Raw genomic sequence first — 55,514 nt, forward strand, 5'->3', positions numbered from 1 at the left:
TCGGTCCGCTTTACCGGGGCTGGCTGGCGCAACGCGTAAATCAGCGGACGCGAATAGGGGCGACGACGAAATTTTGCGCAATAGATCAACGGTCAAATTACCATCCAGCGCAATCAGCCCGTTGTAAGGGGTCGCTTCGTCACCCAACCGACCGTCGCCCATAGCAGTAATAATTTTAGCGCCGGCCTGTTCCAATGAATGAGCGTCAGCGATGGCCGCGATCAGGCCATTTGCACCTTCGACCGCCATGTAGCTATCGGTGGGCAGATCCTCGGATCGATAGACATAGTCGGTTACAAGGCCCATATTTTGCGCCTCGATCATCAATTCGTCACCTTCGCGGTCACGGCCTATGGCCGTAAGCAACGCAGGCGTCATACCGAAACGCGCCAACGTCATCGCAATGTTCATCGCAACACCGCCCGGCAACCTTTCGATACGGCCTGGAACGTCGGACCCCAGCCGCATAACCGAAGGAGACCGACCGACAACGTCCCACAGGACGGACCCGATGCATAGAATGTCGATAGATTTGATCATAAACCCGTCATGACGCGACATGACGGCATGCGCAAGTCATTCCGGAACGGCAAATGTCAGGTTTGCCCAATGGGTTTCGTACATTGCACCCATTTCAACCGCATCGTCCAATTCTGGGGCACGTAATACAACTGCATCCAGCATATATTCGTACCCTGCTTTCACGTTTATGGTTACGACACCTTCGTCGGTTGTGGGGACGGTGAATATTGTCACCTCATCTGTGGGTGATTTTTCAAACACTTCAACCTGCGCCCGAGCCCGAGGTTCGCCCTCATATAGTAACGTCGCTTTAAAGTCGGCAGTGTCATCAGAGTAGGGATTGGAGAGAGCCACAAATTCGGTCAACAAACCGGTCGGTTGATCAATACCCACAGCATCACCAACACCGACCAATGTTTTGGAATAACGCCAATACGTTTCCAAAATACCGTTATCGGGTAGGGTGGTTGGATAGGGTGCGGTTGTGGGTTCTGGTAGCGACTTGTGATCCACAAATCGCTGGAATTTTGCTAGATCGGTATAGGTCAGACGCGCGGCAGTTGATTGATAAATAACAACATTCAAACCGTCTGAAACGGGTTCAACATCCAGTCCTGGTCGATCACCCGCACGCATTTCAATCGCGGCTACCTCGGTACCCGAATAATTTTCGAAACGCGCTATCCGGCTAGGTAGGTATACCAAATTTGCACCATCAAAGGCCTCTCCATTGACAATGTTTGCGACTAATCTACCGTCGTTCGGAACAATATAGTCCAGTGGTTCAAGCCACAGTTCGTGCGCCATAACGGGCGATGCGACGAGGGCCAAGATAGAAAGTAGACTGCGCATGAGAGTTCGTTCCTTTATTACACAAACCAAACTGGCCCTGATTGGGTTTGTGTCAATCTTTGTTTTTGGATCGGGCCTTTTTCAAAACGCTGATGCACACGAAGTTTTGCCAGCGATCGCCAATATGGAAATCAAAGACGATCGTTTGGTTTTCGATGTCGAAATGGCGATCGAAGGCATTTTGGCCGATATTGACCTAGGTGAATACGCCGACACCAACGATGCGCCGCAGGCGGCGACCTACGACGATTTTCGCGCCTTGGATGCAGATGAACTAGCGACGGCCTTTGCTGCTGACTGGGCGGATGTGCAATCGAAAATCGACGTTAGCGTCGATGGTGAACCGCGTGCACTGAACCTTGTTTCGGTAGATGTGCCATCATCTGACAATGATGAACTGGCGCGTCTGACCGTATTCAGCTTTGACGCGGGTGACGTCTCCGATGCCCAAACTGTTTCCTTTTCGTGGGATGAAACTTTGGGCATGATCGTTCTGCGCCAAAATGGCGTCGAAGAGCCCTACACTGGCACATTGTCCAATGGTGAAACGTCTGGTGACATTGCATTGACTGGCGGCGACGCATTGTCGTGGTGGCAAACATTCGTGAGCTACATCCCGACGGGTTTTGAACACATCGTTCCGCTTGGCATGGACCACATCCTATTTGTTCTGGGCCTCTTCTTCTTCTCGATGAAGATGCGCCCATTGTTGTGGCAGGTGTCTGCATTCACGCTTGCACATACCATTACGCTAGCGTTGGCAGCCTTGGGCTATGTTAACGTGCCAGGTTCTATCGTCGAACCATTGATCGCTGCATCGATTGCTTTTGTCGCGTTTGAAAACATCACAGCCAAGGGACGACTGAATTCATTCCGTCCAATTGTGATTTTCGCGTTTGGTCTGCTGCATGGTCTGGGCTTTGCCTCCGTGTTGCAAGAATACGGTCTGCCAGAGGACGGGTTCATTGCCGCGCTGATCGGTTTCAATATCGGTGTTGAGGTTGGCCAACTGTTTGTCATCGCTATTGCCTATGCGTTGGTCGGGTTCTGGTTCGGGCACAAATCATGGTATCGCAGCGTTATTGCGATCCCTGCGTCCATCGCGATTGGATTGATGGGTGTTTGGTGGGTAATTGAACGCACCTTATTGTAATTCGGGCCTTGCCTTTCTGGGGCGCGCGGGGTAAACGCGCGCCATTCAACTCCGCAAGCGGGGGCGGGTGACGTGGGGAGACATCCCATGCATCCACCGGTTGGACATTCGTCTGATCCCCCGCTGAGGCTAAACCGGAAAGGAAAGAGACATGGCTCTACCCGAGTTCACCATGCGTCAGCTGCTGGAAGCAGGCGTACACTTTGGTCACCAGACACAGCGCTGGAACCCTAAGATGCAACAGTACATCTACGGTTCGCGTAACGGCATCCACATTTTCGACCTGACCCAGACTGTTCCAATGCTGGACCAAGCTCTGAACGTCATCCGTGACACCGTTGCTAAAGGCGGCCGTATCCTGTTCGTAGGTACCAAACGTCAGGCTCAAAAGCCTATCGCTGACGCTGCAGAGAAATGCGCTCAGTACTACATGAACCACCGTTGGTTGGGCGGCACGCTGACCAACTGGCAGACTGTTTCGCAGTCGATCAACCGTCTGAAGGCAATCGACGAATCCGCAGAGCGTGGTTTCGAAGGCCTGACCAAAAAAGAGCGTCTGAACGCAGAGCGTGAGCAAGCAAAACTGCAAGCTTCGCTGGGCGGCATCCGCGAAATGGGCGGCGTTCCTGACCTGATGGTTGTAATCGACGTTAACAAAGAAGATCTGGCAATCGCCGAAGCTAAAAAACTGGGCATCCCAGTTGTAGGCATCGTCGACACCAACTCTTCGCCAGACGGCGTTGACTACCCAGTTCCAGGCAACGACGACGCAGCGCGCGCGATTGCTCTGTACTGTGATCTGGCTGCTCGCGCAGCTCTGGACGGCATGTCGGCTCAGCTGGCAAAAGCAGGTGTTGACCTGGGCGCTGTCGAAGACATGGCAGAAGAAGTACTGGCAGAGGAAGCAGCTGCTCAATAAGAGCAGGGGCTTTGCACAATTGTTACCGGTCATGGAATACATCCATGGCCGGACACTATAATTTCCAGGAGATGTGAAATGGCGATCACCGCAGCAATGGTAAAAGAACTGCGCGAGTCGACTGGCGCTGGCATGATGGATGCTAAAAAAGCTCTGGTTGAAAACAACGGCGACATGGAAGCAGCAGTAGACTGGCTGCGCACCAAAGGTCTGGCAAAAGCTGCTAAGAAAGCTGGCCGTACCGCTGCAGAAGGTCTGGTTGCAGTTGCGATCGAAGGCGGCAAAGGTGTTGCTGTCGAAGTTAACTCCGAAACCGACTTTGTTGCGAAGAACGAAAAGTTCCAAGCAATGGTTACCAAAATCGCAGGCGCTGCGCTGAACGTTGCTGACGTTGACGCGCTGAAAGCTGCTGATCTGGGTGGTAAAACCGTAGAAGCAACCATCACCGATGCAGTTGCAACCATCGGCGAAAACATGTCGGTTCGCCGCATGGCTTCGATCGAAGGCGCTTCGGTTCTATCCTACATCCACAACGCTGCCGCTGACAACATGGGCAAAATCGGCGTTCTGGTTGCTCTGTCCGCAGAAAACGAAGCGTTCGGCAAACAGGTTGCAATGCACATTGCAGCAGCAAACCCAGCTGCACTGGGCGAAGCTGACCTAGACGCAGCAATCGTTGAAAAAGAGCGTTCGATCCAGATCGAGATCGCACGTGAATCGGGCAAGCCAGAGCAGGTCATCGAAAAGATGATCGAAGGCCGCATGAAGAAATTCATCGCTGAATCGACCCTGCTGGGCCAAGCGTTCGTTGTGAACCCTGACCTGACCGTCGAAGCTGCAGCTAAAGAAGCTGGCGTTGAAATCACTGGCTTTATCCGCATGGAAGTCGGCGAAGGCATCGAAAAAGAAGAATCCGATTTCGCAGCTGAAGTTGCTGCAATGAACCAGTAATTTCTGGATCATATCGCATTCGAAAGGCTCGCCATTTGGCGGGCCTTTTTCTCTGGGCGCATCGCCCAATAAAAAAGGGCGCTGGTCATAAGACACAGCGCCCAGAAACACCGTCATACAGCGAATAGGATGGGATGTCCGCCGCATAACTGTACGCCGGAATTGATAGCAAACTATCGCAACCAGCCACCGGAAAACCGGCACGCTTTGGGGAACCTAAATAATAATTAGGGATCCAAAACGCTTGTGTCCCTGGCCTAAGGCCACCACTCACGGAACAGTGTAGTTATGACAATTGACGTAACGTAACAAAAGTCAGGTATACCTGACCATTTGAAATTATTGATGGATTTGGACTATTTGACTACGGGATCAAAAATCCAAAACAAACATCTGGTTGTAAAACGACGCTTTCAGGACTGCCTGTGCAGTCGTATCAACATCCAAAGATTCGCGCGCTAAACGTAAGTGTTTTTCAACAGTTGCAGGCGTAAGGCCCATAATTTGCGCGATGTCTTGCGTCGTTTTACCGTCACCAACCCATTCCAAAACTTCGCGCTGTCGTTTGGTCAATTGCCGCGCATGGGTGTTCGGCAACGTAAGCAATTTCAGGTACGCGACGTTCGCAGCTAGGTGAATTTCACGGCCATGTTCGTCCCAAATAGCATCGACGTCGTCCTGGCTCGTACCACTAGGGGCGGTGAGGGCGATCGCACCTTTCGTCCGTGCGCTCATCGAATGAAAACTAATGGTATAGCCAGCCGTAACACCCATTTTTTGATTGAATGCGAGCGCCTCTAGCTCTTTGTCATTCAGTTCGCCACGTTCGGCCGCGCCGCGGATCCAGCTCCAGCTACAGGCACCTGAATTTTCCATAGCCCAACGTACCATTGGCGCATGGAAATACATCCCGTCGTCGATGAACACTTTCATATACTCAGGCGACTGGTTTGTTAGGACAACCCAATCCTGAGGGTCACCCAAAGACCGTTCGGTACGATAGCGCGTGTAACCAAAGATCAGACGATCAAAGCCATAAGATGCCATTCGGGCTGTGTGCAAATTCCACAATTCCTCGACCGAGGCAGAATTTGCCAAGCCGTCAAGGTATTCCAGAAAGTCAGTCAAAACACACCTGTGTAGTCAGTATCTTAAGTCACACAGCTGATACCACCTTAGGCGAGATCAACCAATAGGTTTATCGCGGCAATATTTAACATAATACTGATTACACAACGAGCGAGCTACAACTTTAGCCTAATGCGTAACCGGCCCCTCGCACCGTACGCACAGGATCCGAACCGCCATGCGCGGTCAGTGCTTTGCGCAGCCGGCCAACATGGACGTCAACTGTTCTGGTGTCGACATAGATGTCACGGCCCCACACGCGGTCTAGTAACTGATCACGGGACCAAACCCGACCAGGCTTTTCAATAAATGTCGAAAGCAGCCGAAATTCTGTAGGCCCGAGTTTGAGCATTTCACCGTTGCGCGTGACGCGGTGCGTTTCGCTGTCCAGCTGAATGTCGTCAAACGTCATGACCTGACCCGTCATCGTTGGACGCGCTCGGCGCAACTGACTACGAACGCGCGCCAATAATTCACTGACAGAATACGGCTTGGTTACATAGTCATCCGCGCCGATTTCTAACCCGCGGACTTTGTCGGTTTCCTCTGACCGTGCGGACAGCATGATCACAGGAATTTCGCGGGTCTCGGCGCGGCTTTTGACTTGGCGGCAAACCTCGATGCCCGACACGTTTGGTAACATCCAATCCAACACGATGACGTCTGGGGCTTCCTCTGAAACCAATAGCAACGCCTCTTCGCCATTCATGGCCGCTGATACGCGATAGCCTTCGGCCTCTAGGTTATAAGACAACACTTCGCGTTGGGCTGGTTCGTCCTCGACAATCAGGACATGCGCTTGACCAGACATGTTACTCTACCTTGGACACCGATGTGGTAATATCGCCTTTCGGACGCGCCTCGTCTGGGATTTCGCCAGTGACCTGATAAATCACTTGTTCGGCGATGTTGGTCACCAGATCGCCCATACGTTCGACGTTTTTCGCGATGAAATGCAGGTGCATACAGGCCGTGATGTTACGCGGATCTTCCATCATGAATGTCAGGAATTCACGGAACAGCGCGTTGTACATTTGGTCAACGTCTTGGTCGTGCATACGAACCTGTTCAGCCAGTTCAGCGTCGCGGCGGACATAAGCATCCAGTACGTCGCGCAGCATTCCTTGAACTTCGCGGGCCATGCGGCGCAGCGCGGCATCTGGGCCGTTGATCGGCGTCATTTCCGCCAGAACATGGGTACGTTTCGCCATATTTTTCGCGTAATCGCCGATACGTTCTAAGCTACCAGCGATTTTCATAACCGTAAGAACGGTGCGCAAGTCTTTGGAAACAGGTGCTCTTAGCGCGATGGTGCGCGCGGCTTCTTCGTTGATGCGTAACTCTAGGGCGTCGATAGCTTTGTCGCCTTGGCGGACTTTGTCAGCCAATTCCACATCGCGGGTTTCTAGCGATTGCGCGCCGTCCAAAATGGCCGCTTCGACAAGGCCGCCCATTTTCATGACCAGTGCTTGAATGGCTTCTAGGTCGCGGTCGTATGCGGAAAGAATGTGTTGATCTGTCATAATATCTGCCCTGCCCTTAACCGATACGGCCAGTGATGTAGCTTTCGGTGCGTGGATCGACCGGGTTTGTGAAAATCTGGCCTGTTTCGCCGTATTCCACCAAATTCCCTAGGTGGAAGAACGCGGTTTTCTGGCTGACGCGTGCGGCCTGCTGCATGGAGTGCGTCACGATTACCACCGAATAGTTTTCGCGCAGTTCGTCGATCAGTTCTTCGACCTGAGCGGTCGCGATCGGGTCCAGCGCCGAACATGGTTCGTCCATCAACAGCACCTCTGGTTCGGTGGCGACAGCGCGCGCAATGCACAAACGCTGTTGTTGGCCGCCGGACAGACCTGTGCCTGGTTTATCCAGACGATCCTTTACTTCGTCCCAGATCGCACCGCGGCGCAGTGCCTTTTCTACGATCTCGTCCAGATCGGCCTTGTTTTTGGCCAGACCGTGGATGCGCGGACCATAAGCCACGTTGTCGTAGATCGATTTCGGGAACGGGTTTGGTTTTTGGAAAACCATGCCGACCTTTGCGCGCAGCTGCACTGGGTCGACCTGTTTGTCGTAGATATCTTCGCCGTCCAGTAGGATGTTGCCTTCGACGCGGCAGATATCAATCGTGTCATTCATACGGTTCAGCGAACGCAGGAACGTCGATTTACCACAACCCGATGGGCCGATGAATGCGGTGACGGTTTTGTCAGCGATATCAACGTTCACGTCTTTGATCGCATGGTTATCACCGTAGTACACTTGTACATCGCGGGCCGCAATTTTGATGTCTTTCATGTCCACCGCTCTATCAATTAGTCGCATGTCGTTCATGTTTATGTCCTCCTGCTCAATTACCAGCGGCGCTCAAAGCGGCGGCGCAGGATGATTGCGATGATGTTCATCGTAAGAAGAAAAGCCAGCAGCACGATAATACCGCCCCATGCTTTTTCGTAGAAACCAGCGTCCGCGCGGGACGCCCATGTGTAGATTTGTGCAGGCATAGCCGAGTTTGGTTCAACAAAGCCTTGGATAAAGCCTTCAGGATATTCGCGCGCCACAAAGCCCACCATACCGATCAACAAAAGCGGAGCCGTTTCACCCAGCGCCTGCGCCAGACCGATGATTGTACCCGTCAAAATGCCTGGCATCGCCAATGGCAGCACGTGGTGGAACACCGCCTGCATTTTCGATGCACCGATGCCCAATGCCGCGTCGCGGATCGACGGCGGCACAGCCTTTAGCGATGCGCGGGTCGAAATGATAATCGTTGGCAATGTCATCAGCGTCAGGACCAAACCACCAACCAGCGGCGCCGATTGTGGCAGGTGCATGAACTGAATGAACACGGCCAGACCCAAGATACCGAACACGATGGATGGCACGGCGGCTAGGTTCGAGATGTTCACCTCGATCAGGTCGGTCCAGCGGTTTTTCGGTGCGAACTCTTCTAGGTAGATGGACGCCGCAACACCAATCGGCAGCGACAGTACCAACACGACCAGCATCATGAAGAACGAGCCGATAACGGATGCGCCGATCCCTGCCCCGCCTGGGTTGTCCACGCCAGAATCTTTGCCAGTGATAAAGTTCCAGTCGAACACCGTACGGATCGTGCCCGAAGCCAGCATGACGTCGACAAGATCAAGGTCAGCTGCCTCTAGGAAACGGCTGTCTTCGACTTCGTCTTTGGTGAATTCGCCGTTGATGTAACGGTTCACGCGCGACGATGTTGGCAGGTCAAATGTGACAGGCGAGCCGATTGTGTTTGGATTTTCCTGATAATGCGCGCGGATCAGGTTGCCGGTTTTACCCGCGATCCGTTCAATCGTTTTGGCGTCGTATTCGACTTCTACGCCAGTTTCGGCCAATTGCGCGGCTAGACCGTCGTTAAAGAAACCTTGGTACTTTGCTGTTTTCAGCATGGTGCCTTCGGCTTCGTCGTATTGTTCTTGGGTCATCGTGAATTCGACCGACAGAACAGTTGTCGTGAACGCAGGCAGACCCGATTTCAGGATCGAATAGAACAGCACCGTCAGGAAAAACAGACCAATCCCGATGGCGGTCACACCATAGGCGCGGAACCGTTTTTCAGCCGAATTACGTTTTTTCGTACGGGCGTCATGTGCGATCAGCGACGTTTTTGGGGCTTGTGCCCCCGAATTGGTAGCGTCGGTCATTAGTCGTACTGCTCCCGATATTTATTTACGATGTAGAGCGCGAAGATATTCAGGCCCAACGTCAGAATGAAAAGGGTCATACCCAGTGCGAATGCAACCAAGGCTTCGGGCGAAGAAAAGTCGCTGTCGCCAGTCAACTGGGATACGATTTTAGCTGTCACGGTTGTCATCGCTTCGAACGGGTTTAGCGATAGGCGCGCCGCCGCCCCTGCCCCTAGCACCACGATCATGGTTTCACCGATGGCGCGCGATGCGGCCAGCAGAACCGCGCCAACGATACCTGGCAAAGCTGCTGGCAAAACAACCTGTTTAATGGTTTCCGATTGGGTCGCACCCAAACCGTACGATCCATCGCGCAGCGACTGAGGCACTGCGTTGATGATATCGTCAGACAGAGACGACACGAACGGGATCAACATGATGCCCATAACGATACCTGCGGTCATCACGGCGCGGCCACCGCCCTGCCAATCAACGCCCAGATATCCGCCTTCGCCAAAGACGCTGACCAACAGCGGGCCAACGGTTAGCAGTGCAAATAGACCGTAAACGATGGTCGGGATACCAGCCAGAACCTCTAGCAATGGTTTTGCGACGGAACGAACCGATTTCGATGCGTATTCCGACAGGTAGATTGCGGCGAATAGGCCAATCGGCACAGCCACAGCCAATGCCACGACCGAAATATACAGCGTACCCCACAGTAGCGGTAGAATGCCCAGTTCGGACGAACCACCACGGCCCGAGAAGCTAGGCGCCCATTCGGTACCAAAGAAGAAATGAGTGATCGGATAGAGGCGGAAAAATTCGATCGTGTTAAAGACCAGCGACAAAACAATGCCAACAGTCGTTAGGATCGCGATTGAAGCCGCCGCAATCAGCATATAACGAATGCTGGTTTCAACGGTGTTGCGCGCGCGGAAATCGGCATTCGTTTGACGAAGGCCCCAAACCGCACCAGCAATCGCCAGTGCGATCACGACAACCCACATCGCGGTGGTGCCGGCATTCGACATCGAACGATAGGACAATGCTGCGTCCCAGATCGGCTGGGTCAGTTCGGTTGTTACGATCTGCCCGGCATTTTTCAGCGCCTCGGTCACGGCAGACAGGTCAGCGGCAGAATCCGCCAAAACAGCGCTATCTAGATCACCAGATATGACAGCCGCCGAAACGCCGTTCGATGTTCGCTGGACCTCGCTCATGATTAGGCCAGCGCTGGACCCCTCTGGGATCGCCGTTTCTGGCAAATTCGATGATACGACCGAACTAATGATCAGCGGTTGCGCAATCAGCCAAACAATCAAAACAAAAAACGCTGGCACCATCGATTTTAGTGCAACGTTCCAACCATAGTACGAGGGCAAAGAGTGCAGGTTTCGGATGTCACCCTGACCGCTAGAAATCGCGCGGGTCCGTCCAATTACAAATCCGATTGCGGCAATGATCAATACCGCACAGATGAGCCACAAAATAGGCATTCGCCCCCCATATGGGTAATTCGTTGAAATGGTAAAGGGGCGGCAGTCACAGCCGCCCCTTCGGGATGTGTATGCCCGAGGGCTATTAGTTCATGGTTGCTTCGGCTTCAACAGCAGCTTGGGTCGCTGCCAGTTCTGGATCCGAAACCAGACCGTATGCTGCCAGAGGGCCATCTGGGCCTGCCAGTTCGTCAGCAACGAAGAACTGAGCGTATTCTTTCAGGCCTGGGATCACGCCGATGTGTGCTGCTTTCACGTAGAAGAACAGTGGGCGCGATACTGGGTATTCGCCAGTTGCGATCGATTCAGTCGAAGGAACAACGCCGGACATGGTCGCGACTTTCAGCTTGTCGGTGTTGTTTTCGTAGAATGCCAGACCGAACACGCCGATTGCGTTGGTGTTTGCGTCGATCGAAGCCAGAGTTTCGGTGTAGTCGCCGTCGATGTCGACCGAACGACCATCGGTGCGAACTTCCAGACATGCATCTTCTGCGTCGTCTTCGGACATGCCGCCAGCGATCATCGCTTCCATTGCGCCAGTTGCTTCACAGCCAGCTGCGATAACTTTTTCTTCGAACACTTCGCGGGTGCCGTGCTTGGTGCCTGGGATGAATGCCAGGATGTCAGCTGCAGGCAGGTCAGCGTTGAATTCCGACCACTGGGTGTATGGGTTGTCGACCAGTTCGCCGTCTACCATCACTTTTGGTGCCAGAGCGTTGAAGATGTCCGATGGAGTAAACGCGTCAAACGCTGGGCCGTCGATTTGCGATGCGAATACGATGCCGTCGTAACCGATGCGTACTTCGATGATGTCGGTCACACCGTTTTCAGCACATGCAACGATTTCTTTTTCGCGGATAGCGCGCGATGCGTTTGCAACGTCGATGGTGTTTTCGCCAACGCCTTCGCAGAAACGCTTTAGGCCAGCCGAGGAACCGCCCGATTCAACAACCGGTGTTGGGAAATCAGTGTTTGCACCGAAAGCTTCGGCAACGATCGAAGCGTAAGGCAGAACAGTCGACGAACCAGCAACCTGAACGTTGTCACGTGCAGCTGCTGCAGTCGCGGAAACGGCAGCAATTGCCAGGGTCGAAGCGGTCAATTTGATGAAAGACATATTTAACTCCAGTCTGTCAGTCATAGGCATTGGGCGTTTCCCGTAGCCTTCGAGGGCCGTCCTAAGTGCCTCTCGCCACGCTTTTGTGACACTTTTGTAAAAGTTTTATGACAGGGCTGGGTTCAAATGCAAACTTTATTCCAAAATGGGTAAAATCACCGAAAAAACAGTGCCTTGACCCAATTTCGATTGAATCCGCAAACGACCCCGGTGGCGATTAATTATATGTTTTACAATCGCAAGCCCCAATCCAGTTCCGCCAACTTCGCGCGAACGGTGTGAATCAACACGATAAAATCGCTCTGTCAGGCGCGGAATGTGATGTTCGGCGATTCCTTCGCCGTGATCTGTTACATGAATTGTAACACCTTTCCCGCGTATCAACGGTTGATCCAGCGGAACCGAAACCGAAACATCGACAGATTTTCCGGCACCACCGTATTTGATTCCGTTTTCGATTAAATTCGTCAGCACCTGACGCAATTGATTGGAATCGCCCAACACTTGAACCTGTGTTTCAGGAACATCCAGATTGATTATGACATCAGATGATTTTGCGACGGGTTCTAGGGATTGTTTGACGGAAGCGACCAACGCGACCAAATCAACCTCTTCGGTGGGTCGGACGCGTTCGTGTTCTTCGACACGGCTAAGCGACAATAGATCTTGAACCAGTTGTGACATGCGCGATGCTTCACGCTCCATGATCGTTAGGAAACGATCTTGGGCTTTGGAATCATTCCGCGCTGGTCCACGCAGCGTTTCCACGAACCCCATTAGTGCAGTCAGCGGCGTCTTCAGTTCGTGACTGACGTTCGCGACGAAATCACGGCGCATCTTTCCGGCTTCTTCGATGTCGGTCAGATCTTCGAAAGTCAACAAAACGGCAGGGCCATTTGGCGCAGCAACGGGGGCCGCATTCACACGGTATGTCGTATCGCGGCCACCATCGCGCCCCAGATACCGTGTTTCGATGTGCTGACCGCGCACAATTACAGCCTCAATCGCGTCTAAGACGTTGGGTTGTCGCAACACGTTGATGAAATGCTGGCCCACACATTCAGAACTGAACAAATCCTTGGCGAGCTGGTTGGCGGCTAAAATACGTTCGTTCGGCCCGATCAACACAGCCGTCAGTGGGAATGCATTGACCAAATCGGCCGGTTCAATCGGGGTATTCATTTTGGATGCGCCGTTTTAATAAGTTAGTCGTCAGACTATTCACACATACTGTGACAGTCCTGCGACAAAACCTAAAGCGCCTTTAGACCATCACGGAACCGTGCGGCATTTGCCTGATAATTCAGCGCGGAATTTTCCAGTTTAGCGATCGCAGCGTCATCCAACTGGCGCACGACTTTGCCGGGTGCGCCCATGACCAACGATCCGTCAGGGATTTCCTTGCCTTCGGTAATCAAAGCCCCTGCCCCGATCAGACAGTTTTTGCCGACCTTGGCGCCGTTCATCACCTGCGCGCCCATGCCGACCAAAGTGTTGTCGCCAATGGTGCAGCCATGCAGCATCGCTTTGTGGCCGATGGTGCAGTTTTTCCCAACGGTCAACGGAAACCCCATATCGGTGTGCAGCGCGGTCAATTCTTGGACGTTGCTGCCTTCGCCGATGGTAATCCGTTCGTTATCGCCGCGTAGAGTGACACCAAACCAGACGGAACTGCGCGGACCCAAGGTGATTTTGCCGATTACATTCGCATCGGGCGCAACCCAAGCGTCATCGGCGATTTCAGGTGCAATTCCGTCCAGTTCGTAAATCATCTGTCTTCGAATTCCTTGTTCAGGCCACGCACAAATTCGGTCAGTTGTGGCTGACGCGATGCGCGGGCGCGTTCTGCGGTCAGAATAGTCTTAAGCTCTTCTTCGGCTTTGTCCAAATCGCGATTGACGATGACATAGTCATATTCGGCCCAATGGCTGATTTCATTTCGGCTTTGTGACATGCGTTTTTCGATAACTTCATCGCTATCTTGCGCACGCCCACGTAGACGCGATTCCAAATCAGCGATGGAGGGCGGCAGGATGAAAATCGAAACGACGTCTTGGGCCAGTTTAGACCGACGGATTTGCTGACCGCCCTGCCAGTCGATATCGAAAATCGTATCGCGGCCTTCGGCGATGGCTTCGTCAATCGGGCCTTGCGGGCTGCCATAATAGTTCCCGAAAACCTCGGCATGTTCCAACATACCTCCATCTGCGATCAGTTTTTCAAATTCTTCGTGGGATTTGAAATAGTAATCAACGCCATCCACCTCGCCCGGGCGTGGCTGGCGCGTTGTCGCGGACACGGAAAATTTCAGCGACGGGTCCCATGCCATCAGACGTTTGGCCAATGACGATTTACCTGCGCCAGACGGCGACGAAAGAATAATCAGCAGGCCACGGCGGCGCATTTCGGTCATGGTTTACTCCACATTCTGGATTTGTTCGCGCATCTGTTCGATCGCGGCCTTAAGGTCTAGACCAACAGCCGTCAATTCGCGGAACTGCGATTTGGAACACAAAGTGTTTGCCTCGCGGTTAAATTCTTGGGCCAGAAAATCCAGTTTCCGCCCCGAAGGCGCAAGATCGTTCACCAGCAATCGCGCTGCGTCCACATGGGCACGCAATCGATCAATTTCTTCGGTGACGTCTTGTTTAACCGCAATCAATGCAAGTTCTTGAGCCAGCCGGTCGGGATCCACCGCGTCGACGTCCGACATAACACGGGACAAAGCAGATTTTAGCGATGCCGCCATATGCGGCTGCCGTTCATCCGCCGTCTTTGCGGCCTGATCAACCAGCGCCTCAATAGTCGACAACTGATCTGTTAGAACGGAATGCAGCGCCGTACCTTCTGTTTTGCGCATCTGCGCAAAATCATTCAGCAGACCGTCCAATTCATGCGTCAATGCGGCGATGATCTTATCCGTATCCTCTGCTTTATCTTGGCGCGGAACCATGACGCCTTTGACATTCAAAAAATCCAGCGCTGTAGGCGGCGAAATTTGAATGCCGGCGGCTTCGGCTTGCGCACGCGCGACCGCACTGGCGGCAATAACGCGGGCCAACATATCCTGATCGACCTCAACCGCGCCTTGAGTATTGTCCGCTGTCATCCGCAACGTCAGCGATATATTTCCCCGCGCACAGGTTTTCGCGATCCGCTGGCGAATAATCTGTTCCAACGCGGAAAACCCGTCAGGAACACGAACACGGACATCAATACCGCGCGCGTTCACGCTGCGGATATCCCAAACCCAATTCGCACCATCAATCTGGCTGGTACGGCTGGCAAAAGCGGTCATCGACTGGATCAAGTATCGGTCCTCCATCTGCCATGGTGATTAAGCGTATATGCCAAACGTATCAAGGCTTTGGCATTAACCCTTTAACCAGTTCATCATTTGCTAACTGATCTGTACGACCAGTTAAGTTAAATTGGCGGTAGTTTATGATGGAGACGGTTATGGATGTCATTCATTTCGATCAGATCAACACCAGTCACGATGTCATTGCAGATATCGAGGCATATTGGAACGATATGCGCGGTCTAGGCGGACTGCCTAATCGGGCGACATTTGATCCAGCACGTTTGGACGTTGCATTACCATATTCGTTTATTTTGGAACGCGTTACCAAAGGCGCGGCGCGATTTCGGGTCAGCGGCCAAAAAGTGAACGAAATGATGCTGATGGAAACACGCGGCATGCCGTTGTCGTGCTTTTTCCACAATGATAGCCGCGCGGAACTCGCCCAGATCATCAATGACTGTTTTGATGGCCCAGCGATCAAACGTCTGACGTTATTCGCGAACCGCGGGCCAGCGGCAAAAATTCACGGCAAGATGATTTTGCTGCCTTTGGCGGGTCATAATGGGTTACCGACCCGCGTTATGGGCGCAATGATTACTGATACGCCACCTTACGTGCGCAGCCCAAAATTTCATATTGCAGACCATCGCGCTCAAACTGTTGATCGCGTTGTCTGGACCAATGATGCGCCCATAAAAACAAAAGGGCCGGCACAACGGCCAGCCCTTCGTTTAATTATCAACAACAGCTAATTAGCCGTTTGCAACGTTCGCCAGTTTTTCGCGACGCGCCGACAGCTCTTCGGCAACCAAGAACGCCAGTTCAAGCGATTGCGACGCATTCAAACGTGGGTCGCAAGCGGTGTGGTAACGGCTGGACAGGTCTTCGTCTGTCACAGCGCGTACGCCGCCGGTGCATTCGGTCACGTCTTTGCCGGTCATTTCGAAATGCACGCCGCCTGGTACGGAACCTTCGGCGTTGTGAACAGCAAAGAATTCACGCACTTCGCGCAGAACGCTATCGAACGGACGGGTTTTGTAGCCCGAGGTCGATTTGATCGTGTTGCCGTGCATTGGGTCACAGGTCCACGTCACGTTTGCGCCTTCTTCCTGAACAGCTTTGATCAGGCGTGGCAGGTGTTCACCTACGCTGCCCGCACCGAAGCGTGCGATCAGGGTCAAACGACCCTCTTCGTTGTTCGGGTTCAGCGACTGCATCAGCGATTTCAGGTGGCCAGAGGTCATCGAAGGACCACATTTCAGACCGATCGGGTTGATCACGCCTTTGCAGAATTCGACGTGCGCGCCATCAGGCTGACGGGTACGGTCGCCGATCCAGATCATGTGACCCGAACCTGCCAGCCATTTGCCCGAGGTCGAATCCATGCGGCACAGTGCTTCTTCGTATTCGAGCAGCAGCGCTTCGTGGCTGGTGTAGAAATCAACGGTCTGCATTGCGTGCGCAGCTTCGTCACGCATGCCTGCTGCGTTCATGAAATCCAACGTGTCGCTGATGCGGTTGGCCAGTTCGCGGTAACGTTCTGCCTCTGGGCTTTCTACGAAACCCAAAGTCCACGAATGAACCTTGTGCAGATCAGCGTAACCACCGGTCGAAAACGCACGCAGCAGGTTCAGTGTCGCAGCTGCCTGAGTGTACGCCTGAAGCATACGGTCAGGATCAGGAATGCGATCCTCTGGCGTGAAATCGAAACCGTTGATGATGTCACCACGGTAGCTGGGCAGTTCAACGCCGTTCACGGTTTCGGTTGGTGCCGAACGTGGTTTCGCCATCTGGCCAGCCATCCGCCCAACTTTGACCACAGGCACTTTGGCACCGTAAGTCAGCACCATAGCCATCTGCAGCATAACTTTGAACGTGTCGCGGATGTTGTCCGCGCTGAATTCGCCAAAGCTCTCTGCGCAGTCACCACCCTGAAGCAAGAACGCTTCGCCACGCGAAACAGCCGCCAGTTTTGCCTTTAGCTTGCGGGCTTCGCCAGCAAAGACCAAGGGCGGATAGCTGGACAGCTTCGCTTCTACAGCGTTCAGCTTTGCCCCATCCGTATAGTCGGGCATCTGAACTCGGGGCTTTTGGCGCCAGTCAGATTTTTGCCACTCGGTCATTGTCTTGCTCCGTAAAAATGTCTCTTTTTTAGCGATCCGCGATAATCGATTTTAGCGGTATCAGTGGCCGTTTATATATTTTGCCTCGATTGGGGCAATGCAAAAACGGTTTTTGCCTAAACTTAGGGCGTTCGGTGAAACCTATAGCAATTTCTTTAAACATCCCCTCTTGCGTCATTTTGAAAAAAAATGTTCAGGTCGCTCATTCACCGAAGCGATGAGGCCACGATGGAAAGCGACATTCAAATCGTCGACGTAGAAACAACCGGCAAAGCCCGGCGGTTTGTCTTTGTTCTGTTGGAAAATTTTACCCTTTTGTCTTTCGCTGGTGCGGTGGAATGCCTTCGCATTGCAAACCGTATGTCGGGCAAAAAGCTGTATGATTGGGCAACAGCAGGTGATGGCGGCGAATTTGTTACCTGTTCCAATGGAACAGAATTCAAACTGAACATGGATTTAACTGACTTGGGCCGCGATGACACACTATTGCTGTGCGGCGGTGTCGATGTTCAAAAATCCACGACGAAACGCGTGCTGAATTGGCTCCGCAAAGAATCACGTCGCGGCGTTACCATTGGCGGACTATGCACCGCGAGTTACGCGCTGGCCAAAGCAGGCCTACTAGACGGTAAACGCGCCACGATTCACTGGGAAAACCAAGATAGCTTTGCCGAAGATTTCGAAGAAGTTTTGCTGACCAAATCGGTTTTCGTGGTCGACGGTAACGTTATGACCGCAGCTGGCGGCACGTCGTCGTTAGATTTGATGCTAAAGCTGATCGCGGATGATCACGGCGAAGAATTGGCGAATGCTGTCGCGGATCAGCTGATTTATTCGTCCATTCGTACGGATCGTGACACGCAGCGCCTATCGATCCCAAGCCGTATCGGTGTCCGCCACCCCAAACTGTCCAGCGTCATTCAGATGATGGAAAAGAACATCGAAGAACCGATTAGCCCCGCCACGCTGGCCAAAGATGTGGGCATGTCGACACGTCAGTTGGAACGCCTGTTCCGCCGTTACCTCGCGCGGTCGCCAAAGCGGTACTACATGGAGCTGCGCCTCCAAAAAGCGCGCAACCTGTTGATGCAGACAGACATGAGCGTGATTAACGTCGCGTTGGCCTGCGGTTTCACGTCGCCGTCGCATTTTTCCAAATGCTATCGTGCGCATTATGAAACGACACCGTATCGCGAACGTGGCGCACACGGCCGCAAAGAATAATGTCGCTTTCACACGCTGAACTGCCGTTTTCCATGACTCCTCAGTGTGTTCAGTGTTTTGGCCTGCAAAATTTACCTTTTGCGGGCTTTTTACTTGCGATTGACCGCTTCACTTTTCCAAAAGGTCAACTTAGCGTGTAGGCAGGATAACAACATCCGATAGGGAGTCTAAAAATGAAAAAACTTCTTCTGGCCACTGCGGCCACCGCTCTGGTTGCTGGTGCAGCCTCCGCCGAAGGTCACGGGTCCGAAGTTAAGCTGGGCGTGATTCTGGGCTTTACCGGCCCGATTGAATCGCTGACCCCAGACATGGCAGCTGGCGCTGAACTGGCAATGTCCGAAGTCACCGAAGCAGGCAACCTGCTGGGCGGCATGGCTGTTACACCAGTTCGCAAGGACTCGACCTGTGTTGACGCAGCTGCTGCAACAACCGCAGCCGAAGAACTGATCGCCGAAGGCGTTGCAGGTATCTTTGGCGCTGACTGTTCGGGCGTGACCGGCGCAATCCTGTCGAACGTTGCTGTGCCAAACGGCATGGTCATGGTTTCGCCATCCGCGACGTCGCCAGGTCTGTCGACCGTCGAAGATAACGGCCTGTTCTTCCGCACCGCACCATCGGACGCACGTCAGGGCGTTGTCATGGCCGAGCTGCTTATGTCCCAAGGCGTTGAGTCGGTTGCTGTGACCTACATCAACTCTGACTACGGTAAGGGTCTGGCTGACGCATTCGAAGCTGCCTACACCGAAATCGGCGGCACCGTGACCATTTCTGCTTCGCACGAAGTTGGTAAAGGCGATTACTCGGCTGAAGTTGCAGCTCTTTCCGGTGCAGGCGGCGACCGTCTGGTTGTTGCAGGCTACGTTGACCAAGGCGGCGGCGACATCGTTCGCGCAGCACTGGACGCTGGCGCATTCGACACCTTCCATTTCCCAGACGGCATGATCGGTGACGCACTGGGCGGTACGTTTGGTGACGAAATCGACGGATCGTTCGGTCAGGCACCAGGTTCGGACAACCCAGGCTACGGCGAATTCGTCATGCTGGCTGGCGACGCATTCAACGGTGAAGGCACCTATGCATCGGAATCCTACGACGCTGCAGCTCTGATCATGTTGGCAATGCAGGCCGCTGGTTCGACCGATCCAAACGTCTACAAAGAATTCGTAGAAGCCGTTGCAAACGCACCAGGTGAGCCAATCATGCCAGGCGAACTGGGCAAAGCGCTGGATATTCTGGCCGAAGGCGGCGACGTCGATCTGGTTGGCGCAACTGGCGTTGAACTGGTGAACGGCGGCGAAGCTGCTGGTTCGTACCGCGTAATCGAAATGTCGGGTGGCGAAATGGTCACCGTCGAATATCGCTAATCGTCCGTAGGGATGATTTCACGGCGCGGGGGCAAACCTCCGCGCCGTTTTCCATAAGATGAACGCGTAAAGCGTCGCTGGGGATTGAAATGATTGTCGTAGACAACCTCCATAAACATTTTGGCGGCTTCCACGCTGTGGACGGTGCCAGCCTAGAGATCGAGAAGGGATCGATCACTGGGTTAATTGGGCCTAACGGCGCAGGAAAAACCACTCTTTTCAACGTGATAGCAGGCGTACTTGAACCAACATCTGGTCGCGTCACGATGGATGGCGAAGACATCACCGGCCTGCCGCCGCATGAACTGTTCGGCAAAGGATTGCTTCGCACGTTCCAGATCGCACATGAATTCCATTCGATGACATGCCGCGAAAACCTGATGATGGTGCCAGCAGGTCAATCAGGCGAAAGCCTGTGGAACACATGGTTCGGCCGCAAACGTATCGCTGACGAAGAACGCGCGTTGCGTGCCAAAGCGGACGAAGTTCTGGAATTCCTGACGATCAGCCATCTGGCGGACGAAAAAGCAGGCAACCTGTCTGGCGGTCAGAAAAAGCTACTGGAACTGGGTCGCACCATGATGGTCGACGCCAAGATCGTGTTCTTGGACGAGGTCGGTGCTGGCGTGAACCGTACCCTTCTGATGACCATCGGCGACGCGATCCTGCAGCTGAACAAAGAACGCGGATACACCTTCGTCGTTATCGAACACGATATGGATTTCATCGGCAAAATCTGTGGCCCCGTCATTTGTATGGCCGAGGGCAAGGTTCTGGCCGAAGGTAGCCTGGCTGAAATCAAAGCCAACGAACAGGTGATCGAGGCCTATCTAGGCACTGGCCTAAAGAACAAAGACAAGGTGGGCGCATGACCGAACCTTTCCTGATCGGGGATAATATGACCGGCGGTTACGGCCGCGGCCCCGACATCCTGCATAACTGTACCATCGCCGTGAACCCCGGCGAAATCGCTGTGATCGTCGGCCCGAATGGCGCCGGTAAATCGACCGCGATGAAAGCGACCTTTGGCATGTTGAACGTGCGGTCCGGCTCCGTCCGTTTGGACGGCGAAGACATCACCAACCTGTCCCCGCAAGAACGCGTCATCAAAGGTATGGGTTTCGTCCCCCAAGTCCGCAACATTTTCCCGTCCATGACGGTCGAGGAAAATCTGGAAATGGGCGCTTACATCCGTACCGATGATTTCCGCAGCACGATTGAACAGATCTATGACCTGTTCCCGATCCTGCGCGACAAACGCAATCAGGCCGCTGGCGAATTGTCCGGCGGTCAGCGCCAGCAGGTCGCCGTTGGCCGTGCGCTGATGACCCAGCCAAAGGTTCTGCTGTTGGATGAACCTACCGCTGGCGTATCGCCCGTTGTGATGGACGAACTGTTTGACCGCATCATCGAGGTAAGCCGCACAGGCATCCCGATCCTGATGGTTGAACAGAACGCCAAACAGGCGCTGGAAATTGCGGATCGAGCCTATGTTCTGGTGCAGGGCGCCAACGCCCACACAGGCACCGGCAAAGAGCTATTGGCAGACCCCGAAGTCCGCCGTTCATTCTTGGGAGGTTAAGATGGATTTTCTTAACGCTCTGGTGAATATCACCAACCTTTTGATCATTCCGGCAACCACCTATGGCGCGCAATTGGCGCTGGGTGCGCTGGGTGTGACGCTGATCTATTCGATCCTGCGTTTTTCGAACTTTGCCCATGGTGACACGATGGCATTTGGTACGATTGTGACCATCGGCATCACGTCGGTTTTCCAGTCGTGGGGCATTTCGCTGGGCCCGCTGCCAACTGCGCTACTCGCACTGCCCTTTGCCGTGGTTGTGACGGCCGCGTTATTGGTCGGCACAGATTTCGCGGTGTATCGTTTTTACCGCGCTAAACGCGCTGTACCCATCATCTTTGTTATGGCGTCTTTGGGCGTCATGCTGATGATGAACGGTTTTGTCCGTTTTCTGGCTGGCGTGAAAAATATCTCTTTCGCGGATGGCGAACGCTTCATTATCAAAGCCCGCGATTTCAAAGAGATGACAGGCCTAGCCGAACCTTTGGGCCTGCGGACAACTCAGGTTTTGACCGTCGTGGTTGCGGTGATCATCGTGGCGTGGCTGTTCTGGTTCCTGAACAAAACCCGTACGGGTAAATCCATGCGCGCGTTTTCGGACAACGAAGATCTGGCGCTGCTTTCGGGTATTAACCCTAACCGCGTTGTGATTGTGACTTGGGTCATCGTGGCGCTACTGACCACGACCGCAGGTGTTCTGTATGGTCTGGACAAAGGCTATCAGCCATACGTCTATTTCCAACTGTTGCTGCCAACCTTTGCCGCCGCGATCGTCGGCGGTTTGGGCAACCCATTGGGCGCAATCGTCGGCGGGTTCGTCGTGTCCTTTTCCGAGGTCATGATCACCCACGTCTGGAAAAAGGTGCTGACCTATCTGATGCCAGAAAACCTCGAACCATCGAGCCTGATGCAATTGATGTCCACCGAATATAAATTCGCCGTCAGCTTTGCGATCCTAGTTATCGTATTGCTGTTCAAACCAACCGGTCTGTTCAAGGGGCAATCGGTATGACCCAAACTGTACGTGCATCCATCTTTTTCGCCATTATGGCGGCGCTGTTTATCATCGAAGGCAGCACCAACGCTTGGGTCTTTTCCGGCTCTTGGAACACCTCGTTGGTGATTTTGAACATGGCGCTGGTGTCTGCGATCATGGCTTTGGGCGTGAACCTGCAATGGGGCTACGCGGGCCTGTTCAACACAGGCATCATGGGGTTTGTCGCGTTAGGCGGTTTGGCCGTTGTCGTTACCTCAATGGCTCCTGTTCCGGAAACCTGGGCCGCTGGCGGTCCGCGCATTTTCCTAGGCTTGGCGGTTGGTGTGGCGTTTTTGGTCGGCACCATCTACCTGCGCAAAAAAATGCCCGAAGGCCGCAATCGCGCAATCGCAACTGTGGTCATGCTGGTCATCGGCTTTGCCGCCTATCGCACGATCTTTGACGGCGGCGTTGACGCAGTCGAGGCGATCGATCCATCCGTTTCGGGCTATCTGGGCGGTCTAGGTCTGCCTGTTGTGCTGGCTTGGCCTGTTGGCGGTCTGCTAGCAGCTGGCGCTGCGTGGATCATCGGGAAAACGGCATTGGGTCTGCGGTCGGACTATCTGGCGATTGCAACGTTGGGCATTGCCGAAATCATCGTCGCCATCCTAAAGAACGAAGAATGGCTGGCTCGCGGCGCAAACAACGTCAACGGCCTGCCACGCCCTGTGCCGTATGAAATCGACCTACAGCAAAGCGCGGACTTCGTGAACAAGGCCGCTGAATGGGGCATGGATCCGGTGACGGCGTCGACCCTATACGTGAAAATCGGCTATGCGCTGATGTTCACCGCTGTCCTCGTGTTCATTCTGGTTCTGTCACAGTTGGCACGTCACAGCCCGTGGGGCCGCATGATGCGCGCGATCCGCGATAACGAAACTGCCGCGCGCGCGATGGGTAAAAACGTTACCCGCCGCCATTTGGAAATCTTTATCCTTGGATCGGCCGTTTGCGGTATCGCAGGTGCGATGATGACAACGCTGGATGGTCAGTTGACACCAAACAGCTATCACCCGCTGCGTTTTACATTCCTGATTTGGGTGATGGTGATCGTTGGCGGTTCGGGTAACAACCTAGGCTCAGTCTTGGGCGGTTTCCTGATCTGGTGGCTGTGGGTCAAGGTTGAACCAATGGGCCAATGGCTGGCGCAGGTGACCACAGCGGGATTGGATCCGACGAACTGGTTTGCCGTTCGCATGGCCGAGGCAGCGCCTCACATGCGTCTGTTCACCATGGGGCTGATCCTGCTGTTGGTATTGCGGTTTAACCCGCGCGGGTTGCTACCAGAAAACTAAACACTGAACGGGGCCCATAAGGCCCCGTTTTTCTTTGTAGGCAAAGGGTTGCCAGCCACACCAAAGATAAGGTTCGGACTTGTTCCTGTGCGCGTGTCAGAATATTCACCATGTTTATCTGGCGAGTGTTGACTGTTCAACCAGCCAAGGAATGCTGCCAAAGGGGCCGGAATGCTCAATCTATTTCGATGGATGCTTTATGTTGCGACAATCCTGTTTGGGTTGATTATCGCCGCGACCTTTTTGGCCTATTATTTCGCATCCCGTTCACTGCCTGATTACGACGAACGCATTCAAGCAGCAGAGATTTCGGCACCCATAGAAATCGTGCGCGACAATTCGAACGTGCCGCATATTTTTGGTGAAACAGATCAGGACGTGTTTTTTGCTTTGGGTTTTGCCCATGCGCAGGATCGGATGTGGCAGATGCTCACCGCTCGCCGCACAGCGCAAGGACGGATGGCAGAGCTATTCGGCCAAGCCTATTTACCGTCGGACGTCCTGATGCGGCGATTGGATTTGTATAATCTGTCGCTCGCCTCTGTCGATGCTCAAGACGATTATACCATGTCAGTTTTGAATGCTTACAGTGACGGCATCAACGCTTGGTTTGACGAGGTGAACAACGGCGTCCGAGGTCGCGGTGCGCCCGAAATGTGGCTATTCAATCAGCCAATCGCGCCTTGGCAACCCGGTGATAGTATCGCCCTGATGAAACTGCATGCGTTGCGCTCTAGCGGCCACTTACAGGCCGAAGTCTTACGGGCTGATATTTCGCGCCTTTTGCCTGATGACCGTCTCCGCGATATTCTGCCAGATGTTCCTGGGCAAAGTATCGTCGATTTGCCATCCTATGCGGTATTAGTGCCGAACCTGCCGTCGAACCAATTCGCTGAAATCATTGACCCAATTGGCGGCCCCGGCGTGGCGGGTGCCTCAAACGCCTGGGCGGCGGGCCCAAACCGTTCGACGACCGGTTCGACATTGTTGGCAAATGATCCCCACAACCTGCTGACCGCACCGACCCAATGGTATCTGGCAAGGCTAGAATTACAATCAGGCGGAATTATTGGCGCCACAATGCCGGGCATTCCAGTCATCATGTCAGGTCGTAGCGCGGTATTAGGATGGGGTGCAACGACCGCTTGGGTCGATGATATGGACCTATATCTGGAACAAGTATCGCAAACCGCGGGACGTTATCGCACCGCCGAAGGTACGGCCGCTTTCCGTACCAGAGACAGTATCATCCGCATCAAAGATGCACCCGCCATCACCTTGAAATTGCTATGGACAGAAAACGGCCCCGTTCTGCCGCCCGATCAATTCGGGTTAGCCGCGGTTCGTCCCGCTGGCCACGTTGTCACAATGAATTGGACCGGCCTTTCGGATCAGGACACGACAATTGCAGGTTGGTTAAACGTCATGCGCGCACCGAATATGCGTGCCGCAATCCGCGCAGCAGAGCCTATTATTGCGCCAGCCGTCAACCTCATGATTGCGGACCGAAATGGGCTGGGAATGAAACTGGCTGGCGCCCTGCCCGTTCGCGATGCTGCCCACGTTAGCCAAGGCCGCATGCCGTCATTTGGGTACTTGCCTGAAAATCAATGGCAAGGCGTGCGCGCCTACACCGATGCACCGCAAATCGTTGATCCCGAAGGCGGCATTCTAGGAAACACCAACAACAAAACCACAACTGATGTTTTCCCCGACCACGTGTCCTACGTCTGGGGTGACAGCCAGCGCATTTATCGCTGGCAACGCCTGATGCAAGCCCGCGAAGTTCATACCAGAGAAAGCTTTATCGAAGCCCAGCTAGATACCGTCAGCTACGCGGCACGGTCTCTGCTTCCGTTGGTTGGGTCAGAGCTGTGGTTCACTGGTGATCCTGCACCCGAAGGCACGCCGCAACGTCAGCGACAACATGCGCTAGAGATGCTAGCGTCTTGGAACGGCGAAATGAACGAACACCTTCCCGAACCGTTGATCTATGCGGCTTGGATGCGCGCGTTACAGGATCGCCTTATCCGCGACGAATTGGGCATCACTGCCGATCGACTGACACATGTTGACCCTCTGTTTATCGAACGCGTTTACCGCGATATCGGCGGGGCGGCAGCGTGGTGCGATATTATCCAGTCAGCTGCGGTGGAAACCTGTGTCGATATCGCGCGTCAATCGCTGGACGAAGCGATCATCTGGATCGAAGAAACCTATGGTCCTGCGCTGGAGTCGCTGCGGTGGGGCGATGCGCATAATGCCGTGCATACTCATCCAGTTTTACATGATGCGCCGCTGCTAAAGTGGATCGTTAACATCCAGCAATCCACATCTGGCGGCGACCACACTTTGATGCGCGGACTAACATCAGGCGACGAAAACGCCCCGTTTACGAATGTCCATGCCGCAGGCTATCGCGGGGTCTATGATCTGGCCGACCCTGATAGTTCTGTATTCATCATTTCCACAGGTCAATCGGGGCATCCTTTGTCGCGCTACTACGATGATATGGGCGAATTGTGGCGTCGTGGCGAATACATTCCGATGTCTTTAGACCCAACGCTTGCCCGTGCAGCTGCGGTCGGTGTCACCTATTTTGAACCCACGTCCGAATAGAGACGCATCTTATCAGCCAACTGGGCGTCACCGTTATCTTCGATGGCCTGCGCGGCACCCAATATATCGCGCTGTTCTTTGTTTTGGCTTAGTTTGGATTTCGCCTCAATCCGATCGATTTCGATCCGGATAGCAACAATATTGGCGATCATGCCGTCCATATAATCACTTGGTGCATCAGCCATACGCCATCCATCCGGAGCTTCGAAATGCTTGGTCATACGACCAACCACCGCGCGTTTTGACTTTTCGCTATGATCAAAATGGATGGCTCCATGAACGTGAACGACATCGTAATTCCATGTCGGAACGACTTTGTGATGTTCCGGTTTGGATGGATACCAATTAGGCGAGACATAGGCATTTTCCGCCCGAAAAATCGCCAAAACGCGCGCGCCATTTTCCAACAATCGATGCATATCGTTGTTCAACGCGATATGCCCCATCATGTCATTACCGACACGCAATAAGGGGATGTGATCAGCGTTGGGTGCCGTGTCGACCACATAGGTCACCGCAGCCAACGGATGCGCCGAGATAAGGTCATCAATGGCTGATGAATCAATTTGTTTAAAGTGTTCAGGCTGGTACATGCCAAAACCAAAGCAAAAAGGGCCCGCAAAAGCGAGCCCTTTTCGTATTTGAAAAGTAATCGAAGATTAACGCTTCGAGAACTGGAACGAACGACGAGCTTTGCGCTTACCGTATTTCTTACGTTCAACAACACGGCTGTCGCGGGTCAGGAAGCCTGCTGCTTTCAGTGCAGCGCGCAGCGATGGATCGTACAGCTGCAGAGCTTTCGAGATGCCGTGCTTTACAGCGCCAGCTTGGCCCGACAGACCGCCGCCTTTTACGGTTGCCATCACGTCGAACTGACCTTCAACGCCTGCGATTTGTGCTGGCTGTTTTACGATCAGCTGCAGAACCGGACGTGCAAAGTATGCGGACATGTCTTTGCCGTTAACGGTGACTTTGCCCGAACCTGGTTTAACCCAAACGCGTGCAACAGCGTCTTTACGTTTACCGGTTGCGTACGAACGACCCAGCGAGTCACGTACTGGTTCACGTGGTGCTGCGACTTCAACAACGGTTTCACCGGCTGCTGCGCCCAGCTCTTCTAGCGAGTTGATTTGATCAGCCATCGATTAGACCCTCGTATTTTTCTTGTTCTTGGATGCAACATCCAGAACTTCGGGCTTCTGGGCTTCCATGCCGTGCTCAGCACCAGCAAAGACGCGCAGGTTGGTCATTTGCTTGCGGGACAGGCGGTTGCCTGGCAGCATGCGTTTGACAGCCTGAGTTACAACGCGCTCTGGGTGCGCGCCTTCCAGGATCTGACCAGTGGTGCGGGATTTGATGCCGCCTGGGTGGCCAGTGTGCCAGTAGTTTGGTTTTTCACGCTTGTTACCGGTCAGCTGAATTTTGTCAGCGTTGATAACGATAACGTTGTCACCCATGTCCATGTGGGGGGTGAAGGATGGCTTGTGCTTACCGCGCAAGCGTGTAGCGACGATCGAAGCCAAACGCCCCAGAACGATGCCTTCGGCGTCGATCAGGATCCATTTTTTTTCGATGTCTGCTGGAGTAGCAGAAAAGGTTTTCATATCACACCATGACTGGTTGGCGGGGTTTTCCCCCGTTTCATTCGATGGGCGGGTTATATAGTGTCCCAAAACACAGTCAACAGAATTATCACCTGAAAAATTAAGCAAAAACAATTACTTAAAAATATGGTAAAATAATACCCCACATTTATACAGTGATTTGTTCAGGGGGATGATCCAAAATATAGCAGATCTTATCCAAAGCCTCGTTAAACGCGGCCTGACCTATCTCTCCGTTCAGCGCAATGCGCACCGCATGGACCGTTTGACTATGACGCAGGCCGAATTCTTCGGATGATTTCAGGTAGACACCTTGCGCTTCGGCGGTTTGGCAGAACTCTCCGCTGCGCCAACCATAGGGCAATTCCAGCCAGATGAACGGCACATTGGGGCGCCATCTGATATTATAGCGCTTTAACCGATCCACCGCTTTGTTCAGCAATCCGTTCATATGCGCCCGCGCAGCAGACAGAATACCGGGCAATTCAGGATGGCTGTGGACGTAAGTGTAAACAGCTGTAATCGCCACTGGCACACCAAAGCTGTTAAAGGTCGCGGTGCGGATCAAGGTATTCACCCACCCTTTTGGTGCTACAACAAACCCGATGCGCAATGCTGCGCTGACAGATTTCGAAGGCGAGGTGGTGTACCATCCCAGTTCTGGCAAAAGCTGACGATAACTTGGCCCTTCGTGCGGGCCGTTTCGGTAACAATCGTCGTCAATGACATGGATATTGTATCGCTGCGCAATCTCTGCAATTTCTTTGCGGCGTTCCAATGTTGCGCTTTGTGCAGTGGGATTGATCACATCGGCAGAGGTACAATAGGCCTGAACGCCCTCTTCACGTATTAACCGTTCGAATTCGGCCGTATCGGGCCCATCATCGTCCCAAGCAACACTCACTACCTTGGCACGGCACAATTCAGCCGCACGCCTAAAGCCCGAATAGGTCAGATCATCAATCATAACGACAGGCGCAGTGCCCCGTAACACTGTCTGCAAGATCATGATGATCGCATTCTGTCCGCCATGCGTAATCACCACATCATCAGCGGTGAACGGACCGATCGGTGCATCAGAGTGAAATTTTGCGAACGTCTGGTGCGCTGGGGCATGAAATTCACGGCGTGGGTAACGCAATAACGCTTCGGCGGATGCTGATTGGGAATATTCAACGAACCCCTGCCGAATAAGGTCACCCTGCCCCATGTCAGGCAGTCGCGGGCTAAGCAAAGTAGCGCCGGGGTCTACCGTGGGTCTTTCGATAGGACGCAATCGTTCTGGTACAAATGTACCGCGACCTACGGCAGCCTCTAGTACACCAGAGTCGACCAGTGATTTGTACGCCCGCGCAACGGTGCCTGGGGTTACATTTGCCTCCCACCCCAATTCACGAACGGGCGGAAGGCGCGTTCCTGGCGCTAAAGTACCGTCATGTATGGCTTTTTTGATTGCGGTTTCTAGCGCGCGATATTTCGGACCGCTGGATTGTTCCAGATTTGGCAACCAAATTGTACCCATAACAATGTATTCCTCGACAGAATATGCACATGATTGTATCGAATATTTACGGATACACTATCCGATTGTACCGATACAAGTAAAGGGCTTATCCCATGACCTATGTGAACACGACCATCCCGCAAACGATCACGATCCCTGCGCCAACCTTTGTTGTTTCGCGCGGAATGATTGCAGTCGCGGTCAAGATGGACACATGGGCCACACGACGCAGCACCCGAAAGGCGCTGCGAAATATGCCCGATCATCTTCTATTCGATGTCGGTTTGACCCGCGATCAAGCGCAAACCGAAGCTGCGAAATACTTTTGGAGGGCCTGATATCCCCGGCTCTTCCTGTACCTGGCGGGGACGTGTTCCCCGCCTTTTTTCATTCTGGCGGAATAGAATAGGTCATCCTCGCTGTGGCGACGGGCTCAGACTTTCCGTCTGAATAGATCAAACAATCCCCGACCGCCAAGACGCGTCCAATTTTCAGCAATCTTACGTGACACAGCAAATCAGCGTTCGCCGCAGGTTTGCGCATATAATCAATGGATGCATTGGTCGTAACGGTCAGCGGCTTCATCCCGATCCGTGATAAGATTGCAAAATAAACGGCGCAATCTGCCAACATGAACATCGTCGGACCTGAAACTGTAGCGCCGGGCCGCAAATGTTCTTCTGTCGGTTTTAGACGGACGATCACGCCTTCGTCGGTCACCTCTTCGATTATTAGCGTGTCTTTGACTTGCCAAAAATCATCCTGCAAAAACGCGTTTAACGCATCAGCATCCAGTGCAAATGTCATCCTGTATCCTCCCGCGTAAACGTTGGATCACAGGCGCAAAAATGACAACGGCCTATCCGCGAAAAACAGATAGGCCGTAGGGTCACAAACCGTAGATGTCTTTGAACTTTGCCTCAAGGTAATCCAAGAGCGGTTCCTCGGATGGATCAAACCCGCAGGCGCGTTTGATTGTATCGCGCGGTTCATACAGGCCGCCGTGGGTCTGTAAATTATCGCGGAGCCATCCTGTAGCATTAGACAGATCGCCGTTGGCCAGATCATCATCCAGATTTGGCTGGGCGTCACGCAAGGCCGAATACAGGTTGCCCGCGTAGACATTGCCCAGACTATAGGTCGGGAAATACCCCATCAGACCCAGCGACCAATGCACATCCTGCAACACGCCATTTGCAGGGTTATCAACAGAGAACCCGAAATCAGCCGCAAACCGATCGTTCCACGCGGTTTCCAGATCGGCGACCTCTAGATCGCCCGTCAGCAGCGCGCGTTCCAGATCGTAGCGCAACAGGACGTGTAAATTGTACTGCAATTCGTCCGATTCCGTGCGGATGTAGCCATTTTGAACGCAGTTCACGGCGGCATAAAATTCGTCTTCGGTCGCGATCCCGAAATCACCAAAGGCGTCGCGCATTTTACCAAACAGCCAACCCGTGAACGGACGGCTACGGCCCAGCTGGTTTTCGTAGATACGGCTTTGGCTTTCATGGACGCCCATCGAAACGCCAGACCCTAGCGGGGTCAGCAGATACGCCTGATCGATGTTCTGTTCGTAGCAGGCGTGGCCAACTTCGTGGATGGTCGAATAGAAACAGTTGAAAGGATCGTCCGCCGCTGTGCGCGTTGTGATGCGCACATCATTGCCCGAACCAGAACTGAACGGATGAACCGCCTTATCAATTCGGCCACGGTTCATGTCATAGCCAAAAGTTTCGGCCAACAACTGTGACAGTTTCATTTGCTGATCTTCGTCGAACTGGCCCTGAACTGCTTTTGATTCTGGCTGGGCCAGAACGGCTTCGCGCAATGCCACCAAACGCGGGCGCATGGCGTCGAACATTGCCGTCAGATCAGACGCTTTGGCGCCCGGTTCGTAATCATCCAACATCGCGTCATAGATATCGCCGCCAGCGGCCAGTGCAGCGCCCTCTTCGCGTTTCAGGCGCAGAACCTCGGCCAATGTCGGGGCAAAGGCGGCAAAATCATTATCGGCACGGGCGGCTGCCCAGATGCCTTGGGATTTTGATGTCAGCTTTGCCAGATCCGTCGCCAATTTCGCAGGAATTTTGTTGGCGCGGTCATAGCTGCGGCGAACGTGGCGCAAAACGGCCTCGCCCATTTCATCAGGAGCCTGCGCCGTTTCTAACCATTCCCCGATGCGCGGATCGGTCCGGCGGGCATGCAGGACTGATTCAATTGCTGCGAATTCTTCGGCGCGCTGATCACCAGCGCCCGAAGGCATCATGGTTTCCTGATCCCAGCCCAGACGACCGGCAATTTCGCCTAACGCTTGGGTGTCACGAACAAAGGCGAGCAGGTCGTCATAGGCGGTCATATCAGTTTCCTCGGATCGATTGCGGCAATGGATATTGCGACAGGTAACGCGCGCGCAGGATTAGCACCCACATCACAATCGCACCAATCTGGTGAGTAATCGCAACATGCAGCTGTGCGGAATACAGCGCCGTCATGATGCCCAAAACCATCTGGATCAACAGCATCGCCATAACAGCGTGGAACGCGGTGCGCGTTTTGCCATTGGACGATTTGCGGCCGCGGTTCCAAACAACGAAACCAAAGATCAGCAGCAAATACCCCGACATGCGGTGGATGAACTGGACTAGACCTGCGTCCTCAAAGAAATTGCGCCATAGAGGTTCGATCAGAAACGGATCTGGTGGGAAAAAGCTGTCGCCCATCAGCGGCCAAGTTGGGAACGCACGGCCCGCGTCGATACCGGCGACCAAAGCGCCCAGAACGATCTGCAAGAACCCGAAATGCATCAGACCCGTGGACATGCCAAACAGTTTGCGGTTGCTGTCACGGCGGGCTTGCATCAGTGCGGATTCAGGACGGCCCAACAGGAAAACGTACCACGCCGTGAATCCAAGGATCACAAACGCCAGCCCCAAATGGGTCGCCAGACGATAGGATGCCACATCGGTGCGGCCGATTTCTTGTGCCGTTTCATTCAGGCCCGAATGGACCATCCACCAACCAATCGCGCCTTGCAGACCGCCCAAAACGCCCAATAGGAACAATCGTTTTGTCCAACCCGTTGGGATTTTACTTGCAGCCCAAAAGCCAAAGAAACCAACGGCCCAGACCAGACCGATCACGCGGCCCAACTGGCGGTGACCCCATTCCCACCAAAAGATGAATTTGAATTCGGTCAGGGTCATGCCCTGATTTTGCAACTGATATTCAGGGATCGCCTGATATTTTTCAAACTCAACCGCCCAATCCGCGTCGTTCATCGGCGGAACGGCCCCCATCACGGGGTTCCATTCGGTGATTGACAGGCCGCTGTCGGTCAGGCGCGTCAAACCGCCCACAACGATCATCGATGCGACCAGCGCAAAGATCACCATCAGCCAAATACGGATCGCACCACGAGCGCCGCGATTTTTCGCATCGATCTGACCAGGTGCTGCGGTTTGTTTCGGGGTGTCCCCGACCTCTTCGAACAATTTGCGCGGAGTTTGCGCCATCGGTCTCTCCATCAGTATTTGGCTGGGAACCTAAGTCGCGGGCCCCGTATGGGCAAGGGTTAGCCGCGTTCCTTCCATCGGACCATCTGACGCATCACCCCGTGCAGTATCCGCACGTCATGTTGGGTTAGCGGCATACGGCTCCATAAGTTGCGCAGGTTTACCTTCATGTTGGCGGCTTTTTCTTCGGGGAAAAAGAAACCAGCGGTGTCCAATGCGCCCTCGTAATGTTCGGCCAATTTTTCAACTTCGGCTTGGGTCGCGATATCCTGTTCGGCATCCATGCGTTCATGCACGATGTCAGCCGACGCGCGGCGCCACTCATAGCTGGTCAGCAGCACGCATTGCGCAAGGTTCAGCGACGAAAATTCAGGATTCACAGGCACGTTGATGATCGCATTGGCCAACGCGATGTCTTCATTCTCCATCCCTGCCCGTTCTGGTCCGAACATCACGGCGACCTTTTCACCGCGTGCGATCCGTTCGGCAGCGTCCGACATCGCAGCCTCGGGCGATAGTACCGGTTTGGTCAATCCGCGCGGACGGGCCGTGGTCGCGTAGACATAGGTGCAATCTTCAACCGCCGCGGCGGTGCTGTCGTATAGCTGTGCTTCGTCCAGCAAACGACCAGCGCCAGAAGCCATCGCAACGGCCTTTTGGTTCGGCCAGCCATCGCGCGGCGACGTGATGCGCATACGGTCCAACCCGAAATTCCACATCCCCCGTGCCGCAGCACCGATGTTTTCACCCATTTGCGGGCGGATTAGGACGAAACTGGGTTGGGGCGCTCCGGTCGGCATGGCGTATCCTTTTTCAGCGTTTGCGGGGTCATACGATGCACCCCTTTGGCTGGCAAGCGGCATTGCCCCTTTCCGTGGCGCGCGATCACCGTTATATCACCGCAAAACCGTTATTTGAGGCCCATGATGACCGACGCAGCCGAACTCCCGCAGCTATATCTCATCACTCCGACCGATTTCGAATTGTCGACCTTTCCCGATCAGCTGGGCAAAGTGTTGGACAGCACTGAAATCGCATGTGTGCGGCTCAGCCTTGCCACGCGCGACGAAGACCGCATTTCCCGCGCTGCCGATGCACTACGTGCTGTGACCCACGAACGCGATGTGGCGCTGGTGATCGATACGCACCTGATGCTGGTTGAACGTCTGGGTTTGGACGGCGTCCACCTGACCGATGCATCCCGCTCGGTTATGAAAACCCGCAAGGAACTGGGCGAAGACGCGATCGTCGGCGCTTTCTGCGGCAATTCGAGCCATGACGGCATGACCGCTGGTGAAGTCGGCGCAGATTACATCAGCTTTGGCCCCGTTGGTGATACGCCACTGGGTACGGGCGAAAAGGCGCCGCTGGATTTGTTCCAATGGTGGTCGCAGATGATCGAAGTCCCCGTGGTCGCCGAAGGTGCGCTAACGCCTGAATTGATCGGCCAACTGTCGCCCTTTACCGATTTCTTTGGCATTGGCGACGAAATCTGGCGCCAAGACGATCCAGTTGCAGCGCTCAAGTCACTAACCGACGCAATTAAGGTTTAACGAAAAGCGCCCTGCGGGGCGCTTTATTCGTCCAACACGCCGAATTCTTCGAGAGATGATCGTACCGTATTTTCCAAATCGCGTGCGAGAACCTTGCGGTCGGTGTAGTCCGATGCGTTAACGGCTGGATGGTACACAACCGTCACGCGCCCCTGACGCCTAGCCGCCAAAGTCGCAATCAAGTGCGTTCCAAACGCCATATCACCCCACCATCCATACTGGCGCGGCGCCATGTTCGGGCCTGCCTGATAAACGATGGAAACAGGCTGAATCTTCATTTCATCACGAATTTCTGGCGTTAGGAACGCCGCAAAAAGTGTTGGTTTAAATAGCAAAACTCGCCGACCATCTGTTGATGTACCTTCTGGGAAAAACAACAATTTATGACCCAACGCCAAACGATCACGAAATACGTTGATCTGGTTTGACGCTTCCTTGCGATCACGTTTGATGAAAACCGTACCCGTGATACGCGCCAGAAACCCAATACCAGCCCAACCAGCGACTTCGGATTTGGCAACGAAATAAATACGTTTGCGGGCGTTGAGCACGAAAATATCCAACCAACTTGCGTGGTTCGCCACAACGGCCCCAGATGTTTTCATCGGCTGGCCTTTGACCGAGTATTTAATCCCCACAATACGCAGGGTATTGCGGCACACAAACTGCGTCACATAAGGCGACATTGGCCGTGCCGCGCCAAAAATCGGCATCTCTATCAGCCGAAGTGGTAGAAAAACGCACAAGCCCAACAAGATAACCACCAACATGCCGATTGCACGAAACAGTGCCTTTACGTAGCCGAATGGCCCGCGTTCGATGGACGGCGGCGGCATGTCGGGATCCCACATCATGTTCATGCGCTACGACCCTTGAAATACAGCCTTTTCTGGCTTTCGCTCATCCGTTTGGTGTCAAGGATCAAACACACATCTGTCGTGTTGAAAGCCCTATCGATATACACACCTTCACCAATAAATCCGCCCATTTTCAGATAGGCTTTGATCAAGGATGGTGTGTTTTTCATCGCCTGCAAACGGTTGATGTCGTCGGGCGGTATGTAGGTCCTGTCCGGCTTGCTTTTTGACGCTACGCGCAAATCGTCGGGCGCCAGATGGTTGTGATGCAGATACGAAATACTAGGCCAAATCGGTGCTACATCCGTGCCGTGGAAAGAAGCGACGCCGAACAAAACCTCAATGCTGTGTTCCGTTACATAGTCCGCCAGCGCATTCCACAACAGATACATACCCTGCCCGCCGCGATAGTCGGCGTGCAAACATGACCGACCCAATTCTAGCAATGGCCGGCCAGAGGACTTCAGCGGTGTTAGATCGTATTCGGTTTCAGAATAAAACCCGCCGGTTTTTGCGGCCTGATCAGAACGCAACAAACGATAGACGCCGACAACCTGATCGTCGCTCTGGCGACTTTGATCTCTCAACAGCAGATGGTCGAAATGCGCATCAAAGCGATCTGTTTCCAATCGGTTTTCATGATCGACATTCGCACCTTTTGCGCCCAACTCTTCGATAAACACGTCATACCGCAGACGTTGCGCCGCACGAATATCAGATTCAGTTTCCGCAAGACGGACAGACAGCTTTTCATTTAGGGCGATCATGGGTCCGTGTCAGTTGGATCAAATTGACGGCGGTTTAATCGCAACACGTCCGCAAAAGCAAGTATTGAGACTGGTTACCATCCGTTAACCATTGCAAACTAATTACTGATTTAGAAGCTATCGGTGTGAACAAGCTGCAAAACAATCTGCCGCCCATCAATCACGACTTTTCCAGCCTCTTGGAAATTGACAGTGATGCGGTCGGCAATATTCGATTGCACTTGGCCAATACCCCAATCAGGCTGATTTGGGTGCCGGACCAACATGCCAGGCTCAAGTATGGAATTTAGACTCATAATTACTCCGAGGCGGAATGACACAATCACCTGACCTTGCGGCCCTGATTGGTTCGCGAATTTGCCACGACCTTGTGAACCCACTTAGCGCGGTTTGCAATGGTGTCGAACTTCTTGAACTCTCAGGGGTCGCGCCCAGCGAAGAAATGTCATTAATCCGCGACAGTCTGGCGAACGCCACCGCTCGTATTCAGCTATTCCGCTTTGCGTTTGGACCGGCGTCCGACGCATTCGTTGCCGAAGCGGAAATGCTGAAACTGTTAGGAACGCTGTCCAAAGGCACGCGACATTGTTTCAACTGGAACGCAGGAACTGCTCCGCGTTCTGCGGTCCGACGGATGTTGCTTGCGATGCTCTGCGCCGAAACCATGACGCCTTTGGGGGGTGATATCACGATCGCATCAAATCAAACGGAATGGACTGTGACGGCAACGGGTCGCCGGATCGCCATCCCAACAGAAGCAGAGGCGGTCCTGAATGGCGAACAGTTTGACCTGCCACCAGCACAGGTACATTTTAACGTGCTGGCGGCCTCTGGCCCGATCGAGTTTGAATTCAACGACACGTCCCTAACTCTAAAGGGTTAAGGGCGCAGTGCACCATCACTGCTGACCAGATATTTAAAACTGGTCAGCTGTTCGGCCCCAACTGGTCCCCGCGCATGCATTTTGCCGGTTGCGATGCCAATTTCTGCACCCATACCGAATTCGCCACCATCAGCGAACTGGGTGGACGAGTTATGCATCAAGATCGCGCTATCAATACGTTCAAAGAATTTAGCGACCGCTGCAGGATCTTCGGTGATGATACAATCCGTGTGGTTCGAACTGTATTTCTGGATATGTGCAATTGCGCTATCCAAATCATCAACGATCTTTGCGGCGATATCCATGTCTAGATATTCGCGGCCCCAGTCATCGTCGGTCGCATCATCAGTACCATCCAGACCTTCGCCCGCGTGAACGCGAACGCCTGCCGATTTCAGATCATCCACAATCGACTGGCCCAAAGTCGCAGCAATATCACGATGAATCAGCAAACATTCCGCCGCGCCACAAATACCCGTGCGGCGCGTTTTTGCGTTCATCACCACTGCACGTGCTTTTTCCGGATCAGCGTCTTTGTCTAGATAAACATGCACGATGCCTTCAAGGTGAGCAAAGACAGGGACACGGGCCTCACGTTGGACCAAACCGACCAGCCCTTTACCGCCGCGAGGCACGATCACGTCGATATAATCCACAGCACGCAGCATCTCTGCTACGGCCTCGCGGTCGCGTGTTGGGATCAGCTGGATCGCATCCTCAGGCAGGGACGCGGCCTTTAGACCTTCGACCAAACAGGCGTGGATGGCGCGGCTAGAATGAAAGCTTTCGGAACCGCCGCGTAGGATAACCGCGTTCCCCGCCTTTAGGCACAACGCGCCAGCGTCCGCCGTCACATTTGGCCGGCTTTCGTAAATCACGCCGATTACGCCCAACGGTGTGCGCACGCGTTTGATATGCAGGCCCGAGGGCATATCCCATTCCTGCATCACAGCGCCGATAGGATCGGTTTGTTCAGCAATGGTGCGCAAACCATCCACGATGCTGCGAATGCGGTCTTCGTCCAGACGCAAACGGTCCATCATGGCGTCAGACAAACCTTTGCCGCGACCAAATTCCAGATCTTCGGCGTTTGCCGAAATAATATCAGCGCGGTTTTTCCAAACAGCATCCGCCGCAGCGATCAACGCAGCGTGTTTGCGTTCGGCGGACGCATGCGCCAACTGTGTCGCAGCAGCCCGAGCGCGTTGACCGATCGAAGCAACCAATTCCGCGATATTGTCGTTATCTTTCAACGATCTACTCCCATCAATTGCACCACCATATCATCACGATGAACCAAAGCGGCGCGACCTTTGTATCCTAAAATTTCTTCGACCGCGGAGCTTTTGCGGCCAAGAATAAGCTGAGTTTCTGCGGCAGTATAGCGCGACAGTCCGATCCCCAAATGTGCGCCACCAGCGGATATGATTTCAATTGGATCACCGCGCCCAAAACGCCCGGACACAGACACAACACCTGCAGGCAAGAGGCTCTTGCCTTGACGCAAAGCGGCTTCGGCGCCGGCATCAATGGTTACCGACGCAGTTGTTTTCATCGCGGCAATCCACCGCTTTCTCGCGGCCTGCGGATCATCATGCGCTAAAAACCATGTCGAAGAATCACCATTCTCCAATGACTTCAATGGGTTCATTCGCGACCCTAAAGTGATCGCCATTGCGCAACCCGCTTCGGTCGCCATGCGGGCAGCCAACAGCTTGGTAATCATGCCACCTTTGGATAGGCCGGAAACTCCATCACCCGCCATCGCTTCAATCTCTGGTGTGATCCGTTCGACGACATCAAAACGCTTTGCTGATACGTCAATGTTTGGATTGCCAGAATAGAACCCGTCCACATCAGATAGCAGGATCAATTGATCAGCACCGCAAGTCACAGCAACCTGAGCCGCCAGACGATCGTTGTCGCCATAGCGAATTTCGTCCGTCGCGATGGTATCATTTTCGTTCACAATCGGCGTGACGCCCAACCCGATCAAGGTCTCCATCGTTGCGCGCGTGTTCAGGTAACGGCGTCGGTCTGCTGTATCTTCCAATGTCAGCAAAACCTGAGCTGTTTTGATCCCATGTGGGGCCAAAATCTCTTCGTAGGCGCGGGCAAGACGGATTTGACCAACGGCCGCAGCCGCCTGCGATTGTTCCAGCGGCAGGTTTTTACGCGGCAGGCCCAAAACCTCGCGACCCAACGCAATAGACCCAGAAGACACGAGCACAACATCGATACCCTGCCCGCGCAGCCATGCGATATCGTCCGCGAGCGACCGTAACCAATCCGATTTCAGCGTGCCTTTTTCGCGATCAACCAGCAGTGCCGAACCGATTTTAACAACGATCCGTTTTGCATTGGTTAGGGACGCCAAGGCTCTTCCTCCTGATCCGCGGCAAGCTCGGCAGCGTTACGATCATCGATTTTTTCACGCAATGCGCGCAAAACTTCGGTCACGCCTTCGGTCGAAACGCCAGACATCAGCAAAACTGGGCCATCCGTGACGGACTCCAGTTCCTCTTTGATAAATTCGCGCTCTTCTTCGTCCAGTGTGTCGATCTTGTTCAAAACCGTCACGCGCGGTTTTTCCGCCAAATCACCACCGTAGGCTTCCAGCTCTTCGATAATCGTCTGGTAATCCCCAACAGGGTCACCGCCAGATCCATCAACCAGATGCAGCAGAACCGCACACCGTTCAACGTGGCCTAGGAACATATCGCCCAAACCACGACCTTCGGATGCGCCTTCGATCAGACCAGGGATGTCTGCAACCACGAATTCGGTGCCATCCACACCAACAACACCAAGGTTCGGTACCAAAGTGGTGAACGGATAGTCCGCGATTTTCGGACGCGCATTGGATGTTGCAGCAAGGAATGTGGATTTACCTGCATTCGGCTTGCCCAATAGTCCCGCGTCAGCGATCAGTTTCAAACGCAGCCAGATGGTGCGTTCAATCCCGCCCAAACCAGGGTTTGCACTGCGCGGCGCTTGGTTCGTGGCGGATTTAAAATGGAGGTTACCGAAACCGCCATTACCGCCTTTGGCCAAGATAACGCGCTGACCAACCTCAGTCAGGTCGGCCAGAATGGTTTCTTCGTCTTCGTCGATGATTTCGGTGCCGACGGGTACGCGCAGAATTATGTCTTCACCAGACGCACCAGTCCGCGCGCGGCCTTCGCCGGGACGACCGTTTTGCGCAAAGAAATGCTGCTGGTACCGGAAATCGATCAGAGTATTCAGACCTTGAACAGCCTCGACCACTACATCGCCGCCGCGACCACCGTCGCCGCCATCCGGACCACCGTATTCGATGTATTTTTCACGGCGGAAGGAAACACAACCGTTCCCCCCGCTGCCCGAGCGGATGTAAACTTTAGCAAGATCAAGAAATTTCATCGAATGCGGCTTTCAGGTCGTTTGCGCTTGGCCTATCGCGTTGCGCGGCTTTGCTCAAGGGGCAGCCTGAAAGCCGCCCCGATTATCGGGTCAATTTCAGCGTATATGTCCACGTCGGCACAGTTGCCTTGCGTGCGACACTATAGGCTTCGGCATCACCCAGGTAGGCGAAACCGCAATTATTCAAAACACGGGCCGATCCAGGATTGTCCTGAAACACTTCGGCAAAGAATGTATCCGACCCATGCGGGTTTGCATCAATCATTGCCTGAACAGCGCCAGAGGCAATGCCTGTCCCCCAAAACGCTGGCGCCACCCAAAAGAAAATCTCGGACTGGCCGCGATCCATACGCTCAAGGCTCACTACGCCCAATACCTCGGCCAAATCAGATGCTTTGCCGTCGATGACCCAAACGTCTTCGTCGCGGTTTGGATTCACGGCGCGTTCCAAAAATGCCTCGGTCGTGCCTGGTGGCAACGGATGCGGAATAGACCGCGTACCGCGTGCAACCCGTTCATCGCCCGCATAGTGGCTAATCAACCCCGCATCTGATGGACGCGAGGGCCGTAGAACAAATCGATCCGTCGAGATGACGGGTAGATCCATGGTTTTATCGAGCATCCATTTTCCTCCTCGATATACGAAACTTCAAAACAGCGGCTCTCCCCCTCCGCTCTTCTGAAAGCACATGGTAAATAAAACAATAAAGGGGACCGGCGATGCCGATCCCCTAATTTGATACCCTTGGGTCTCGGTCTTATTCAGCGGCCTCCGCCACTGGCAGAACCGATACAAAGGTGCGGCCTTTCAGACCGGTGTGGAATTTGACGTTACCATTCGCGGTTGCGAACAGGGTGTGGTCTTTGCCCATACCTACGCCTTCGCCAGCCCAAACTTTGGTGCCGCGCTGACGAACGATGATGTTACCCGCAATAACGGTTTCACCACCGAATTTTTTAACGCCAAGACGACGACCCGCAGAGTCGCGACCGTTACGGGAGGAACCGCCTGCCTTTTTGTGTGCCATGTTTCTCTCCTATACCTAACTTATTTCGCCAGTTCTTTGGCTTGCTCAACCCATTCAGCTTTCACTTTTGCGCCTTCGAACGATTCTGCGTCAACAGCAGCCAGCTGAGCGAATGTGGTGATGCCCGCATCGTTCAGTTTTTTAGCAGCAGCAGGACCAACACCGTTGATGGTGGTCAGGTCGTCTGCGCCAGCAGCTGGAGCAGCTTTTTTCGCAGCAGGAGCAGCAGCGGCAGCTTTAGGAGCCGACGATGCGCCAACAGCAGCTTTAACGCCCGATTTATCTGCGCCCGACTCTAGGATGTCGGTGATGCGAACCAGGGTCAGTTGCTGACGGTGGCCGCGGGTACGCTTGGACGAGTGTTTACGACGGCGTTTTACGAACGAGATCGTTTTTTCGCCTTTGATCTGGTCGATAACTTCTGCCTGAACAGCTGCACCGTCTACCAGAGGTGCGCCAACAGTCGAACCAACCATCAGAACTTCGTTGAACTGGATTTTCTCGCCAGCGTCGGCTGCCAGTTTCTCGACACGCAGAACGTCGCCCGAAGCAACTTTGTACTGCTTGCCGCCGGTTTTCAGAACCGCAAACATGCTAATCTTCCTTATCTTCCGCGTCGCTGGGGCCACTATCGTGTTGCTGGCTATGCCGCCCGTGAACTGCGCGCCCTATTTGGGCTGTATTGAATCAGTAAACGGGGCAGAATCCGCCCCGAGTGCGCGGCTTATCTAACGGGCTGGGGATAAAGTCAAGCTAAAGGTCGCTCTGAATCATGAACTTTGCCGCTTCGCGCCCTAGTTCATAATTTATCATACTGAATAGGTCACCCTGCGCGGCTAATAAAATCTGATTCAGCGTGCGCCCCTGTTCAGACGCAGTGAACGATATCAGTTCATCGATTGCATCGTCTGACAGATTTTCAAACACGAGGTACAGATACCCCTGAAACCATTCGTTGGTCGAGTCTGTGATGAATTCCTCTTGATCCCAGACCATCGCAGCCAGATCAGATTCCGTCATTCCCTGAATAGCGCCGCCGTCCAACAACCCACGCGAAAAATTATATTGATCCGTCAAAGCAAAAGCGACGCTTTGTTCAATGTAGCCACTGACGTTCAAAAACGTGTCGATCTGTTCAAAACGACCCATTGGCATTTGCATATGGGCCTTTTCAATCGCTTGCGACGACAAAAACGGGTCAGACATGATCGACCGCGCAGCAATTTCAGCAGCAATGGTTTCTGCACCGTACCCCGATTCAAAATATGTCACGTAGCTATCAACATCGACACCGTCCAACGCAGCTTCGAACTGCGCGAACATAGACGCCTCGATCGTGTCGGCATCCATTAAGGCATCTACCTTTGCATCCCACGCATCTAGATAAACAGTCGAAAAATTATATACCGCGATTTCAGAGGCCATGTCTTGGCCCTCTTGGACCAGTATTTCGATAAAGGCAGGTTGCTCTAATAAATCGAACAAGCGCTCTGCCTGACTATTTTCTTGAGCAGCGGCAGGAAACGCGACCGAAACCGCAGCAACATAGGGAATTAGTTTTTTCATAGGCCCAAGGTAGAACCGCCACCATTGGTTTCCAAGCTCCCAATCTTCAGGAATTTTCATGGTTTAATACTTTTTCGTGATTTTGCTCTTGCACGCCCTGCGAACACCCTTTAAACGCCCCCTCACCAGCGCGGAGAGGTGCCGGAGTGGTCGAACGGGGCGGTCTCGAAAACCGTTGTGGGTGCAAGCCCACCCAGGGTTCGAATCCCTGTCTCTCCGCCAGAATTTACCCATCAGACCACACCGACCTCATCACTTAGTGATAACGCTTTGCCGTTGTTATTCCCCGTTTACGCACCATATTGGGCCTAAACGAAGGAGGCCGCATGACAACCTATCATCGCGATCCCGATGCCATCGCGGCATTGGATGACGAACAATACTATGTGACCCAGCAATCAGGCACCGAACGTCCGGGCACAGGGAAATACCTAGATAACAAAGAACGCGGTATCTATGTCGATATCGTATCGGGCGAGCCGCTATTTGCATCCAGTTCGAAATATGAATCGGGCTGTGGTTGGCCCAGCTTTGTCAAACCAATCGAGCCCGATCACATCGTCGAACTGCGCGACGTATCCCACGGCATGGTCCGAACCGAGGTTCGTTCGAAATACGGCGACAGCCATTTGGGGCATGTGTTCCCTGATGGGCCAGCAGATCGCGGCGGGCTGCGCTATTGCATTAATTCGGCGGCGCTGCGGTTCGTTCCATTGGATGAAATGGACGGCGAAGGTTACGGCAAATACATTGATCAGGTGGAATGAAACATGGCTGAACAAACCGCAATTCTAGCAGGTGGATGTTTTTGGGGGATGGAAGACCTGTTCCGCCGCCAACCCGGCATCTTGCGCACGCGGGTCGGATATACTGGCGGCGATGTCCCGAACGCGACCTACCGAAATCACGGCACTCACGCCGAAGGGATCGAGTTGATCTATGACGACACTCAAACCGATTATCGCGCGATCCTTGAATTCTTTTTCCAGATCCACGACCCGACGACCAAAAACCGTCAGGGCAATGATATCGGAATGTCCTACAGGTCCGCGATCTATTATCTGAACGACGAACAAAAGGCCGTGGCGCTGGACACTATCGCTGATGTGAACGCATCAGGCATGTGGCCGGGACTCGTCGTGACCGAGGTCGAACCCGCAGGCGATTTTTGGGAGGCAGAACCAGAACATCAGGATTATCTGGTGCGAAATCCCAATGGCTATACCTGCCATTTCCCGCGCGCCAATTGGAAGCTACCCAAAAGAACGGGGGCGTAACGCCCCCTACTCTTCTTCGTCGCGGTGTTCGCCATCACGGCCTTTGAACCCCAGAGCGACAACAAATTTTTCCGAACTATCAGACCGTGACGAAGGCGGTTTGATATTTGCGACGGTTTTGAATTTGCTTTTCAGCGTTTTCATCAATTCACCTTCGGCGCCGCCTGCCAAAACCTTGGCCACAAAAGTGCCGCCGGGGGCCAAAACGTCGAACGCAAAATAGGCAGCGTGTTCGCACAAGGTAATAATACGCAAGTGATCGGTCTGTTTGTGACCGGACGAAGACGCGGCCATGTCAGACATCACGACATCCGCTTCACCACCCAACCATTCTTTGACTTTGTCATCGGCAAATTCAGATAGGAAATCCAATTGGTGGATTTCAGCGCCCGCCAGAGGTTCGACCTCTTGCAAATCGACGCCCAACACGGTGCCGATCTTTTTGCCCTTCTTTTCGCCCAACGCGTTTACGCGCGGTACAGCGACCTGACACCAACCACCAGGCGCGCAGCCCAAATCGACCACACGTGCACCAGGGACAAGGAACCGATATTTATCGTCCAGCTCCATGATCTTGAACGCGGCGCGGCCACGATAGCCTTCCATCTGGGCGCGTTTGACATAGGGATCGTTCAGCTGACGCTGCAGCCACCGCGTAGACGACGTTTTGCGCCCGCGTGCTGTTTTTACTTTGACAAACAGATCGCGCTGTCCGCGTCCGCTGGTGTTTTTACCCGGTGTCTTTGCCATCATTCACGTTCCCGTATCCGAAGAAGCCCCGCATATACTTAATACGGCGTATCCTCAAGCACGCCGTCGGCGCTCATTAAAGCATATAATAAACCTTCTCGCAGACCACGATCTGCGACAGATAAACGATCCGTCGGCCAAATGCGCATCAAAGCCTGCAAAATTGACGAACCCGACATGATCAGCGCCTGACGATCTCTGCCGATGCGCGGATCGGTACGCCGCCCGTCAGGACCAAGCGACAGATAATCGCGGATCACCGCATCAATCTGGTCAGATGACATACGCAGCCCGTCCACTTTAGTCCGATCATAGCGTTTCAGTCCCAAATGGCTGGCAGCCACTGTGGTCACCGTCCCGCTCGTGCCAATGATCTGAAACCCTTCGCGGGCTTGTTCGGATGTGTAGGGGCTGAATTTCGCGAGCTGTTCTTCGAAGAACCAGCTCATCAATGCGAAACGTGCGGCATCATCATCCACGTCTTGGAATTGATCGCGCAGAGTCGCAACGCCCAACGGCACCGAAATCCAATCCACCACTTTGGCGGCTGCAAATGGGCCCGGATCCTGCACAAAGCCGCGGTGTAGCCGCATTATCGCACCGGGCCGTTCGCGGGCTGGCACATTCGTCAGATCGATCCAGACCAATTCGGTGGACCCACCACCAATATCCACCACCAACAACTGTTCCGTTTTGGTGCTAACAAGTGGCGCACAAGATATAACAGCTAAACGCGCCTCTTCCTCTGGTGTGATGATTTCCAGACGCAGGCCTGTTTCGCGACGGATCTGGTTGATGAACTGGTGCCCATTTTTCGCGCGGCGACAGGCTTCGGTCGCGACCAAACGCATGTGTTTGACGCGGTGGCGCTGCAGTTTTTGTTTGCAAATGCGCAAGGCACTGATCGTGCGGTTCATGGACGCACGACTTAAGCGGCCTGTGCTTTCCAGACCTTGGCCCAACTGGACCGTTTTAGAAAAGCTATCGATCACATGAAACTGGCTACCCTTTGGTTGGGCAATCAGCATTCGACAGCTATTGGTACCTAAATCCAGCGCTGCATACAGAGCACCGGAATCTGGTTTTACGGGCGCGGGGGATTCGACCGCCTTCGGGAACGCGCCCGCACCTCGGGGACGCTTGGGCGCCATAATCACGCCCTCCATATCAAGTTAATTCAAACCTATGCCTCATAAGGGTTTTACGCAAGACCAGAGTGACCTAGTTTAGGTCGCCATTTTGCGACGCCATGTCGAAAACGGCACCTACTGAGCACATAACCACGCGTAAAACAGAACTAACAAAGGACAAGGAATCACATGGCAGACGTCACAATCGTATTCTGGCGGGATATCCCAGCACAGGTCATCGTCGGCAAAGGCCGCCGCGGACACAAAGTGCAATTACCAGAACGTTTCGAACAAGCCATCGACCGCGCCGCAATGAAAGCAGGCATGGCCGGCACTGACGATTATCTGTCCGCCTGGCGCAAGGCTGAGCCTTACACGGTTGACGGTGATGACGCCGCAGCCGCCGAAGCCGAAGCGGCGCGTCTGGACAAAGAATACGACGATGCGCGTCTGCGCGAGTTGATCGAAAACATGGGTCACGCGTGAACCCCACCACCCTAAAGGAGGCCCTGATGGCTCTTGTTCCGTTCCTACGCAAGAAAGAAGCGACCACCCCGTCGTCCGAACATCTTGAGGCGTTCCTAAAAGGCTATTCAATCGAGGTGATGCCCCGCACCGCCGAAAAAATCGACGATTTCCGTGATTTTCTACCTGCTGGCACCCGCGTCTACATTGCCCACATCGAAGGCACACCAATCGAAGACATGGTCGCCACCGCCGCGCGCCTACGCGACGAAGGTTTTGATCCAATGCCGCATTTCCCTGCGCGCATCATCAAAGACGCCGCAACTTTGGAAGACTGGGTAAACCGTTACCAATCCGATGCGGGCGTCAATCAGGGCCTCATCCTTGCGGGCGGCGTTGCGGAGCCTCATGGTGATTTCCATTGTTCGATGCAGCTGCTGGAAACAGGCATCTTTGACCGCGCTGGTTTCAAACGCCTGCATGTTGCCGGCCACCCCGAAGGCAACCGCGACATCGACCCGTCGGGCGGCGATCAGAACGTTATGGATGCACTGCGTTGGAAACAGAAATTCAACGACACCACCGATGCGCAAATCGCGTTGGCCACCCAGTTCTGTTTTGACGCGAAACCAGTGATCGAATGGTGCAATGCCCTGACAGACGCAGGCATCACCCTGCCTGTTCACATCGGCATCGCAGGCCCTGCCAAACTGCAGACGTTGATCAAATTCGCGATGGCCTGCGGTGTTGGCCCGTCGCTAAAGGTTCTGCAAAAACGCGCGCTGGACGTCACCAAATTGGTCCTGCCCTATGAACCAACCGACATCCTGAACGAACTCGCCGCACACAAAGCTGCCAACCCTGATTTCAACATCGAACAGGTCCATTTCTTCCCGCTGGGCGGGATCAAAACCAATGCAAATTGGGCAATCGAAAACGGTGGCGATGCAGCTACCCCTGCCAACAAAGCCTGAGGAGAGCTTATGACCCGCACTATCGTTGAATCGGCGACAAAAACCGCCATCATCGGCTTTGACCAACCATTCTGTGTCATCGGCGAACGCATCAACCCGACCGGCCGCAAAAAGCTAGCTGCCGAACTAGAGGCTGGCGATTTTTCCACCGTTGAATCTGACGCTTTGGCGCAGGTCGCGGCGGGCGCAAATATTTTGGATATCAATGCGGGCGTGGTTTACAATTCGAACCCGAACCCGAATGAAACCGAACCACCCCTTATGGTGAAAATGATCGAACTGGTTCAGGGTCTGACCGATACGCCAATCTGCATCGACAGTTCCGTTCCCGCGGCGCTAGAGGCTGGCCTGCAAGTCGCCAAAGGCCGCCCACTGCTGAATTCGGTCACCGGCGAAGAGGAGCGTCTGGAATTTGTGCTACCTCTGGTCAAAAAATACAACGTTCCTGTGGTTGCGATTTCCAACGATGACACTGGCATTTCCGAAGACCCCGATGTCCGCTTCGCCGTGGCAAAGAAAATCGTCGAACGCGCGGCCGATTTCGGCATCCCTGCGCATGACATCGTCGTTGACCCACTGGTCATGCCTATCGGCGCCATGGCGACTGCTGGTCAGCAAGTGTTCACTCTGGTCCGTCGTCTACGCGAAGAACTGGGCGTTAATACCACTTGCGGCGCATCGAATGTTTCGTTCGGCCTGCCAAACCGTCACGGCATCAACAACGCGTTCCTCCCAATGGCGATGGGTGCTGGCATGACCTCGGCAATTATGAACCCATGCGCGCTGCCCGTCGGTCCCAAAAAGATCGAAGAGAAAAAGGCAGAACTGGCCGCCGCTGGTATCATCGTGCCTGACGATATTGATCTGGAAACCTTCTGCAAGATCACTGGCCTTGGATCGACCAAATCGCGCCCAGGCAAAGAAATGGAAGCGATCCGCGCAGCGAACCTGTTGACGAATAACGACCCTCATGGTGGCGATTGGATTTCATTCAACAAACCACCCTCTGCAGATGGCGAAGCTGCTGGCGGAACAGGCCGCCGCCGTGGTGGCCGCCGCCGCGGGTAACGAAAACGCCCCCAAGGTTCGCCTTGGGGGTTTTTAATTAGCCCATCGCCACAGCCGCGCGTGCCAGATGCGCAGCGGCGACAACGCCATCAACCAACATCACACCGCTGCGTTGCGCCAAATCTTCGCGCATATAGGCCATGCCAGCACAGCCCAGAACCACGCTATCCACGCGATCCTCTTGGGCGGCTTTGCGGATGCTGTTGATCAGTTTTTGACGCGTCTCTTCGCTGCCTTCGTCGATGGTTAGAACAGGCAGATTGCTAGCGCGGACCTTTGCACAGGCGTTTGCATATCCCATTTCAACGATATTTCCTTGGATCACGGGGATCGAAACGGGCAAAGACGTCACGACCGAAAATCGCGCCCCCAGCAACCCCGCCATAACGTAGGCCGCCTGTCCGATGCCGATCACGGGTTTCGGACAAAGCGCGCGTGCTGGTGCAAGTCCGGTATCATCGAAACACGCGATCACAATCGCATCCGCGCCATCAATAACCGCCTGATCTAACAAAGCCAGAACACCTGGAACAGCGGCATCGCCGTCCTCTGGCCCCTGAATGGCAGCGGGACCGTTCGCGTTTGTGTACCCCAACACCTGAATATCGGGGACAGCGTCCGAAACGACCCGAACGACGCTATCGGTCATCGCTTGGGTCGCGTTGGGATTGATATAGGCCAGCTTCATTACAGTGCCTTGCCCGCGTCAGACCCCAACCGTGCACGGCGTCTATTCATCACCCAAACTGATAATAGAAAAGCTATAATTATCAATAATGAAAATGCTGTAGTTAAAGTTCCCAGTGCATAAATCACGGGTGTGGTGACGTTCGTCGTCATGCCGAACACCTCTAGCGGTAAGGTGTTATAGCTGCCCGCTGTTAGCAGCGTTCGCGCGAATTCATCGTAGGATAATGTAAACCCGAATAGCGCCACACCAATGAGCGATGGCGCAATAATCGGCAGAACGACAAATCGTATGGTCTGCCATGCGGTTGCGCCTTGGTCGCGGGCGGCTTCTTCGTAACTTTTGTCGAAACGGTTAAACACTGCGAACATGATCAAGAGGCCAAACGGTAGTGTCCAAGTCAGCTGCGATCCAAACCCCGACGTGGCCCAATGCACCTTTAGTCCCAGTTGGTTAAAAATCAGGCCAACGCCCAAGGATATCAGGATCGAGGGGATCACAAGCGATGTGATCGCTGCGTAAAATAAGATGCCTGAGCCTTTGAAATTCTTACGAAAAGCCAGTCCAGCCATGACCGAAACAACCACGGTCGTCACCATAACCATAAGGCCCAGAACCAAGGACCTGCGGAACGCGCCCCAGATATCGCCAACGGCTTGTTCCTGAAACAGATCGCGGAACCAATATGTCGATACACCGTTCATGGGGAATGTCAGGCCGCCTTCGCGACCTTGAAAACTCAGGATACCGATTGTGACGGTCGGGCCGTACAAGAACAGCACGAAAAGCGCGAAAAATGCCGCAAGGAAATAAAAGCTGGTTGGTCTTTTTTCCATGGTTACAACTCCTTACGGATGTTAACGAAACGCAGCATGATGCCGATCACGATTAGAACGGTGCACAGCAGAACCACCGCCGTCGCCGCAGCAGAGGGATATTGCAGCAGGCCGATGTCGTTTGAAATCAGGCGGCCGACGTTCGCGCTCTGACTGCCGGACATGAACCGCACGGTGATGAAATCGCCCATGACCAAGGTCACCACGAAAATCGTGCCGATCATGATCCCTGGTTTGGTCAGCGGAATGATAACATTGACCAGCGTTTGGAAGCCCGAAGCACCCGCGTCGCGCGCTGCCTCTAGCAACGAATGGTCAATACGCATCATCGTGTTGAAAATCGGTACGACCATGAACAGCGTGTATAGGTGGACAAAGGCAAGGATCACCGCGAAATCGGAATACAGCAGCCATTCAAGCGGCTGATCAATAACGCCCCAGCTGATCAATGTTTGGTTAGCAATTCCATTACGGCCCAGAAACGGGATCCAGCTGATCATGCGGATGATGTTCGACGTCCAAAACGGGATCGTGCAGACCAGAAATAGCGCAATCTGCCATGTTAGGCTGCGCACGTGGAAGGCAAGGAAATAGGCCACCGTGAACCCAATGGTCAGGGTCAGCACCCATACGATCGCGGCATATTTGAAGGTCGCAAAAAAGACTTTCCAGACGACTTTGGACCCGAACAAGAATGCGTAGTTGTCGAATTGGAAATCTGGATAAATCGAATATTCGGTGGCGCCCCAGAAACTGACGATAACGATCATGATGATCGGCGCGACCAGAAAGCCCAACAGGATAAGGGCCAGCGGCGCGGCCTGTAGCCAACCGATGAAATTGCGTGTCATAGGGCACCCATAAATTGTGGGTGTCGGGGCACGACATGCGCCCCGACGATTGGGATTAAGCGGCGATAAATTCGTTCCACTTGCGAACCATGTACTGGTTCTCGTCCATGACGGCGTTCCAACAGGCCACGCGGCCCATGCGTTCTTCGAACGAACCGCCATCGCGGGTTTCGCCAGCCGCGGCCAGAACATCACCCGTTGGCGATGTGATATCGCCGGTGGCTTCTTTGCCTTCGAACCAATAGCCCCATTCGTTTTCGGACATGTAGTCTTTGGACGTTTCAGGCACGGCCGAATAATAGCCCTGACGCATTAGATAACCGCCGACCCAGCCGGACAGATACCAGTTGATGTATTCATAGGCTGCGTCCAGCTCCATGCCCGACAGGTTGGCCGACAGACCCAGACCACCGCCCCACGAACGGTAGCCTTCTTTTAGCGGCTGGTAGACGCATGGGATGCCGCGTGATTTCACAGCGGTGATTGCAGGCGACCACATGGATTGGATCACAACTTCGCCCGAGGCCATCAAGTTCACGGATTCATCGAATGTTTTCCAGAACGCGCGGAATTGGCCGTTTTGTTTTGCCTCGGTAAAGATCGCGAATGTGGCGTCGATCTCTTCTTTGGTCATGTTGCCTTTGTCGCCGTACTGGATTTCGCCCATGGCTTCGCAGACCATGGCCATATCCATGATACCAATTGAGGAGATATCCAAGATCGACGCTTTGCCTTTGAATTCAGGGTTCAGCAGTTCGGTCCAGCTTTCGATTGGGCGGCCAATTAGGTCTGGACGAATACCCAGCGTATCAGCGTTGTAGATGGTCGGGATCAGGGTCATCCAACCGGTTTCATTGTCAGCAAAGCTGGTGCCGCCTGGGCCATCAACGAAACCGACGGTATGCGGCGCGGTGCCTTGGGCGATTGTGCTTTCGGGTGTCAGTTTACCGTTGCGGAAAATGCCGACGATTTTGTCGTAGTTGGCAATTTTCGATGTATCCATGGCTTGCAGGTTGCCGGTTGGCCATACCTTTTTACAGATCCAATATTCGATATCCGCGATGTCAAAGCTGTCAGGCTGGGTCGCTGCACGCTGGGTCACGCTATCGGAATCCAACGCGGTCATTTCAAGGGTGAAACCCAGATCCTCTTTGACCTTGGTTGCGACGTCGTTCAGGTTCGAAACGCCGGTGCCGAACTGGCGCAAGGTGATGTCTTTGATTTCTTGGGCCCAGATCATTGGTGCGGGCAAAGCAGAAGCAGCAGCGGCAGCAGCGCCACCTTTCAAAATAGCACGACGGCTATAACGCATTTTAGACATATCAATGTTCCCTGTTGAAATGAGAGGAGGTTAAGATTGGAGGCGGTGTAGCCGCCCCTCGTCCCAAGCAAGCTTCACAGCATCGCCTGGATTTTTTGGTGATTGGAAAAACGTGGCTTCGGGTACTAATGCCAGCACCTCTTCGCCGGCGGTGGTCGCTGTGGTCAGCGCCACATGACCGCCCTGATATTCCACGGCAGTCACTGTAGCGGGCAATCCTGTGTCAGACAGTTCAACCGCGTCAGCCCGCAAAGCAACCTTGCCACCGTCGAACGTGATCACGTTATGACCGCCCATAAATTTGGCCACAAATTCGGTTTTGGGGGCGGCCCATACGTCCCTTGCCGCCCCCGACTGTTCGATGACCGAATTATTCATAACGACCAGTTCATCACCGAGCGCGAGCGCTTCGTCCTGACCATGGGTGACGTGAATAAACGTAATACCCAATTCGCGCTGAAGGCGCTTTAGTTCGGTCCGCATTTTGATGCGCAAAAACGGGTCAAGTGCCGACAATGGCTCATCCAGCAACAACACCTTTGGCTGTGTCACCAACGCGCGGGCCAAAGCGACACGTTGCTGTTGGCCGCCAGACAGTTGCGCAGGAAAACGGTCGGCATATTGGGTCATATCGACCAATTCCAACATTTCGTTCGCTTTTGCGTGACGCGCTTGTTTGTCGACGCCTTTCATCCGCAAGGAAAACGCAACGTTGTCGCGAACATTCAGGTGCGGAAACAATGCATAGCTTTGAAACATCATGGCCGTGCCGCGTTTTGCCGGCGGCAAGTATGACACATCAAACCCATCCAGAACGACCGAACCATCCGTCACGGATTCATGGCCCGCGATCATCCGCAAAGTCGATGATTTACCGCACCCCGAAGGCCCAAGTAAGCAAACATAACTACCTGCTTTGAATTGGTAATTGATGCTGTCTACGGCGAGTGTATCTCCGTATTTTTTGGTTAGGTTAACCAGTTCGAGATCGTATCCAGCGCCCATTTCCACTCCGCTTCGGCCTAGGCCATTTCACGTTTCCGATGGGATGACCTCAGCCGATTCCGATGGCTCTGCGCTATCTTTTCCGATTGGTAAAACCACCAAAAACTCGCCCTGCCCGATTTTTTGGCAAAGTTTTTTGACGATGTATCAAAAACTGTGCGCAAAATTGTATACAATCTTGAAAACAATAAAGCGACCCGTTTTGAAAATTGCGCTTTGCCGTCGAATTCATCATGTTGAATACAAAGGAACGATGATGACCCAGTTACAAACAATGCCCGTGACCGCTGATAGCCTGTTTGAACAGCTGGAATTGGCGATTCACGAACACCGCATCGCACCGGGCACCAAATTGGGCGAAGACGAAATTGGCGAAATTTACGGGGTCAGCCGCACAACCGTCCGCGCGGCGCTGCAATCCCTGTCCCATGAACGGTTGGTTGAACTGAAACGGAACAAAGGCGCGTTCGTCGCCCAGCCATCCATCAAAGAAGCCCGCGAAGTATTCGAGGCTCGTTCGCTGTTGGAACCGCGCACCGCCCATTCTGCTGCACTACGTATGACGGATGAACATATCGAAAACCTACAGCGCCATATCGACGCCGAACATGATGCATTGCATTCTGGCGATAATGGCCGTGCTCTGTACCTATCGGGAAAATTCCACATAGAAATTGCGCAAATCGCAGATCAAGAAACGATTGCCGCCTTTATCAAACAGCTGATTTCGCGGTCGTCACTGATTATCGCGCTCTACTGGCAACGGCGATCTGCGCTATGTGAAAGCAATGCCCACCATGCCCTCATGTCCGCCTTTGCCGACCGCGATGGTGACCGCGCCCAAGAGTTGATGAAAAGCCATTTGGTGGATCTGATCACATCGCTGGATTTGCGCAATATTGAATCGTCCCCCTCATCTCTGCGGGACGCGCTAACGAGATAAAAAACGGGCCCACAAGGGCCCGTTCGTTTTAGCGATAATATAGCGATTGTCCGTTGTGGAAGATCTGTACCTTGGCAGGATCAGCCGTCAAAGACACCGAGGACCCACGAATATCGCGATGGATACCGGGCAATTTCGCAATTACCGGTTCGTTGTCACCCACTGGGGTAAAATACAGCAACGTAACTTCGCCCAAGGCTTCGGTAATGTTGACCATTCCAGTGAACAACGGATCGCCATCGGTTTGGATCATGTCTTCGGGGCGGACGCCAATATTGACGCGCAGGCCCATGTCAGCGGCCTGTGTTGGCACCGCCGAAATCGCAGTGCCGCCGGTGTCCAATTTTACGGTGGTCTGTGCCCCCGTCCCTACGATCTCACCCGACATTAGGTTCATCGCTGGCGATCCAATAAACTGCGCAACGAATTCGTTTTCAGGACGTTCATACAGCTCCAGCGGCGTACCGACCTGCGCGATCCCTTTGTTCGCCAAAACCACGATACGGCTGGCCAAAGTCATTGCCTCGACCTGATCGTGGGTCACGTAAATCATGGTGGAATCTGGCATCGCCTCTTTCAATTGGGCGATCTCAATCCGGGTCGCAACGCGCAAAGCAGCATCCAAGTTCGATAGCGGTTCGTCGAACAGATACACCTGTGGGTCACGCACAATCGCGCGGCCGATGGCGACGCGCTGACGCTGACCACCGGACAGCGCCTTTGGCAGACGATCCAGATAGTCCTCTAGCTGTAGGATTTTAGCGGCCTTATCGATGGCCGCATCAATTTCCGCCTGAGGTTTCTTTGCGATTTTCATCGCAAAGGCCATATTATCGCGCACCGTCATATGCGGGTACAGCGCATAAGATTGGAACACCATCGCGATACCGCGCTGGGCTGGCGGGATGTCGTTCACCACAGACCCGCCGATTTCCAGCGTTCCGTCAGTTATCTGTTCCAGACCCGCAATCATGCGAAGCAACGTCGATTTACCGCAGCCCGAAGGCCCGACAAAAACAACCAGCTCGCCCTGTTTGATATCAAGGTTGATGTTCTTCAGAACTTCAATCTTGCCACCGTATTTCTTGCCGACATCTGTCAGTTTTAGATCAGCCATCTGCCCCCTCCATTAGTTCTGCTGTAGCGCGATATAGGGCTGCCAAGGGCCCAGATG

61 protein-coding genes and 1 tRNA gene (2 of these 62 only partly in view) are annotated in these 55,514 nt (G+C 53.8%); 21 read left to right on the plus strand and 41 right to left on the minus strand.

Features of this window, described 5'->3' with window-relative positions; genetic code table 11:
* Both BVC71_RS04975 and BVC71_RS04980 read right to left on the minus strand, forming a co-directional pair.
* Positions 1-540, minus strand: the 5' portion of a protein-coding gene (locus BVC71_RS04975) for a PfkB family carbohydrate kinase (protein WP_086450694.1). It extends 354 nt beyond the left edge of the window; 540 of the gene's 894 nt are visible here — the first part of the coding sequence; it begins with the start codon at positions 538-540; its stop codon lies beyond the left edge, outside the window.
* Between the two features lie 36 nt (positions 541-576).
* Positions 577-1,374 (minus strand): DUF4198 domain-containing protein, encoded by a 798-nt coding sequence (locus BVC71_RS04980; protein ID WP_086450483.1) that lies wholly within the window; start codon positions 1,372-1,374, stop codon positions 577-579.
* Here BVC71_RS04980 and BVC71_RS04985 point away from each other — a divergent pair.
* The 3 genes from BVC71_RS04985 (at position 1,373) to tsf (ending at position 4,397) form a co-directional block, all read left to right on the plus strand.
* Positions 1,373-2,527, plus strand: coding sequence for a HupE/UreJ family protein (locus tag BVC71_RS04985; protein ID WP_086450484.1), 1,155 nt, complete (start codon positions 1,373-1,375; stop codon positions 2,525-2,527). The two genes, BVC71_RS04980 and BVC71_RS04985, sit on opposite strands and share 2 nt — an antisense overlap.
* 151 nt (positions 2,528-2,678) lie before the next feature.
* Positions 2,679-3,446 carry a 30S ribosomal protein S2 gene (gene rpsB / locus BVC71_RS04990; protein ID WP_086450485.1) on the plus strand — a complete coding sequence of 256 codons (768 nt, stop codon included), beginning with the start codon at positions 2,679-2,681 and terminating at the stop codon, positions 3,444-3,446.
* 78 nt (positions 3,447-3,524) lie between these two features.
* Positions 3,525-4,397, plus strand: a complete 873-nt coding sequence (tsf, locus tag BVC71_RS04995) for a translation elongation factor Ts (protein WP_086450486.1) — start codon at positions 3,525-3,527, stop codon at positions 4,395-4,397.
* Positions 4,398-4,769: 372 nt separating this feature from the next.
* Here tsf and BVC71_RS05000 read toward each other — a convergent pair whose 3' ends face one another.
* The 11 genes from BVC71_RS05000 to BVC71_RS05050 form a co-directional block, all read right to left on the minus strand.
* The gene (locus BVC71_RS05000) at positions 4,770-5,525 is read right to left on the minus strand and encodes a LuxR family transcriptional regulator (protein ID WP_086450487.1); all 756 of its coding nucleotides are present in this window, start codon (positions 5,523-5,525) and stop codon (positions 4,770-4,772) included.
* A gap of 124 nt (positions 5,526-5,649) precedes the next feature.
* A complete protein-coding gene (gene phoB / locus BVC71_RS05005) occupies positions 5,650-6,336 on the minus strand; it encodes a phosphate regulon transcriptional regulator PhoB (protein WP_086450488.1) in 687 nt (228 codons plus the stop codon).
* Position 6,337: 1 nt separating this feature from the next.
* Positions 6,338-7,048 carry a phosphate signaling complex protein PhoU gene (phoU, locus tag BVC71_RS05010; protein ID WP_086450489.1) on the minus strand — a complete coding sequence of 237 codons (711 nt, stop codon included), beginning with the start codon at positions 7,046-7,048 and terminating at the stop codon, positions 6,338-6,340.
* A gap of 16 nt (positions 7,049-7,064) precedes the next feature.
* Entirely contained in the window at positions 7,065-7,862 is a 798-nt protein-coding gene (pstB, locus tag BVC71_RS05015) for a phosphate ABC transporter ATP-binding protein PstB (RefSeq protein WP_086450490.1), read from the minus strand.
* A gap of 20 nt (positions 7,863-7,882) precedes the next feature.
* Positions 7,883-9,208: a phosphate ABC transporter permease PstA gene (gene pstA, locus BVC71_RS05020; protein WP_086450491.1), complete on the minus strand. Its 1,326-nt coding sequence runs from the start codon at positions 9,206-9,208 to the stop codon at positions 7,883-7,885.
* Complete coding sequence (gene pstC / locus BVC71_RS05025; RefSeq protein WP_086450492.1) at positions 9,208-10,689, minus strand: phosphate ABC transporter permease subunit PstC; 1,482 nt, start codon at positions 10,687-10,689, stop codon at positions 9,208-9,210. The genes pstA and pstC overlap by 1 nt, the downstream gene beginning before the upstream one ends.
* A gap of 85 nt (positions 10,690-10,774) precedes the next feature.
* Positions 10,775-11,806, minus strand: coding sequence for a substrate-binding domain-containing protein (locus BVC71_RS05030; RefSeq protein ID WP_086450493.1), 1,032 nt, complete (start codon positions 11,804-11,806; stop codon positions 10,775-10,777).
* 135 nt (positions 11,807-11,941) lie between these two features.
* Positions 11,942-12,988 (minus strand): sensor histidine kinase, encoded by a 1,047-nt coding sequence (locus BVC71_RS05035; RefSeq protein ID WP_086450494.1) that lies wholly within the window; start codon positions 12,986-12,988, stop codon positions 11,942-11,944.
* 71 nt (positions 12,989-13,059) lie between these two features.
* On the minus strand, positions 13,060-13,578 hold the full coding sequence (locus BVC71_RS05040; protein ID WP_086450495.1) for a gamma carbonic anhydrase family protein: 519 nt from the start codon (positions 13,576-13,578) through the stop codon (positions 13,060-13,062).
* The gene (gene gmk / locus BVC71_RS05045; protein WP_086450695.1) at positions 13,575-14,210 is read right to left on the minus strand and encodes a guanylate kinase; all 636 of its coding nucleotides are present in this window, start codon (positions 14,208-14,210) and stop codon (positions 13,575-13,577) included. Before gmk ends, BVC71_RS05040 begins: the two co-directional genes overlap by 4 nt.
* Positions 14,211-14,222: 12 nt before the next feature.
* A complete protein-coding gene (locus BVC71_RS05050; protein WP_240516780.1) occupies positions 14,223-15,116 on the minus strand; it encodes a YicC/YloC family endoribonuclease in 894 nt (297 codons plus the stop codon).
* A gap of 149 nt (positions 15,117-15,265) precedes the next feature.
* Here BVC71_RS05050 and BVC71_RS05055 point away from each other — a divergent pair, with 149 nt between their 5' ends.
* Positions 15,266-15,862 (plus strand): PAS domain-containing protein, encoded by a 597-nt coding sequence (locus tag BVC71_RS05055; protein ID WP_165767723.1) that lies wholly within the window; start codon positions 15,266-15,268, stop codon positions 15,860-15,862.
* On the opposite strand, the gene BVC71_RS05060 is transcribed toward BVC71_RS05055, so the two are convergent.
* Positions 15,863-17,233, minus strand: a complete 1,371-nt coding sequence (locus BVC71_RS05060; RefSeq protein ID WP_086450497.1) for a class II 3-deoxy-7-phosphoheptulonate synthase — start codon at positions 17,231-17,233, stop codon at positions 15,863-15,865. It abuts the gene before it with no gap.
* A 228-nt stretch (positions 17,234-17,461) separates the two neighbouring features.
* On the opposite strand from BVC71_RS05060, the gene BVC71_RS05065 reads away from it, so the two are divergent.
* From BVC71_RS05065 to BVC71_RS05095, 7 genes are all read left to right on the plus strand, one after another.
* Positions 17,462-18,457 carry a GlxA family transcriptional regulator gene (locus tag BVC71_RS05065; protein ID WP_086450498.1) on the plus strand — a complete coding sequence of 332 codons (996 nt, stop codon included), beginning with the start codon at positions 17,462-17,464 and terminating at the stop codon, positions 18,455-18,457.
* A 173-nt stretch (positions 18,458-18,630) separates the two neighbouring features.
* On the plus strand, positions 18,631-19,821 hold the full coding sequence (locus BVC71_RS05070; RefSeq protein WP_086450499.1) for an ABC transporter substrate-binding protein: 1,191 nt from the start codon (positions 18,631-18,633) through the stop codon (positions 19,819-19,821).
* Between the two features lie 89 nt (positions 19,822-19,910).
* Positions 19,911-20,693, plus strand: a complete 783-nt coding sequence (locus BVC71_RS05075) for an ABC transporter ATP-binding protein (protein WP_086450500.1) — start codon at positions 19,911-19,913, stop codon at positions 20,691-20,693.
* Positions 20,690-21,403 (plus strand): ABC transporter ATP-binding protein, encoded by a 714-nt coding sequence (locus BVC71_RS05080; protein ID WP_086450501.1) that lies wholly within the window; start codon positions 20,690-20,692, stop codon positions 21,401-21,403. The genes BVC71_RS05075 and BVC71_RS05080 overlap by 4 nt, the downstream gene beginning before the upstream one ends.
* Position 21,404: 1 nt before the next feature.
* Positions 21,405-22,415 carry a branched-chain amino acid ABC transporter permease gene (locus BVC71_RS05085; RefSeq protein ID WP_086450502.1) on the plus strand — a complete coding sequence of 337 codons (1,011 nt, stop codon included), beginning with the start codon at positions 21,405-21,407 and terminating at the stop codon, positions 22,413-22,415.
* Complete coding sequence (locus BVC71_RS05090; RefSeq protein WP_086450503.1) at positions 22,412-23,734, plus strand: branched-chain amino acid ABC transporter permease; 1,323 nt, start codon at positions 22,412-22,414, stop codon at positions 23,732-23,734. Before BVC71_RS05085 ends, BVC71_RS05090 begins: the two co-directional genes overlap by 4 nt.
* Positions 23,735-23,905: 171 nt before the next feature.
* Positions 23,906-26,353: a penicillin acylase family protein gene (locus tag BVC71_RS05095; RefSeq protein ID WP_086450504.1), complete on the plus strand. Its 2,448-nt coding sequence runs from the start codon at positions 23,906-23,908 to the stop codon at positions 26,351-26,353.
* On the opposite strand, the gene BVC71_RS05100 is transcribed toward BVC71_RS05095, so the two are convergent.
* The 4 genes from BVC71_RS05100 to BVC71_RS05115 all read right to left on the minus strand — a co-directional run bounded on the left by BVC71_RS05100 (position 26,329) and on the right by BVC71_RS05115 (position 29,479).
* Positions 26,329-26,946 carry an FMN-binding negative transcriptional regulator gene (locus tag BVC71_RS05100; protein ID WP_086450505.1) on the minus strand — a complete coding sequence of 206 codons (618 nt, stop codon included), beginning with the start codon at positions 26,944-26,946 and terminating at the stop codon, positions 26,329-26,331. The genes BVC71_RS05095 and BVC71_RS05100 overlap by 25 nt on opposite strands.
* A gap of 66 nt (positions 26,947-27,012) precedes the next feature.
* On the minus strand, positions 27,013-27,495 hold the full coding sequence (gene rpsI / locus BVC71_RS05105; RefSeq protein ID WP_086450506.1) for a 30S ribosomal protein S9: 483 nt from the start codon (positions 27,493-27,495) through the stop codon (positions 27,013-27,015).
* A 3-nt stretch (positions 27,496-27,498) separates the two neighbouring features.
* Entirely contained in the window at positions 27,499-27,957 is a 459-nt protein-coding gene (gene rplM / locus BVC71_RS05110; RefSeq protein WP_086450697.1) for a 50S ribosomal protein L13, read from the minus strand.
* A 148-nt stretch (positions 27,958-28,105) separates the two neighbouring features.
* Positions 28,106-29,479 carry an aminotransferase-like domain-containing protein gene (locus tag BVC71_RS05115; RefSeq protein WP_086450507.1) on the minus strand — a complete coding sequence of 458 codons (1,374 nt, stop codon included), beginning with the start codon at positions 29,477-29,479 and terminating at the stop codon, positions 28,106-28,108.
* Between the two features lie 95 nt (positions 29,480-29,574).
* On the opposite strand from BVC71_RS05115, the gene BVC71_RS05120 reads away from it, so the two are divergent.
* Entirely contained in the window at positions 29,575-29,799 is a 225-nt protein-coding gene (locus tag BVC71_RS05120) for a DUF1127 domain-containing protein (protein ID WP_240516781.1), read from the plus strand.
* A 49-nt stretch (positions 29,800-29,848) separates the two neighbouring features.
* Here BVC71_RS05120 and BVC71_RS05125 read toward each other — a convergent pair whose 3' ends face one another.
* The 4 genes from BVC71_RS05125 to BVC71_RS05140 form a co-directional block, all read right to left on the minus strand.
* Positions 29,849-30,268: a PaaI family thioesterase gene (locus BVC71_RS05125; RefSeq protein ID WP_086450508.1), complete on the minus strand. Its 420-nt coding sequence runs from the start codon at positions 30,266-30,268 to the stop codon at positions 29,849-29,851.
* 82 nt (positions 30,269-30,350) lie between these two features.
* A complete protein-coding gene (locus tag BVC71_RS05130) occupies positions 30,351-31,820 on the minus strand; it encodes a carboxypeptidase M32 (protein ID WP_086450509.1) in 1,470 nt (489 codons plus the stop codon).
* A 1-nt stretch (position 31,821) separates the two neighbouring features.
* Complete coding sequence (gene ctaA / locus BVC71_RS05135; RefSeq protein WP_086450510.1) at positions 31,822-32,976, minus strand: heme A synthase; 1,155 nt, start codon at positions 32,974-32,976, stop codon at positions 31,822-31,824.
* Positions 32,977-33,035: 59 nt separating this feature from the next.
* A complete protein-coding gene (locus tag BVC71_RS05140; protein ID WP_086450699.1) occupies positions 33,036-33,776 on the minus strand; it encodes an RNA methyltransferase in 741 nt (246 codons plus the stop codon).
* 126 nt (positions 33,777-33,902) lie between these two features.
* On the opposite strand from BVC71_RS05140, the gene BVC71_RS05145 reads away from it, so the two are divergent.
* Entirely contained in the window at positions 33,903-34,529 is a 627-nt protein-coding gene (locus BVC71_RS05145) for a thiamine phosphate synthase (protein ID WP_086450700.1), read from the plus strand.
* A gap of 23 nt (positions 34,530-34,552) precedes the next feature.
* On the opposite strand, the gene olsA is transcribed toward BVC71_RS05145, so the two are convergent.
* The 3 genes from olsA to BVC71_RS05160 all read right to left on the minus strand — a co-directional run bounded on the left by olsA (position 34,553) and on the right by BVC71_RS05160 (position 36,449).
* Positions 34,553-35,389: a lyso-ornithine lipid O-acyltransferase gene (gene olsA / locus BVC71_RS05150; RefSeq protein ID WP_086450511.1), complete on the minus strand. Its 837-nt coding sequence runs from the start codon at positions 35,387-35,389 to the stop codon at positions 34,553-34,555.
* On the minus strand, positions 35,386-36,153 hold the full coding sequence (gene olsB, locus BVC71_RS05155) for an L-ornithine N(alpha)-acyltransferase (protein WP_086450512.1): 768 nt from the start codon (positions 36,151-36,153) through the stop codon (positions 35,386-35,388). Before olsB ends, olsA begins: the two co-directional genes overlap by 4 nt.
* 110 nt (positions 36,154-36,263) lie before the next feature.
* Entirely contained in the window at positions 36,264-36,449 is a 186-nt protein-coding gene (locus tag BVC71_RS05160) for a DUF3553 domain-containing protein (RefSeq protein WP_165767724.1), read from the minus strand.
* A 17-nt stretch (positions 36,450-36,466) separates the two neighbouring features.
* Between BVC71_RS05160 and BVC71_RS05165 the strand changes: the two genes are divergently transcribed.
* Complete coding sequence (locus tag BVC71_RS05165; RefSeq protein ID WP_086450513.1) at positions 36,467-37,036, plus strand: histidine phosphotransferase family protein; 570 nt, start codon at positions 36,467-36,469, stop codon at positions 37,034-37,036.
* Here BVC71_RS05165 and BVC71_RS05170 read toward each other — a convergent pair.
* From BVC71_RS05170 to BVC71_RS05200, 7 genes are all read right to left on the minus strand, one after another.
* Positions 37,033-38,289, minus strand: coding sequence for a glutamate-5-semialdehyde dehydrogenase (locus BVC71_RS05170; RefSeq protein ID WP_086450514.1), 1,257 nt, complete (start codon positions 38,287-38,289; stop codon positions 37,033-37,035). The two genes, BVC71_RS05165 and BVC71_RS05170, sit on opposite strands and share 4 nt — an antisense overlap.
* Positions 38,286-39,413, minus strand: a complete 1,128-nt coding sequence (gene proB, locus BVC71_RS05175) for a glutamate 5-kinase (RefSeq protein ID WP_086450515.1) — start codon at positions 39,411-39,413, stop codon at positions 38,286-38,288. Before proB ends, BVC71_RS05170 begins: the two co-directional genes overlap by 4 nt.
* Complete coding sequence (gene obgE, locus BVC71_RS05180; protein ID WP_086450516.1) at positions 39,401-40,438, minus strand: GTPase ObgE; 1,038 nt, start codon at positions 40,436-40,438, stop codon at positions 39,401-39,403. The genes proB and obgE overlap by 13 nt, the downstream gene beginning before the upstream one ends.
* Positions 40,439-40,520: 82 nt before the next feature.
* Positions 40,521-41,060, minus strand: a complete 540-nt coding sequence (locus tag BVC71_RS05185; protein WP_086450517.1) for a GNAT family N-acetyltransferase — start codon at positions 41,058-41,060, stop codon at positions 40,521-40,523.
* 136 nt (positions 41,061-41,196) lie between these two features.
* Positions 41,197-41,466: a 50S ribosomal protein L27 gene (rpmA, locus tag BVC71_RS05190; protein WP_086450518.1), complete on the minus strand. Its 270-nt coding sequence runs from the start codon at positions 41,464-41,466 to the stop codon at positions 41,197-41,199.
* Between the two features lie 20 nt (positions 41,467-41,486).
* Positions 41,487-42,059, minus strand: a complete 573-nt coding sequence (locus BVC71_RS05195; RefSeq protein WP_086450519.1) for a 50S ribosomal protein L21 — start codon at positions 42,057-42,059, stop codon at positions 41,487-41,489.
* 160 nt (positions 42,060-42,219) lie between these two features.
* Positions 42,220-43,032 carry a hypothetical protein gene (locus BVC71_RS05200; protein ID WP_086450520.1) on the minus strand — a complete coding sequence of 271 codons (813 nt, stop codon included), beginning with the start codon at positions 43,030-43,032 and terminating at the stop codon, positions 42,220-42,222.
* A 132-nt stretch (positions 43,033-43,164) separates the two neighbouring features.
* On the opposite strand from BVC71_RS05200, the gene BVC71_RS05205 reads away from it, so the two are divergent.
* The 3 genes from BVC71_RS05205 to msrA all read left to right on the plus strand — a co-directional run bounded on the left by BVC71_RS05205 (position 43,165) and on the right by msrA (position 44,309).
* Positions 43,165-43,254: transfer RNA gene (locus tag BVC71_RS05205), tRNA-Ser, on the plus strand.
* A gap of 104 nt (positions 43,255-43,358) precedes the next feature.
* Positions 43,359-43,799, plus strand: coding sequence for a peptide-methionine (R)-S-oxide reductase MsrB (msrB, locus tag BVC71_RS05210; protein WP_086450521.1), 441 nt, complete (start codon positions 43,359-43,361; stop codon positions 43,797-43,799).
* Between the two features lie 3 nt (positions 43,800-43,802).
* The gene (gene msrA, locus BVC71_RS05215) at positions 43,803-44,309 is read left to right on the plus strand and encodes a peptide-methionine (S)-S-oxide reductase MsrA (protein ID WP_086450522.1); all 507 of its coding nucleotides are present in this window, start codon (positions 43,803-43,805) and stop codon (positions 44,307-44,309) included.
* Positions 44,310-44,315: 6 nt separating this feature from the next.
* Here msrA and BVC71_RS05220 read toward each other — a convergent pair whose 3' ends face one another.
* Together BVC71_RS05220 and BVC71_RS05225 are read right to left on the minus strand one after the other, a co-directional pair.
* On the minus strand, positions 44,316-45,059 hold the full coding sequence (locus BVC71_RS05220) for an RlmE family RNA methyltransferase (RefSeq protein ID WP_086450702.1): 744 nt from the start codon (positions 45,057-45,059) through the stop codon (positions 44,316-44,318).
* 38 nt (positions 45,060-45,097) lie between these two features.
* The gene (locus BVC71_RS05225) at positions 45,098-46,210 is read right to left on the minus strand and encodes a Ppx/GppA phosphatase family protein (RefSeq protein WP_086450703.1); all 1,113 of its coding nucleotides are present in this window, start codon (positions 46,208-46,210) and stop codon (positions 45,098-45,100) included.
* 168 nt (positions 46,211-46,378) lie between these two features.
* Here BVC71_RS05225 and BVC71_RS05230 point away from each other — a divergent pair, with 168 nt between their 5' ends.
* From BVC71_RS05230 to BVC71_RS05240, 3 genes are read left to right on the plus strand one after another with little or no spacing between them, the layout of a single operon-like run.
* On the plus strand, positions 46,379-46,675 hold the full coding sequence (locus BVC71_RS05230) for a virulence factor (RefSeq protein ID WP_086450523.1): 297 nt from the start codon (positions 46,379-46,381) through the stop codon (positions 46,673-46,675).
* A 26-nt stretch (positions 46,676-46,701) separates the two neighbouring features.
* Entirely contained in the window at positions 46,702-47,628 is a 927-nt protein-coding gene (locus BVC71_RS05235; protein WP_086450704.1) for a methylenetetrahydrofolate reductase, read from the plus strand.
* A 9-nt stretch (positions 47,629-47,637) separates the two neighbouring features.
* On the plus strand, positions 47,638-48,696 hold the full coding sequence (locus tag BVC71_RS05240; RefSeq protein WP_086450524.1) for a methyltetrahydrofolate cobalamin methyltransferase: 1,059 nt from the start codon (positions 47,638-47,640) through the stop codon (positions 48,694-48,696).
* A 37-nt stretch (positions 48,697-48,733) separates the two neighbouring features.
* Here the strand turns inward: BVC71_RS05240 and BVC71_RS05245 are convergent, their stop codons facing one another.
* The 5 genes from BVC71_RS05245 to BVC71_RS05265 are packed head-to-tail and all read right to left on the minus strand — an operon-like array spanning position 48,734 to position 53,397.
* Positions 48,734-49,384 (minus strand): aspartate/glutamate racemase family protein, encoded by a 651-nt coding sequence (locus BVC71_RS05245; RefSeq protein ID WP_086450525.1) that lies wholly within the window; start codon positions 49,382-49,384, stop codon positions 48,734-48,736.
* Complete coding sequence (locus tag BVC71_RS05250) at positions 49,384-50,220, minus strand: ABC transporter permease (RefSeq protein WP_086450526.1); 837 nt, start codon at positions 50,218-50,220, stop codon at positions 49,384-49,386. Before BVC71_RS05250 ends, BVC71_RS05245 begins: the two co-directional genes overlap by 1 nt.
* Positions 50,221-50,222: 2 nt before the next feature.
* A complete protein-coding gene (locus BVC71_RS05255; RefSeq protein WP_086450527.1) occupies positions 50,223-51,071 on the minus strand; it encodes an ABC transporter permease in 849 nt (282 codons plus the stop codon).
* A 55-nt stretch (positions 51,072-51,126) separates the two neighbouring features.
* Positions 51,127-52,392, minus strand: a complete 1,266-nt coding sequence (locus BVC71_RS05260) for an ABC transporter substrate-binding protein (protein ID WP_086450528.1) — start codon at positions 52,390-52,392, stop codon at positions 51,127-51,129.
* 30 nt (positions 52,393-52,422) lie between these two features.
* On the minus strand, positions 52,423-53,397 hold the full coding sequence (locus BVC71_RS05265; RefSeq protein WP_086450529.1) for an ABC transporter ATP-binding protein: 975 nt from the start codon (positions 53,395-53,397) through the stop codon (positions 52,423-52,425).
* Between the two features lie 256 nt (positions 53,398-53,653).
* On the opposite strand from BVC71_RS05265, the gene BVC71_RS05270 reads away from it, so the two are divergent.
* Entirely contained in the window at positions 53,654-54,340 is a 687-nt protein-coding gene (locus BVC71_RS05270) for a GntR family transcriptional regulator (RefSeq protein ID WP_086450705.1), read from the plus strand.
* A 28-nt stretch (positions 54,341-54,368) separates the two neighbouring features.
* On the opposite strand, the gene BVC71_RS05275 is transcribed toward BVC71_RS05270, so the two are convergent.
* A complete protein-coding gene (locus BVC71_RS05275; RefSeq protein WP_086450530.1) occupies positions 54,369-55,457 on the minus strand; it encodes an ABC transporter ATP-binding protein in 1,089 nt (362 codons plus the stop codon).
* A gap of 12 nt (positions 55,458-55,469) precedes the next feature.
* A protein-coding gene (locus BVC71_RS05280) for an alpha-glucosidase (RefSeq protein ID WP_086450531.1) crosses the window boundary here: on the minus strand, positions 55,470-55,514 show its 3' end. Its footprint extends 1,599 nt past the window's final position; 45 of the gene's 1,644 nt are visible here — the last part of the coding sequence; its start codon lies off the right edge, out of view; the stop codon is at positions 55,470-55,472.

Origin of the sequence: Marivivens niveibacter (genome assembly GCF_002150005.2) — a bacterium.
Lineage (GTDB): Bacteria > Pseudomonadota > Alphaproteobacteria > Rhodobacterales > Rhodobacteraceae > Marivivens > Marivivens niveibacter.

What these genes read in the sequence shown, in the direction of transcription:
- BVC71_RS04985 (WP_086450484.1), top strand. Translation starts at nt 1,373, where the DNA reads ATGAGAGTTCGTTCCTTTATTACACAAACCAAACTGGCCCTGATTGGG.
- BVC71_RS04980 (WP_086450483.1), bottom strand. Translation starts at nt 1,374, where the DNA reads ATGCGCAGTCTACTTTCTATCTTGGCCCTCGTCGCATCGCCCGTTATG.
- rpsB (WP_086450485.1), top strand. Translation starts at nt 2,679, where the DNA reads ATGGCTCTACCCGAGTTCACCATGCGTCAGCTGCTGGAAGCAGGCGTA.
- tsf (WP_086450486.1), top strand. Translation starts at nt 3,525, where the DNA reads ATGGCGATCACCGCAGCAATGGTAAAAGAACTGCGCGAGTCGACTGGC.
- phoB (WP_086450488.1), bottom strand. Translation starts at nt 6,336, where the DNA reads ATGTCTGGTCAAGCGCATGTCCTGATTGTCGAGGACGAACCAGCCCAA.
- phoU (WP_086450489.1), bottom strand. Translation starts at nt 7,048, where the DNA reads ATGACAGATCAACACATTCTTTCCGCATACGACCGCGACCTAGAAGCC.
- pstB (WP_086450490.1), bottom strand. Translation starts at nt 7,862, where the DNA reads ATGAACGACATGCGACTAATTGATAGAGCGGTGGACATGAAAGACATC.
- pstA (WP_086450491.1), bottom strand. Translation starts at nt 9,208, where the DNA reads ATGACCGACGCTACCAATTCGGGGGCACAAGCCCCAAAAACGTCGCTG.
- pstC (WP_086450492.1), bottom strand. Translation starts at nt 10,689, where the DNA reads ATGCCTATTTTGTGGCTCATCTGTGCGGTATTGATCATTGCCGCAATC.
- BVC71_RS05030 (WP_086450493.1), bottom strand. Translation starts at nt 11,806, where the DNA reads ATGTCTTTCATCAAATTGACCGCTTCGACCCTGGCAATTGCTGCCGTT.
- BVC71_RS05035 (WP_086450494.1), bottom strand. Translation starts at nt 12,988, where the DNA reads ATGAATACCCCGATTGAACCGGCCGATTTGGTCAATGCATTCCCACTG.
- BVC71_RS05040 (WP_086450495.1), bottom strand. Translation starts at nt 13,578, where the DNA reads ATGATTTACGAACTGGACGGAATTGCACCTGAAATCGCCGATGACGCT.
- gmk (WP_086450695.1), bottom strand. Translation starts at nt 14,210, where the DNA reads ATGCGCCGCCGTGGCCTGCTGATTATTCTTTCGTCGCCGTCTGGCGCA.
- BVC71_RS05055 (WP_165767723.1), top strand. Translation starts at nt 15,266, where the DNA reads ATGGATGTCATTCATTTCGATCAGATCAACACCAGTCACGATGTCATT.
- BVC71_RS05060 (WP_086450497.1), bottom strand. Translation starts at nt 17,233, where the DNA reads ATGACCGAGTGGCAAAAATCTGACTGGCGCCAAAAGCCCCGAGTTCAG.
- BVC71_RS05065 (WP_086450498.1), top strand. Translation starts at nt 17,462, where the DNA reads ATGGAAAGCGACATTCAAATCGTCGACGTAGAAACAACCGGCAAAGCC.
- BVC71_RS05070 (WP_086450499.1), top strand. Translation starts at nt 18,631, where the DNA reads ATGAAAAAACTTCTTCTGGCCACTGCGGCCACCGCTCTGGTTGCTGGT.
- BVC71_RS05075 (WP_086450500.1), top strand. Translation starts at nt 19,911, where the DNA reads ATGATTGTCGTAGACAACCTCCATAAACATTTTGGCGGCTTCCACGCT.
- BVC71_RS05080 (WP_086450501.1), top strand. Translation starts at nt 20,690, where the DNA reads ATGACCGAACCTTTCCTGATCGGGGATAATATGACCGGCGGTTACGGC.
- BVC71_RS05085 (WP_086450502.1), top strand. Translation starts at nt 21,405, where the DNA reads ATGGATTTTCTTAACGCTCTGGTGAATATCACCAACCTTTTGATCATT.
- BVC71_RS05090 (WP_086450503.1), top strand. Translation starts at nt 22,412, where the DNA reads ATGACCCAAACTGTACGTGCATCCATCTTTTTCGCCATTATGGCGGCG.
- BVC71_RS05095 (WP_086450504.1), top strand. Translation starts at nt 23,906, where the DNA reads ATGCTCAATCTATTTCGATGGATGCTTTATGTTGCGACAATCCTGTTT.
- BVC71_RS05100 (WP_086450505.1), bottom strand. Translation starts at nt 26,946, where the DNA reads ATGTACCAGCCTGAACACTTTAAACAAATTGATTCATCAGCCATTGAT.
- rpsI (WP_086450506.1), bottom strand. Translation starts at nt 27,495, where the DNA reads ATGGCTGATCAAATCAACTCGCTAGAAGAGCTGGGCGCAGCAGCCGGT.
- rplM (WP_086450697.1), bottom strand. Translation starts at nt 27,957, where the DNA reads ATGAAAACCTTTTCTGCTACTCCAGCAGACATCGAAAAAAAATGGATC.
- BVC71_RS05115 (WP_086450507.1), bottom strand. Translation starts at nt 29,479, where the DNA reads ATGGGTACAATTTGGTTGCCAAATCTGGAACAATCCAGCGGTCCGAAA.
- BVC71_RS05120 (WP_240516781.1), top strand. Translation starts at nt 29,575, where the DNA reads ATGACCTATGTGAACACGACCATCCCGCAAACGATCACGATCCCTGCG.
- BVC71_RS05125 (WP_086450508.1), bottom strand. Translation starts at nt 30,268, where the DNA reads ATGACATTTGCACTGGATGCTGATGCGTTAAACGCGTTTTTGCAGGAT.
- BVC71_RS05130 (WP_086450509.1), bottom strand. Translation starts at nt 31,820, where the DNA reads ATGACCGCCTATGACGACCTGCTCGCCTTTGTTCGTGACACCCAAGCG.
- ctaA (WP_086450510.1), bottom strand. Translation starts at nt 32,976, where the DNA reads ATGGCGCAAACTCCGCGCAAATTGTTCGAAGAGGTCGGGGACACCCCG.
- BVC71_RS05140 (WP_086450699.1), bottom strand. Translation starts at nt 33,776, where the DNA reads ATGCCGACCGGAGCGCCCCAACCCAGTTTCGTCCTAATCCGCCCGCAA.
- BVC71_RS05145 (WP_086450700.1), top strand. Translation starts at nt 33,903, where the DNA reads ATGACCGACGCAGCCGAACTCCCGCAGCTATATCTCATCACTCCGACC.
- olsA (WP_086450511.1), bottom strand. Translation starts at nt 35,389, where the DNA reads ATGAACATGATGTGGGATCCCGACATGCCGCCGCCGTCCATCGAACGC.
- olsB (WP_086450512.1), bottom strand. Translation starts at nt 36,153, where the DNA reads ATGATCGCCCTAAATGAAAAGCTGTCTGTCCGTCTTGCGGAAACTGAA.
- BVC71_RS05160 (WP_165767724.1), bottom strand. Translation starts at nt 36,449, where the DNA reads ATGAGTCTAAATTCCATACTTGAGCCTGGCATGTTGGTCCGGCACCCA.
- BVC71_RS05165 (WP_086450513.1), top strand. Translation starts at nt 36,467, where the DNA reads ATGACACAATCACCTGACCTTGCGGCCCTGATTGGTTCGCGAATTTGC.
- obgE (WP_086450516.1), bottom strand. Translation starts at nt 40,438, where the DNA reads ATGAAATTTCTTGATCTTGCTAAAGTTTACATCCGCTCGGGCAGCGGG.
- BVC71_RS05185 (WP_086450517.1), bottom strand. Translation starts at nt 41,060, where the DNA reads ATGCTCGATAAAACCATGGATCTACCCGTCATCTCGACGGATCGATTT.
- rpmA (WP_086450518.1), bottom strand. Translation starts at nt 41,466, where the DNA reads ATGGCACACAAAAAGGCAGGCGGTTCCTCCCGTAACGGTCGCGACTCT.
- BVC71_RS05195 (WP_086450519.1), bottom strand. Translation starts at nt 42,059, where the DNA reads ATGTTTGCGGTTCTGAAAACCGGCGGCAAGCAGTACAAAGTTGCTTCG.
- BVC71_RS05200 (WP_086450520.1), bottom strand. Translation starts at nt 43,032, where the DNA reads ATGAAAAAACTAATTCCCTATGTTGCTGCGGTTTCGGTCGCGTTTCCT.
- msrB (WP_086450521.1), top strand. Translation starts at nt 43,359, where the DNA reads ATGACAACCTATCATCGCGATCCCGATGCCATCGCGGCATTGGATGAC.
- msrA (WP_086450522.1), top strand. Translation starts at nt 43,803, where the DNA reads ATGGCTGAACAAACCGCAATTCTAGCAGGTGGATGTTTTTGGGGGATG.
- BVC71_RS05220 (WP_086450702.1), bottom strand. Translation starts at nt 45,059, where the DNA reads ATGGCAAAGACACCGGGTAAAAACACCAGCGGACGCGGACAGCGCGAT.
- BVC71_RS05225 (WP_086450703.1), bottom strand. Translation starts at nt 46,210, where the DNA reads ATGGCGCCCAAGCGTCCCCGAGGTGCGGGCGCGTTCCCGAAGGCGGTC.
- BVC71_RS05230 (WP_086450523.1), top strand. Translation starts at nt 46,379, where the DNA reads ATGGCAGACGTCACAATCGTATTCTGGCGGGATATCCCAGCACAGGTC.
- BVC71_RS05235 (WP_086450704.1), top strand. Translation starts at nt 46,702, where the DNA reads ATGGCTCTTGTTCCGTTCCTACGCAAGAAAGAAGCGACCACCCCGTCG.
- BVC71_RS05240 (WP_086450524.1), top strand. Translation starts at nt 47,638, where the DNA reads ATGACCCGCACTATCGTTGAATCGGCGACAAAAACCGCCATCATCGGC.
- BVC71_RS05245 (WP_086450525.1), bottom strand. Translation starts at nt 49,384, where the DNA reads ATGAAGCTGGCCTATATCAATCCCAACGCGACCCAAGCGATGACCGAT.
- BVC71_RS05250 (WP_086450526.1), bottom strand. Translation starts at nt 50,220, where the DNA reads ATGGAAAAAAGACCAACCAGCTTTTATTTCCTTGCGGCATTTTTCGCG.
- BVC71_RS05255 (WP_086450527.1), bottom strand. Translation starts at nt 51,071, where the DNA reads ATGACACGCAATTTCATCGGTTGGCTACAGGCCGCGCCGCTGGCCCTT.
- BVC71_RS05260 (WP_086450528.1), bottom strand. Translation starts at nt 52,392, where the DNA reads ATGTCTAAAATGCGTTATAGCCGTCGTGCTATTTTGAAAGGTGGCGCT.
- BVC71_RS05265 (WP_086450529.1), bottom strand. Translation starts at nt 53,397, where the DNA reads ATGGGCGCTGGATACGATCTCGAACTGGTTAACCTAACCAAAAAATAC.
- BVC71_RS05270 (WP_086450705.1), top strand. Translation starts at nt 53,654, where the DNA reads ATGACCCAGTTACAAACAATGCCCGTGACCGCTGATAGCCTGTTTGAA.
- BVC71_RS05275 (WP_086450530.1), bottom strand. Translation starts at nt 55,457, where the DNA reads ATGGCTGATCTAAAACTGACAGATGTCGGCAAGAAATACGGTGGCAAG.